The organism is Mucilaginibacter gossypiicola (assembly GCF_900110105.1).
GTDB classification, from domain to species: domain Bacteria; phylum Bacteroidota; class Bacteroidia; order Sphingobacteriales; family Sphingobacteriaceae; genus Mucilaginibacter; species Mucilaginibacter gossypiicola.
Map to the genome: position 1 here is coordinate 981433 of NZ_FOCL01000002.1, position 55057 is coordinate 1036489.

Genomic DNA, 55057 nt, shown 5'->3' on the forward strand with positions numbered 1-55057 from the left:
CATGTACAGGTAATCGGCATAGGCGGCAACCCACTTATGAGGGTTTAATACATTAGTTTCGGTTGTCATGGAATGCAATATGCTTATACAATTACGGGATTAGTCGGGTGCAGGCGCAAATCCTTACAAAAAATTGGCTCAAAACTAAGTTTGTTTTTTTGGCGCCGTCTGCTAACTGCTAAGTTACGTAGCCTGTGTTGATAATGAGCTTATTATGCCGATATTTATATCAGCCAAAAAAAAGAAAATTTGTTGTAAGGTTATTCCCGTAAACCCGACAAAGCAATAAAAACGTATTTCATTTAATCCTAATAAAATGAGAAAGATCAGCGTATTGATGCTTGCACCTTTTTTAATAGGTGCAGTAATCATTTCATCGGCGTTTGTTAACAATAAGAGAATCGAAAAATTAAAGCCCGAAGGCAAAGGCTTTGCCTTGGTAGAACTGTTCACTTCCGAGGGTTGTTCCAGCTGCCCGCCGGCGGATGAGCTGGTAGCTAAAGTGCAGAAAGAAATAGGAGATAAGCCTGTTTATATTTTGGCTTACCATGTTGACTACTGGAACCGCCTTGGCTGGAAAGACGTTTTTAGCAATGCCGATTATTCAAAACGGCAAAATGAATATGCCCGGTGGTTAAAGCTGTCGCAGGTATATACGCCGCAGATTGTGGTTAACGGGAAAACGGAGTTTGTTGGCTCACAGGAAGGGGCTTTACGCAATGCCATTAAAAATGGCTTGCAGGGCGGGGACGATGTTAACGTAAACCTGGATGTTGCCCGTAACGCTAATAATACGGCTACTATACAATATAAAATTGAAGGCAATACAGGGCGTGGCAATAATGTTATATCGCTGGCGCTGGTGCAAAAGCAAGCCGTGATAAAAGTTGAACGTGGTGAAAACGGTGGCCGTACACTGGCGCATGCCCAAATTGTACGTAACCTGCAAACCCTGCCTTTAAGCAAAAATGCCGGTAGTACAACTCTTACTTTGCCCGCCGGGTTTAACGCTCAGGGATGGGAGGTTATAGGTTTTGTGCAAAACACGGGTAACGGTGCTGTTTTAGGCGCATCAAAAGCTCAGTTTAAAGTAACAGCGGCGATTGATTAGGAAATACACCCCAAACATTTAATTAATTAAAAACTGGTTGTGCCAAAAATAAGTAGCATTTAGATGAAAGTAATAAAAGAAAAGCACCCGCTGTTAATGCGCTGGACGCATTGGGTAAACTTTCCCATCCTCTCTATCATGATCTGGAGCGGGCTGCTCATTTACTGGGCCAACGACACCTATACGTTCACTATTTTCAGTGTTACTTTTATCCGGTTTTTTCCGCAGGGCTTTTATGATGCATTGCATATTCCGCGGCGGCTGGCCGAGGGGATGGCTTTCCATTTTTTGTTTATGTGGTTTTTTGCGCTCAATGGCTTTTTGTATGTGTCATACACTATAATATCGGGCCAATGGCGGGAGCTTGTGCCTAACCGCCATTCATTTAAAGAGGCCTGGCGGGTAGTTTTGCATGATCTGCACATCCGTAAAATGGCGCCCCCTCAAAACAAATACAACGCCGCCCAGCGCATTGCCTACACAGCAATTATTGTAATGGGCTTTGGCTCGCTGATAACGGGGCTTGCTATTTATAAGCCGGTACAGTTTAATTACCTGGCCTGGATTTGCGGCGGGTACCATCTGGCCCGTATCTGGCATTTTGTCCTCACTATTGGCTATGTGCTGTTTTTCCTGGTGCATGTTGTACAGGTGGTACTTGCCGGCTGGAATAATTTCAGGTCGGTTATTTCGGGTTTTGAGGTAATAGATGAAAAGCCGCTGCCCGCTATTCAAATTCAAAGCGATGAAACTAACGAAAAAACTGAGTAAGGTTTTCAGCAGAAATAAGGCTCCAAAGAGGGAGCTTACCGTTGAGCAGAAGATTAGCCGGCGCAATTTTATCTCGTTCGGTAGTTTCCTGGTATTAGGAGGAGCTGCATACGGAGGCTGGCGCTGGCTTTATACTTCGCCCAATGAGGTGCCGGGTATAACAGGAGAGGCCCATAAGCCATTGCGTGCAGTGCTTAATGCCAACGAAAAGGTGGTGCGCCAGTTATACAGTAATAAAAACCTGGTAAAAACTTACCCTAAAGAGATGGCGGCGAAAGTGGTGCGCCATAACAGCGACATTGGCTCGGAGGGATTGATTGACATAGACGCCTGGAAACTGTCGGTTAAAAAACATACCGGCGAGATGTTGAACATCGGTATCGACGAAATAAAGAAACTTCCTAAAACAGAGATCATTTATGATTTTAAATGCGTGGAAGGCTGGGATCAGATCTCGCATTGGGGTGGGGTGAAATTCAGCGATTTTATAGCTCATTTTAAGCTCGATGCCGAAACCCGATTTGAGTACGTAGGTATGGAAACGCCCGACAAAGAATATTATGTTGGCGTTGATATGCCGAGCGCAATGCACCCGCAGACTTTGCTGGCCTATGAGGTGAACGAAAAGCCCCTGCCACCAAAGCATGGCGCACCGTTAAGGCTTATCATTCCGGTAAAATATGGCATCAAAAACCTGAAACGGATAGGAAGTATCTCTTTCAGTAGTAACCGCCCCCCCGATTACTGGGCCGAGCAGGGGTATGATTATTACGCAGGGTTGTAAAAAATTGAGGTTGAGAACAGCGTTATATGTAATGTAATATTTGCATATTGCATTCAATGCCGGCCAATAAACTACCACTTTCCAAACAGCTTGCTTATGCCTGCGGAATGATAGGATGGAGCATCATGACCAATATTATCATCGTGATGCTGCCTTACTTTTACCTGCCGCCAAACAATGCCGGGCTTACCCCGCTGGTACCCCAGTTGCTGCTTTTCGGACTGTTCAATATCATGTCCGTAATAACAGCTTCCGGCCGATTGGTGGATGCCTTTTTTGACCCGTTTATAGCCTCACTTAGTGATAAAAGTGAAAACCGGCGCGGGCGGCGTATTCCTTTTATGAAATGGGCGGTTTTGCCTGCCGTTTTATTTTGTGGTTTAACTTTTTGCCCCGTATTAAAAGTTGAAAGTGTTCATAATGCATACTGGCTTACTTTTACGCTTATGTGCTTTTTTATGGGCGCTACGGCTTATATCATCCCCTATAATGCGCTGCTGCCCGAGCTCACCCATACAGGGCGCGAACGTGTTAAACTATCGTCATTACAGCAGGTGGGCTTTGTGATAGGGATCATCCTATCGGCTATGGTTAATAATTTTGCCGACTGGGTTGAACATTTTGCCGGTATAACTAACCGCGAAACAGCTGTGCAATACACCATTTGGGGGCTTGCCGTATTTGCGGGACTGGTGATGCTGATACCGGTATTTGCTATCGATGAAAAACAGTATGCCAATGGTCACCCGTCGCATCTATCGCTATTTCCGGCCATTCAAAAAACCTTTCAGAACCGTAATTTCAAATATTACCTGATATCCGATTTTTCGTTCTACATGGCATTAAGTATTATATCAAGCGGCTTGCTGTTTTTCCTTAAATCGCTGTTAAACCTGCCCGAATCAATGGGTGGAGAGCTTATGGCTACCATGGTGCTGGTATCACTGCTGTTTTACCCGCTGGTTAATTACCTGTCGCAGAAAATCGGTAAAAAACCAATCGTACTTTTTTCGTTTGGATTGCTGAGCTTGATTTTTGTGGCAATATTTTTCCTGGGAAAACTTCCGCTTACACCGCAGGTTCAGATTTATACATTGGTTATCAGCGCATCGTTTCCGCTGGCTTCACTGGGTATTCTGCCCAACGCGATACTTGCCGAAATAGCACAACACGAGGCTAAGCGTACCGGCGAAAATCGTGAAGGGATGTTCTTTGCGGTTAAATACCTGTTTGTAAAGCTTGGGCAAACTTTGGGTATTGCATTGTTTGCTTTTTTAACGATCTATGGTAAAGATCCGGGTAACGACTATGGTTTGCGATTAAATGGCATTTGCGGCTGTGTGCTTTGTTTGCTGGCTATCGTTTTCTTCAGTAGGTTCAGGGAGTGGAGAGGCAGCACCAGAAAGAAAGTTAACCTTCATTGAGTTAACAAACATAGCAGAAGCCTTGAATGTGAAATGATATCTCCACCAAATCGTGCTTAACTTGTTTCTGCTTCCCACAGCACAGGTAGCCAATTTACTCAGCGTGGCTACTTAGCACGTGTGGTGTTGAAACAAGTTCAACATGACCTCTTGTTATTAGTTATGGAATTGGTACGACATAGCACCTTAAGATAATTAACGTGTTTTATTAATTTGAAGGGCTTGCTTCCCGGTTTGAGCTTCGGCCGCACAGGCAAACAGGAAAGATGCCAGTAGGATAATTATGAGATATTTGATGATTGCCGGGCTCATTCTTCCTTAACGTTAATGTTGTAAGTTGATTATACCTATTAAATAAAAAGGCCTGCATTTTGTTTTAAATGCAGGCCTTTGAATATGTGTGTAAAAGCAATATTACACCAGGTTCTTTTTAATATAGCTGATACTTTGCGAAATGCTGTCAAACGGATCACCTGGGCAAACATCCTGTTCCACGAAGAAATATTGCAGGCCTGATTTTTTTGCCTGGGTAAAGATCTTTTTAAAGTCGATAACGCCATTGCCTACTTCAGTAAATTTCTTTTCGGGCGTTTTGTCCATGTCTTTAACATGCCATAGCGGGAAGCGGCCCGGGTGCTTGTTGATGAGCGCGATAGGGTCCTGATTGGCTTTGGTAACCCAATAAAGGTCCATTTCCATTTTTACCAGGTTTTTATCAGTGCTATCGAGCAATATTTCGTAAGGGTATTTGCCATTTTCCTGTATAAACTCAAAATCGTGGTTATGGTAGCAAAGCTGGATACCTGCACCTTTACAGGTTTCGCCGGCTACATCAAGCATATTGGCTATTTTTTTATAATGATCAAGATCGCCACGTTCTGATTGTGACAGATATGCACATACCATATATTTCACACCGGCAGCAGCAGCGTCGTCAACCGCTTTCTTCCAGTCGTTCATAATGGTGCCTTTTTGGTGCTCACCGTTTACAAGTTCTTCGCCTAAGCGATAGTGTGCACTTGGCATGATGAGCCCATTTTGTTTCAACAGCGCAGCAAAATCAGCCGGGCTCTTTCCGTAAAACAACTCGTTGCCGGTGTAAGTAGCACCTTCAACAGAGGTAAAGCCTAAGCCGGCAACTTTGGCTAAAGCCGCCGCCGGATCGGCTGCCATGGCATCGCGCACTGTATATAATTGCAAGCCGATATATTTTTTATCATATGCAAAAAGATTTGGTGCTGCCAACAGGCCTGCTGAAAGTAGCGCCGAAGTTTTAAGGAATGAGCGTCTGGTAGTCATTGGTTATGTTTTTTTGATTGGTTGTGTAAATATAACACATTAAAAATGCCAATTCAAAGACGTAAATTATGTTGATTGGTTTAATCAGGCAACCTCATAAAAATGATACAAATGAATTTGCTCTAAAACAAACAAGGCCGCTATTCAGCGGCCTTGTTTGTTTTTATTAAAAATTATCGTCCTTTTTTTAGGTTGGGAAACTTCATTCTATAATCCACGTCAACCATCCCTTTTGAAATATCGTTAAGTTTTTTTTCGATGAGGCGTTTGCGCAGCGGGCTTAGCTTATCGGTAAACAGCTTACCTTCAATATGGTCATATTCATGCTGGATAACGCGCGCTGCCATCCCCTTAAAAGTTTCTTCGTGGTGTTTCCAATCGGCATCATAATATGACATGCGTACCACTGGTTTGCGGTATACATCCTCGCGGATATCCGGGATGCTCAGGCAGCCTTCGTTAAAGCCCCATTCTTCGCCGGTTTCTTCCAGTATAGTAGCATTAATGAATGCCTTTTTGAAATCCTTCAGCTCGGGTTCGTCATCATCAAAAGGGGTAGCGTCAACCACAAATAAACGCATTGACATGCCCACCTGCGGCGCAGCCAAACCAACCCCACGGGCGGCATACATGGTTTCAAACATATTTTCAACCAGTTCTTTTATATGCGGATATTCGTCGGGCTCAATGGCCGTAGCTTTCTTTCTTAAAACAGGATCACCGTAGGCAATGATAGGATACTTCATCTTGCAAAAATAAAGGATTATTGTTTAGGCTCAAACAGCAAAGTGATCAAGCTGTTATTATCAAAAATTTCATTACTGATCTCCAGCAATTGTTCGGCGCTCACTTTGTTGATTTTTTCAAAGATCTCTTCGAGTGTGTCAATCCGGTTAAAATCAACCATGCTTTTGGCCATAGCAATAATGAGGCTCATGCGGTTTTCTTCGGCTAATGCTATTTGCCCGATAAATTTTTGCTGGGCCTGGTGTAACTGCAAGCTACCAAGCTTTTGCTCCCTCAGTTTTTTTAATTCTTTATGAACCAGTTTTGAAGCTTTGTTCGCTTTTTCGGTATCGGTACCAAAATAGATGGAGAAGATGCCTGTATCAGTTAACGGTGTATAATTTGATTCGACGGTGTATGCTATACCATGTTTTTCCCTGATCTCGAGGTTAAGCCGGCTGCTCATGCCAACACCACCTAACAGGTTATTTAGTAATAATAACCCCCATTTATGGTCATGCCCCGATGGGTATGCCTGGGTACCTATAATACAATGGGTTTGTGAAATAGGTTTGTTAACAAGATGAATGCCGGCAGGGCTTAATGCTGGTTTTACACGCTTTTTTTGAAGTTGATTGAGCGGGATATGCCCGAAGTATTTTTCGGACATGGCAACCAGCTTTTTGAAATCATAATTGCCATGTACGGCAAAAATCATCTCGGTTGTGTTGTAGTTGGATGCTATAAAGCTGCGGATGTCGTCGCCATTAAGCCTGCCAACGGTTTCTGGCGTACCTAAAATGTTTTGGCCCATGGGGTGCCCTTTAAACAACAGCTCCTCAAAATCATCCTGTATGGCTTCTTCCGGCTGATCAAGATAAGATGCTATTTCATCTAAAATAACCCCGCGTTCTTTTTCCTGCTCATCATCCGGAAATGTGGAATGAAATAAAATATCTTCAAAAAGATCCATCGTGCGGTCGAGATGCTGGTTAAGCAACGATGCATGGATGCAGGTATATTCTTTGGTGGTGTAAGCATTCAAATCGGCGCCAACAAGTTCAAGCCTGTTAAGGATTTGGTTAGTATTACGGCGCTCGGTTTCTTTGAATAGCAGGTGCTCGATAAAATGTGCAAGTCCTTCCTGGCCTGGAATCTCATCACGAGAGCCTGCATTTACAATAAAGCAGCAATGGGTAATTGCCGATGGCCAGTGCTTATAAAGTATACGAATGCCATTGGGCAAAGTATAAAGTTGATAGTCAATCATTCGGCTGCAAAGATAAGGTTATATGTCACAATTATTTTTCATGTTATTGTAAGTGATTTATAGTATTTTAGGCGCTTAAACCCAATTGCATCTACTGTTAAATGATATTTATATGCGTTGGAAAACATTTAAAAGCCTACCTCCGAATGAAAAAACAAATTGCCGATCTTGGATTTGAAGTATTGATAACCGCCCAGCAGATAGAAGAACGTGTAAAAACCATTGGCGCGCAGATAAGTGAAGATTTTAAAGATACGGTTCCGGTTTTAGTTGGCGTACTCAACGGCAGCTTTCTTTTTATAGCCGACCTGATTAAACAGGTATCAATTCCTTGTGAGATAAACTTCACCAAATTGGCCTCATACTACGGTGGTACCACCAGTACATTAAAAATACGCGAGGATATAGATTTAACTGTTGATATAAAAGGACGTGATGTGCTTATTATTGAAGATATTGTTGATACCGGAAATACCGCTCATTATTTAATTGAAAAATTGAATTTAAGAGAACCGGCATCGTTGAAATTATGTTCCTTATTATTAAAGCCAGCCGCCCTGCAAAAAAAGATAGATGAGCTTAAGTACGTAGGCTTTGAAATTGAAAACGAGTTTGTGGTAGGCTATGGACTTGATTACAAAGAAATGGGCAGAAACCTGTCTGATATTTACAAAAAAGTAGGATAACATAGGTTTTTTACACCCGATATGTTGCCGTGGAGACACGGCAACGGAGAATAACAAACCTAACAAACAATAAAAGCTAACGGATTTTCCGTTAGCTTTTATTGTTTAACAACAGATCTGATAGCAAGTCCCGACAAGCTACAAATCCATCCCCGGTTGTCGTGTCCCCACGACAACATGCCAGATAAACTTTATTCTCCAGGCTGTTATCGTTTTTCCAAATTCTTATTAAGTTTATTTAATGGAATTTGATGAGATTTATTTTTATACTGCCACAATTAACAACTGGATGCCGCTGCTTCAATCCGATAAATTTAAACACATCGTTTTAAACAGCCTGATCTACCTGGTTAAACAGAAAAAAATAGAGATCTATGGTTTTGTAATTATGCCTAATCACATTCACCTGATTTGGTCGGGATCAAAAATGAATGGCAAGGAGAAGCCTTTTGCCAGCTTTATGAAGTTTACCGGGCATCAGTTTTTAGACGAATTGCGGGCGACAGATGAGCAGTTACTGGCAAAGTTTAAAACCGATTTGAAAAACCGGAATTACCTGTTTTGGCAAACCAATTCATTGCCGATAAAAGTGTTCGACCGAAAAATGTTAGAACAAAAGTTGGATTACATTCACCTCAACCCCTTACAGGCGCATTGGAATTTAACCGATAACCCCAATAATTATTATTTTTCATCATGTTCGTTTTATGAGCAGGAGGATAAAAAGTTTGATTGGTTAACGCATTATATGGATGCGATGTAACTTGTGTGTTGCCGTGGGGACATGGCAACCGTTTTTTACTCCCTGTTGGCGTGTCCTCACGCCAACTCTTTAACCAATGTTTTCGCACCAACTCTCTTCACTAATGTATAAAGCAATGTTGCCGTGAGGACACGGTAGCAAGGGGTAGGAAAAATTAAATTATTAGATTTACCCTATCCCAGCAACCTCGCTCAGCATCTTCACAGCTTCGTCAACACTATCAATACCCTCAATGCCTAACCGAAGCGTGTTTTTAACCTCCTTCAGGTTTGTGCGCCTTGGGTTGGCCTGTACAAAGCTCAGTACATTCCTGAAAGCCTCCGTTTCAAAATAGCTTGATTGCTGATTGGTAATAAAATAGCCTCTCAAAACATTTTTCTTGAGCGAGATTTTTTCAAAGCCAATTGCCTTGCCCAGCCACTGCAGGCGCAGGGTATTGAGCAGTCCATCAACCTGTGCAGGCACCGGGCCAAAGCGGTCATGCAGTTTTTGTTGAAATGCCTGCAGTTCTACCTCGTTTTCCAGTTTGGAAAGTTCGGTATACAGGTTATATCGCTCGGAAAGATTGGTTACATACTCATCTGGAATGAGGATCTCCAGGTCGGTGTCAATTTGGGTAAAGGAGATGTATGGACGGGGCTTATCCTCGGGGAATACGCCTTTAAATTCGTCTTCCTTAAGTTCCTGTATGGCTTCGTCAAGGATCTTATGGTACATTTCAAAGCCTATTTCGGCAATGAAACCACTTTGTTCGGCACCAAGCAGGTTGCCGCTGCCGCGGATGTCCAAATCGCGCATGGCCACGTTAAAGCCGCTGCCCAGGTCGCTGAATTCTTCAATAGCGCTGAGGCGCTTGCGGGCCTCGCTGGTTAGCGTTGACAACGGTGGACTTAACAAATAACAATATGCCTTTTTGTTGCTCCTGCCCACACGGCCACGCATCTGGTGCAAATCGCTCAAGCCAAACATGTGAGCGTAGTTGATGATGATGGTATTGGCATTAGGGATATCCAACCCGGCTTCAATGATAGTTGTAGCCACCAGTACATCATATTCGTGGTTAACAAACTTGAGCATTACATCTTCCAGGTCATCCCCCTCCAGTTGGCCGTGGGCAATGCCTATACGTGCTTTAGGTACAAGCTTACGGATCATGCCGCCCAGTTGGGGCAAGTCGGCCACGCGGTTGTGGATAAAGAAGATCTGTCCGCCGCGGTCAATTTCAAACTCAACGGCTTCTTTGATCAGTTTATCATTAAACACATGCAGCTCGGTAACAACCGGCTGACGGTTTGGCGGTGGGGTTGATATAATGGATAAGTCACGCGCTCCCATCAACGAGAAATGGAGCGTACGCGGGATTGGTGTAGCCGTTAAGGTAAGCGTATCCACGTTGGCGCGCATCTGCTTTAGCTTTTCTTTGGTTGATACGCCAAACTTCTGTTCTTCGTCAATGATCATCAGGCCAAGATCTTTGAACTTCACATCCTTGCTCACCAGGCGGTGAGTGCCTATGATGATATCTACCTTGCCTTCTTTTAGCTTTTCCAGCGTATCCTTGATCTGCCTGGTTGATTTAAAGCGGTTAACGTAATCAATGTTAGCCGGAAAGCCCTTGAGCCTATCGGTGAATGTTTTGTAATGCTGTGCTGCAAGGATTGTTGTAGGTACCAATATCGCTACCTGCTTGCTATCAGCAACCGCTTTAAAGGCTGCCCGAACGGCAACTTCGGTTTTACCAAAACCTACGTCGCCGCAAATAAGGCGGTCCATAGGGTGGGGCGATTCCATGTCCCTTTTAAAGTCTGCCGTAGCTTTTTCCTGGTCGGGGGTATCCTCATACAGGAATGATGCTTCAAGTTCGGTTTGGAGGTAACTATCGGGCGAAAAGGCATTGCCATGCTGGGCTTTACGGACTGCATAAAGCTTGATCAGGTCGCGGGCTATGTCCTTAACTTTTTTTTTTGTTGTTTTTTTGAGGCGTTCCCACGTATCGGTACCCAGTTTATTCATTTTGGGAACTGAACCCTCTTTGCCGCTGAATTTGGAGATGCGGTTAAGCGAGTTGATGTTCACATACAGCAGGTCGTTATCGGCATAAATAAGCCTGATCATTTCCTGTTGCTTGCCATTCACATCCACCTTTTCCAATCCGGCATATTTGCCTATGCCGTGGTCTATGTGGGTAACATAATCACCGGGTTTAAGATCGCGGAGCTCCTTAAGGGTGATGGCCTGCGAGCGCTGGTAGCCCTTACGGGTTTTGTATTTATAGTAACGATCAAAGATCTGGTGATCGGTATAACAAGCAATTTTTTGCTCCTGGTCAATAAAACCTTCGCGTACCGAAATACTTATTGGCGTAAATTTTACAGTTTTGTCCAGGTCGTCTAAAATGGCATATAAACGCTCAACCTGTTTGGCCGAATCGGTCAAGATAAAATTCTCAATCTTATCGGCCTCGTTATTTTTAAAGTTGTGGATGAGCAGCGTAAAATCTTTATTGAACGATGGCTGCGGCCGCATATCAAAGTTGACAACGGTTGCATCATGATAAAAAAACTGCTTGCCAAACTCCACCACCGGGAAATCATGGAGCTGATCGCCGATCAGTTTTTCGTCGGTAAAGCCAAATTTAGGATCTATCCAATCGGGATTTTGCGCTTTTTCATCTGCAGAAAGAGCCTTCCACAGGTTTACCGCTTTTTTATAGCCGGTTTGGATAATATCCAGCGTAAACTGAACATCTTTGATCCATACCTGTGTGCCTTGCTCAACATATTCAAGCAGGGAAATATTGTTTTCGGTTAAAAATTTGGATTGTACATTGGGTACAATGGTAATGCTCTTAACATGCTCGACAGAGAGCTGGCTCTCGATCTCAAACGTGCGGATCGATTCAATAAAATCGCCGAAGAACTCAACCCGGTAAGGCAACACGTGCGAAAATGAGAAGATATCTACAATGCCGCCACGAATAGAGAACTGCCCGGGTTCGTACACGAAATCAACCCGTTCAAAATCGTACTCTATCAAAAACTCGTTGATAAAATCGATACTGAGCTTATTGCTAACAGCTATTTCGAGGGTGTTTTTTTCAAGCGATGACCGGTCAATTACCTTTTCGGCCAGGGCTTCGGGGTAGGTAACAATAAGTTGCCCATATTCGGTACTGTGGTTAAGCTCATTCAACACCTCGGCTCGGGCAAGCACATTGCTGCTATCGGGCTGGGTAAATTCAAAGGGCTTTCGGTATGATGAGGGGAACAGCAGGGCTTCTTTGCCGGTAAGGTTTTCCAGGTCGGCCTGGAAATAGCCTGCTTCTTCGCGATCGGGCAGTACAAACACCATGTGTTTGTGCTGCAAAAAATACAATGCTACCGCCATGGCCGAATCGCTTGATCCCACCAAACCACGTAGCTGTACTCTTGGATTTTTTGAGGCGTTAAGCGCGGTAGCTAACGCTTTTATCCTGTCATCAGCCTTATATCTGTCTAATATATCACGGATGTTCAAACCGCGGCAAAGATAAACAAAAAAGAAAAGCCAAAATAAAAAAGCATCAGGCTAAAATTAATGCAAACAATATGAGGGCTTATTTACTTTTTAATGATAAATTTATGTATGTAAAACATGCATACCGATTTATAAACTCAACCTTAATTATTTAATTATGAAGAATGCAGCGTTATCAGGGGGAATCATCGGCATATTAAGTATTATCTGGATATTTGCCATGCCGCGGTTTGGTGTTATGCCGCAAAAAGATGTAGTTGCCCCGGCCGAATACTTTTCATTTATAATACCGGCTATCGGCCTTTTTTTCGGTATCATGAGCTATCGAAAAAATGACTGTAATGGCCAAATGGGTTTTTTAGAAGCCCTTTTTCAAAGCTTTAAGATATTAATTGTAGGCGGTATCATTGCCGTTTTTGGCTCAATACTTTATATCAGTTACGTTTCATCATCGGGCGATAACATAAAGGATTTTTCTGAACGGATTTTTGGTGCATTGATAGTTGGAGTACTGCTCGCCTTCGCGGTATCATTGTTATTTACCAATAAAGCAAACAAACTTGATTAGGCGCTTTTTTTCAAACTATTTTGAACTATTGTTCTGGACCGCTGCGATGCTTTCACTGGCGATGACCTCGCCAACCGAAGAATCGCACTTTACCTTGTGCCCTCTAAAGCTGATGGGCATAGGCTGGTGCCCGGGCTGCGGTCTGGGGCATAGCATTATTTATCTTTTTCACGGCGATATCAGCAATTCGTTTCGTGCGCACTGGCTTGGCATCCCGGCCGTAGCAGTGATCTTTAACCGGATCTATGTGCTTATTAAAGCAAGGCTGATGGAGAGGAATCAGTTTAAGAGTTTAACCTGATTTTTATTGTGTGCGTTGTTAACGCCGACACGCAAGCTTAAGTACTATAGGATTCGCTAACAACATTTATTTGGTATCTAATTGACATTACTATAGTTTTGAGCACCGCAATAGCTTATGCCTAAACTTCATTTGGTTTACAATTATCTTGATGACTATTCTGATCTAACTATCCCTTTTATTGTAGGCTTGGTTTTAGCTTTGTTTGTATTTGCTACATTATCCTACTATTTTAAAAAGGAAAATTTAATTACGCATATTTTTGAATTACTTGGAGGTGATGAAGCGTGGAATGGCGCATTGTTCGGCTCTTTTTTTATTGGGGGGATATTTTTTTTGATTGGAGGCCTGATTATCCCTAACTTTTTAAACCTGCGAAAAGTTTATACAAATCATCAACTTACATTTATAACGGGAAAAGTAACTGATTTTGACCCCATGCCTTATACCGGACATGCAAACGAGTTTTTTAAAGTTAAGAATGTGCCCTTTCAGTTTTCTGATTACGAAACAGGTATAGGGGGCTATCACAATGCAGCTTCACACGGCGGAGTGTTCAAAGAGGGGCTTTATGTAAGAATTGGATATTATCACACGTCCGATCGTAATCTTATTCTGACGCTTGAAACCCAATAGTAAAAACGTACTGATTTTTTCTCTTATAGGGCTTAACTTGTACCAGTGATTGTGCCGTGGTGTGATGTGGCAATTGCGCGCTATACAAAGCAGCCCTGCTTCCGTGCGATTGCCACGCTGCGCTCGCAATGACATGGTTTTTGACTCATCACTTATCGGTAAAATTTCCACGCTATTTTTCACCGCCAAAACAGATCATTTCACCGACTACTTATCTCCGCTAACCTATCTCCTGTAGGCGTTTTATGGCTGCTGCTGTACCTTTATATCATAAAACAATCGCAAACTTTAAAACTTACTGAGATGAACGCTTATCAAAATCCATATATGTCTTTCGACGGTATCACTCCCGAAGAATATACATTTCTGCAACAGGCTACTGCCTCATTAACAGAAGATCAGGCACGCACTTTTATGTCATTTTATGCCAGCAAAAGGCGCAATCCGCAGGATATTATGTTCGCAACGCTTGCAGGCTTTCTTGGTGTATCAGGCGTACAGCGTTTCATGACCGACCAGATTGGTATGGGTATCCTGTATTTTTTCACAGCCGGGTTTTGTTTCATCGGTACCATTGTCGACCTGATCAACTACAAAACCATCGCCAACGATTACAACAGGCAAATGGCCTACGAAAGTTTCAATATCGCTAAAATGAGCAACTAAATCCCTTTAAGGGTATAGTTTCACTATATATCAATAAAAAAATCCACCTTCTGTTACGGGGTGGATTTTTTTATGGTAAAAGAGTCAAAAAACCATGTCATTGCGAGGAGGAACGACGACGCAATCGCATACTATACAGGGCGGCTATGCTTCCGTGCGGCTGCCACGCTTCGCTCGCAATGACATGGCTGAGTTGCCTTACTTCATCGATTTATCTCTTATCGCTTTAAATTCCGAACCTTTTTTCCAGCCGGGGAATGTGGTTTCGTTGCTTAGCTTAGTGCCAACTTCGTAAAGGATATTGGCTATCTGCGCCATGCCGGTTGCATCCATGGTGTCGGTATAATTATCGGCTTGCTGGTGATAGCGGTTATCGCCGTAATCTTTTTGTTTGGCTTCGCCATAGCTGCCGTCATGAATTACGCTGATGCTGCCATTGTTAATATCAAGTGCCGGTATACCCACTTTGGCAAAATTGAAGTGATCAGAGCGGTAGTAGCTGCCTGCTCCGGGATGCCTGTCGCCAACAGTGCTTAGGCCTTGTGCTTTAACAAGCTCGTCAACGTAATCTTCCAGATCGTTCTGGCCTTTGCCTGTAACTGCTATGTCTTTAGTTTCGCCATAGTCGCCAAGGGCATCCATGTTAAGATCGGCAACGGTTTTATTAACCGGGTAAATGGGGTGGGTGGCATAATACTCCGAACCCAGCAAGCCCTGCTCTTCGGCAGTAACAGCTAAAAATACGATGGAGCGTTTGGGTTTTTCTTTAGCCGTGTTAAATGCTTTAGCTACGCTGATGATAGCGGCAACGCCATCGGCGTTATCAACCGCCCCGTTGTAGATACTATCGCCTTTGGCATCGGGCTTACCTATACCAAGATGGTCCCAATGGGCAGTATATAGTACATATTCGCCGGGCTGTGAGCTGCCTTTAAGCGTGCCGATAACATTATGAGATGTTGAATATTTTAACTGATTATTGATGGTTAAAGTAACCGACTGTTTAAGCGGAATGGCCTTAAAGTCTTTTTTACGGGCCAAAGCGCGGAAATCGCCGGTGATGCCCGCTTCGGCCAACAGTTTTTTACCCATATCTTCGGTGATCCAGCCTTCAACCTTGCAGCGGTTCATGTGTTTGTCTTTTTGCTGCAGGTAAAGTTTAGCGCCTGTATTACTGTTGGCTACAACTTCCCAGCCATAGCTCGCGGGCTCTTTTTGATGGATGATGAGGACTCCTGCAGCACCCTGGCGTGCAGCTTCTTCGTATTTGTAGGTCCACCTGCCGTAGTAGGTCATGGTATCGCCTTTGAAAAATGTAGGATCGCCGTTTTTAAATCCCGGATCATTCACCAGCACAACAACGGTTTTGCCTTTAACATCAAGACCTGCATAATCATTCCAGTGGTACTCGGGGGCAACAACGCCGTACCCGGCAAAAACCAGCGGCGAATTTTTAAGCGTTACTGAATCAACCTCACGGCGGCTGAACGTTACAAAATCAGTAGTAGCGTGAAGGCTTAACGGAGCTTTGCCTCCGGTGATCTCCATTATTGGAGAGGGGGTACTGGTGATTTGCACCATAGGTACATCCTGAAAATAGCTGCCATTGTTGCCCGGCTCAAGCCCTGCCAGTTTAAATTGCTCCGAAATGTATTTGATGGCCTTGTCTTCGCCGGCGGTGAAAGGTTTACGGCCCATCATCGAATCGTTGGCTAATGCCGAGATATATTTTTTTATTTCAGCAGCAGTTATGGCCTTTTCGGCGGGCACGGTTTTATTATTCTGGCAGCCTGCAAAAATAGCAAGGCCACCAATAAGCATCAGGTATCGGTGTTTGATTTTCATATTGATGTGAATTTTGGGAAAAGATCGAATTTACGTAAATCCCGGTCAATTATCCAATCACCAAAATGTTGAAGAAATTTAAGCCACGAATTTTTTCAAATTAACCGAATTGCACGAATTTTTCTTTCTGCGTCAAGGTTTGTGAAATACGAACTAATTGTATTAGATAGCCAATATAATTCGTGTCTAATCATTGCTTCAGGTCCGGCCTGCTAAGCTTAATAATTTGCCATGCCACCTCTGCACTTGATAGCGCCACCAGCGCAAAAATAGCTGCCGAAAGGGCTTTAGGTGTTGAGCTTAATGCGCCGCCAAGCGCAACTGCGTAAACAATCAATGGCAGCAATAAAACCAAACATAGCCCGGTGACACTAAGCGGAATGCGGAAAGGCCGTTCCTTCATCGGTTCCTTGATGCGGAGTTTTACAAGGGCAATGTATTCTAAAGAAAGCCCGGCGCCATAAACTGTTACATCGATAATCAGGAGGTCGGCAAAGGTCCACAGTACCATAAAGCTTACTACTATGGAGCAGATAAAGATGGAAACGAAGGGTGTTTTGAAACGAGGGTGAAGCTTGTTCAACCCTTTTGGTAGCAAGTTATCTTCGGACATTACCTGTGGTACACGTGATACGGATAACAACACTGCGGTATAAATTCCCAGTGTGGAGGCCATGCCGCCGGCTGCAACTACTATGCCCAGCCAGTGCCCGCCAATGAGTACGCCTAACGCGGGGAAGCCGCTATCGGTTAGGGTATCATGGTTAATGCCTGATTGCTGGGCTACCCAAATAGCAAAAAAGTAGATCACCATTACCAGCGCGAAAGCTGTAAAAATAGAAATGAGATAGGAGCGTACCGGCTTTTCAACCTCTTCGGCATAAGTGGTTACGTTATCCCAGCCCAGGCAGTTCCACATCACGGTATATAAAGCCATGCCGAACGATGGAAAACTAAGACCCTTTAATGAAGTTGTAGGAATGTGCATTGCCCCGCTGTGGTGATAAATGCCTAATACAATCAATAATATAATAGGGGCAAGTACAGCGGCACTTAAAAACAGCGAAACCCTGCCCACGGGCATAATGCCCAAAATGTTTAGCCCCGCCGATGCCCAGATGATCACCAAACAAACCGGGATCTGAAAGTTTAACAGTTCGGGGAAAAAGAAACCGGCATATTGCACAAAAAGCACCGGGTAAATAGCAAGGTCAACAAAGGTGTAGAGCCATGTCCACCAGCCTTCAATAAAACCCCAGTGCAGGCCGAGGGCATATTTTACCCATTTATAATAGCCGCCGGTTATAGGCATCATGCTATTAAGCTCAAGCACAGTAAATATGGCCGGAACATCCCACATTAACGGAGTTATAAGCAGGATCAGTAAAGCCCCGTGATCGCCGGCGTAACTCAATAACGGTTCAAGGCCGTAGGGACCTCCGGATACAGTAAAGAAAATAACAGCGACAAGCTGTATTGGGCGTATTTTTTTTAACGAGGCTGCAGAGGGCATAAGCTATAAAAATATAACTTATGCGTTAATATTTTAATTTTTTGTTGATGTCCTTAGGGCGTGCTGAACTTGTTTCAGCATCCCATGCGCTAAGTAACACGCATACTAAGCAATCAGCAGCTTGTCCTGTGGGGGACTTAACAAAAAAGGCCAGCTTTGCAGCCGGCCTTCGTGGATCATTCATAATGTCCTCGTAAAGAATAAACATTGATGGTTTCATCAACCACATCATAGATAATGCGGTGTTCGGAGTTTATTCGTCTCGACCACTTTCCTGTTAATTTATATTTGAGAGGCTCCGGTTTTCCTATTCCTTCAAAAGGATGAGCTTTCATATCATTAAATATCTGCGAAATCTTTTTTTGAATAGCCTTATTACCGGATTTTTTCCAGTACTCAAAGTCCCTTATCGCTTTTTCGTATAAGTCTATTTCCATAGGTCGTCGGTATTTACCCTAACGCCTTTTTTGCCGGCCTTTCGTGCTGCTTCGCCTGCTAATACCTGTTCAACAAATTCGGCATTGTATGAGCCTTTATCGTGTTTCTCAAAATTGATTTTGAGCGCTTTTAAAAAAGCTTTTATTGCCGCTGATTGTTCTTTGTTTTCAGGATGTACAATGAATGTTTCCATACACAAATTTAATCAATAATATTTAATTGGCATTAACAAAGAAGGCGCCGTGATGGGCGCCTTCTTCTCTATAAAAAACAATTCTTACAAGCTCAACCACTTTTTCCTTACAGTCAATTGCTGCTCGCTCGGGCTATCAACAGTAACAATATTGTATTTAACGCGGTTGCTTTTCAACAGCGTAATCGGGAGGATAATGGCTTGTCCATCGCGGGTTACAGTAACCTCAATTTTATCGCCGGGATTTTTACCATTGATCATAGTTGCAGCATCGGTAACCGGTGTGCCGTCAATTGCGGTGATCTCGTCGTTTACGTTAATGCCATCGATATAAGCAGCGGTGCCGCGTTGTACGCCGGTCACAATGATCTTTTTATTAGCCGTTGTTGCTGTAGTAACACCTAAAGCCGCATCATTTTTATCGGCCAGCTCATCAACTACTTTGTAGCCGGCGTAGCCTAAGTATTTGTTATAATCAACCGGAGCCAGACCGTTGATGTATTTGGCATAAAAATCGTCAAGTTTTTTACCTGCGAATTTTTCAAAGGCAGCTTTAAATTCAGCATCGGTATAACCGCGTTTTTTGATTTTGTAATACTGAGTGTACATGTATTTCATGGCATCATCTAACGAGTATTTGCCTTTGCTATCGTTGATGATCTCCAAATCAAGCATCATACCGATGATCGCACCTTTATTATAATACGATATAGTGGTATTGTTGGAGTTTTCGTTAGGACGGTAAGCTTTGATCCAGGCGTCGAAGCTTGATTCGGCAACGGTTTGTACATCTTTACCGGGCAGGTTTTCGAGGATATTGAACTCGCCTTCCAGGGTATCAAAGTAATTGCCGACAGGGAACAGCTGAGTACGGCGAACTATAATGCCCTGGTAATACTCGGTAAATCCTTCGGCTATCCACAGGTTGGTAGTGTAGTTTTCGGTATCATAATCAAACGGACCTAAAACTACCGGGCGCAGGCGTTTTACATTCCACAAATGGAAATGTTCGTGCGCAACCAGGCCTAAAAAGCTTTGGTAGCCTTTATCATTAGCATAGTTATCGCGCGATGCGCCTAAAACAGTTGAGCTCAGGTGTTCCAAACCACCACCGTTACGCTGGCGGTTGTGTACTATAAATACATAATGTTTGTTAGGGTTCTCGCCAAAAACGGCGGCTTCCTGATCAACAATTTTATGGATATCGGCTTTTAATTTTTCCTTGTCATAATTACCGCCGCCGTACATGCATATCTCATAATGAACACCCGATGCATCAAAGCCAAAAACATCCTGGTTGCCTACTTCAATAGGCGAATCGAACAGGATATCAAAATTGGGCGATAAACGGGTAAAAGGATCATTATTTACCATGTCGAGGCTGGTTGAAACCTTATCCCAGTTTTTGTATGGTTTAATATGGATGATAGCGGGCGAATGCAGCATGTTGGCCGGATAAATAAAGATACCGGTAGTTGAAAGGAAGCCGTGTGAGGCATCGATAAAGCTGGTACGTACCGAAAGCTCAAAGGCGTAAACCCTGTATTTTACCGTTACCGCCGAAATTCCTTTTGTAACAATTTGCCAGGTATTCTTGTTGATTTTGGGTGCTGCAATTGGCTTGCCGTTGGTTTCGGCATTTAATGATTCAATGTTTTTTGCGAACTCGCGTACCAGGTATGAGCCGGGCGTCCATACCGGCATTTTAAGCTCAAGGGTGTTTTGTTGAAGGCCGGTAATGTGCATTTCAATGTCAGCATAATGGGCCTGGGCTTCCGGAAACGAAACATTGTAGTTGATTTGAGCGTTGGCGGCCGCTTTGCTGATGGTAGTACTCATAATTAAAAGCGTTAGAAAAAATAACGTGCGTAGGTTGGTCAGTTTCATGGTCGCAATTTATAAAAATTATATAATCAGTTATGAATGTGGCATTACTGCACCCCAAACACCGTTGTAAAATGGTTGATACATGCAACTATTGTTAATGTTATGCTATTAGTTTTACATCGATTTTTAAGTCGATGGAACTGATTGAACCTATTTCGCGCAAGCTAATCCGCTTAGGTAAACTGTACGTGGATGTACTGGTTAAACATACCACTCACCTGGATGTTACCCGGTACCATTACATACTTTCGCTCATTTATTTTCACGACGGTCAGCTTACACAAAACGCGCTGGCGCACCTGCTGGGCAAGGATAAATCGGCCATGGTGAATATCATCAACCTGCTTACCGAAAAAGGTTTTGTTTACCGCGAAAACAACCCGAACGACAGGCGGCAGCAACTGCTACGGGTTACCGATAAGGCAAAACTGGCCGTGCCGCAGATCATCGAAACATTTGAAAATATTAACGCAGATAGTACCGAAGGCATATCCGAAGCCGATATGCAGGTATTTGAAAGCGTACTTACCCGCATGCATAAAAATTTAAAACCATTAATATCACCCGAAACAACCCTACAAGCTAAACCACACACGGATTAAACAAAGTATGAAAACGAAATATATTATTTACACGGCGCTGGCCCTGCTGGTTGCCTATTTAGTTTACAATAAATTTTTTAGCGAGGGGGCAAAGAAATCGGCCGCGGCTATGGCTTCGGGTAAGGGCGATAAGAAAAAGGGCGGTCCGGTAGGCGTTAACGTAATGATAGTTAAAGAGACAGCAGTAAATAACATCATTGATATTACCGGTACTATTGATGCCAATGAAAAGGTAAGCCTGATAAGTCAAACCGCAGGCAACATCACCGGCATATATTTCAACGAAGGCACTAAGGTAACAAAGGGGCAACTGCTGGTTAAAGTTTATAACCAGGATTTGGAAGCTTCGTTGCAACAAAACCAATACCAGGTAGCATTGGCTAAACAACAGGAAAGCCGCAACCGTCAGTTACTTCAAAAAGAGGCCATAAGCCAGGAAGAATATGATACCTCGTTAACTTCCTTAAACTCCTTAAAGGCTGCCGCCGATGTCATTAAGGCGCAGATTGCCCGTACCGAAATCCGTGCGCCATTTTCAGGCACTATCGGTTTAAGGAATGTGAGCCCCGGCAGTTATTTGTCGCCATCATCACCTATTGCCAACCTGGTTAATATCGATCCGGCTAAAGTAACTTTTGCTGTGCCTGAAAGGTACCTTTCTATACTGGGCCCAGGCAGCAAGATCAGGTTCAAAACCGAAAGCTCGATGGAGAATTTTGTGGGTACTGTTTATGCTATTGATCCTTCAATTGATGCCAGCTCACGTACTATTACTGTACGCGCTAAAGCGCCAAATCCTAAAGGTATATTAACTGCCGGTAGTTTTGCCAAGATCAATTTAACACTTGATCAAATCCCTAAAACCATTTTGCTGCCAACGGAGGCAGTTATTCCTGATTTGAAAAGCAGCCTGGTTTGGATTTACCACAATGGTACCGCGGTATCAAAGCCGGTAAAAACAGATCTGCGTACAGATACTAAGATTCAGGTTATTGAAGGCTTGAAGCCAGGTGATAGTGTTGTAGTATCGGGCCTGATCCAAATGCGTCCAAAAGTGCCTTTGAAAATTTTAAAAGTTATTAAATAAACCAATATGAGTTTATCCTCAGTAAGTATTAAGCGGCCGGTATTGGCAACAGTAATGTCTGTGGTTATTGTTGTGTTTGGTATTATCGGCTATAAATTTTTAGGGGTGAGGGATTTCCCTTCGGTTGACCCTCCAATTATTTCGGTATCCACCAGTTACTCTGGTGCCAATGCCGATGTAATTGAATCGCAGATAACGGAACCGCTTGAAAAATCAATCAATGGTGTGCCGGGCATTCGTAACATCTCGTCAACAAGTTCGGTTGGGCAAAGTAACATCACAGTTGAGTTCGATCTTGATGCCGACCTGGAAACGGCCGCTAACGACGTGCGCGATAAAGTAAGCCAGGCCCAGCGCCAGCTGCCGCAGGATATTAACGCCCCACCGGTAGTAACCAAGGCCGATGCCAGTGCCGATCAGATCATCACCCTTACCGTAAGCAGTAATACCCGTAACATAAACCAGCTGGATGATTATGCGGAAAATGTGTTGTTGGAAGGCCTGCAAACCATCCCCGGAGTAAGTACCATCAACGTACAGGGACAGCGCCAGTATGCTATGCGCCTGTGGATTGACCCCAACAAACTTTCGGCCCTTGGCGTTACAGCCACCGATATTGGCGCAGCTTTAGCTAAAGAGAACGTGGAGCTGCCTGCCGGTAAAATTGAAGGTAACAATACCGAGGTTACCATCAGGGCCTTAGGTAAACTGGCAACCGAGAAAGATTTTAACAACCTTATTATCCGTGCCGACAGCAGCCGGGTGATCAGGCTGAGCGATATTGGTTATGCTGTATTAGGTTCGGCGAATGAGGAAACCATCTTTAAAGAATCTGGTGTGCCGATGGTTGGTTTGGCTTTAGTGCCGCAACCGGGCGCTAACTATGTACAGATAGCCAAAGATTTTTACGCCCGTTTAGAGCAGATCAAAAAAGATTTGCCCCCGGATATTTCGGTAAAAGTGGCTTTGGATAATACGAGATTCATTAACCAATCAATTTCTGAGGTACAGGAAACACTCATCGTTGCGTTTGTTTTGGTGGTAATTATTATCTATCTCTTCTTCCGCGATTGGCTGATAGCTTTCCGCCCGCTGATAGATATCCCGGTATCATTGATCGGTGCTTTCTTTATCATGTACATCTTCGGCTTTTCCATCAATATCTTAACCCTTTTAGGGATAGTACTGGCAACGGGCCTGGTGGTGGATGATGGTATTGTGGTAACAGAAAACATCTACAAAAAGGTAGAGGCTGGTATGGCAATCCGCAAGGCAGCATTTGAAGGTTCGGCCGAGATTTTTTTCGCGGTAGTATCCACATCGGTTACGCTGGCCGCGGTATTTTTACCCATTGTGTTTTTACAGGGCTTTACCGGCCGCTTATTCCGTGAGTTTGCAGTGGTGGTAGCCGGGGCGGTATTGATATCGGCATTCGTATCCCTGTCGTTAACGCCGATGCTTAATGTAAAGCTGATCCGTAAAAATCAAAAGAAATCAAAGTTTTATGAAAGAACGGAGCCGTTCTTTGTAAACATGATCAACTCATATTCTGAGTCTCTTGTTAAGTTTATGAAGCGTAAATGGGTGTCATTTGCCATTCTTGCTGCATCAATCATTATCATTGGGGTGCTGGTAAAAGTTATCCCGTCAGAGCTTGCCCCACTTGACGACCGCAGCCTGCTGCGTTATAGTGTAACCGGTTCGGAAGGTGCAACCTATGAGTACATGACCAAATACATGGACAAGGTATCTAACCTGGTTGAGGATTCAATTCCCGAATCAAACGTTAACCTTGAAATTGTATCACCATCGTTTGGTGGTGGCGGCGCATCAAATACCGGTTTCGGTAGGGTAGGGCTCGTTGGCCCAGAGGAGCGGAAACGCACCCAACAGGAGCTTGCCGACTGGCTCAACGCCAAACTGAGGAAAATGCCAGACGCCCGTGCCATTGTAGTGCAGGAACAAACCATAAGCGGCGGTGGTTCGGGATCAAAAACATCATTGCCGGTGCAGTACGTTATTCAGAACCAGGATTTTGAAAAGATCCGCAAGGTACTGCCAACGTTTTTTGCCGAGGTATCAAAAAGCCCTGTTTTCCAGGGAACGGATGTTAACCTGAAATTTACCAAACCCGAGCTGCGTGTGGTTACCGACCGCGAGCGTGCCCGAGATTTAGGTGTTTCGGTTGATGATATTGCCCAAACGCTGCAGTTGTATTATAGTGCCGGCCGTTTGGATTATTTCCTGATAAATGGTAAGCAATACCAGGTGATAGCACAGGTTGACCGCGCCCACCGTGATCAGCCGCTTGATTTGAAATCAATTTATGTGCGAAGCTCAAAAGGGACATTAGTGCAGCTGGATAACGTAGTTAAAACAACCGAGGGAGCAACACCTCCGGCCATTTACCACTTCAACCGTTATAAATCGGCAACACTATCGGCTGGTTTGGCTCCGGGTTACACCGTTGGTGATGGTATCAAAGAAATGGACAGGATCTCCAAAAGCCTGCTTGATGATACTTTCAGTACTGCGTTAAGTGGTCCGTCACGTGACTATGCCGAAGGCTCATCAAACATCCTTTTTGCTTTTGGCTTTGCATTGCTGCTGATCTACCTGGTATTGGCTGCCCAATTTGAAAGCTTTATGGACCCGCTGATTGTGATGCTCACCGTGCCGTTGGCTATTTCTGGTGCATTTTTATCATTGTGGCTGTTTAACCAAACCCTCAATATTTTTAGCGAGATCGGGATCATCACCCTGGTAGGGTTGGTAACCAAAAACGGGATCTTGATTGTAGAGTTTGCCAACCAGCGGATGGAGCAGGGGGTAGCCAAATACGAGGCGGTTGTTGAGGCTGCAACTGCACGTTTACGCCCAATATTAATGACAAGTCTGGCTGTAGTGCTTGGTGCGGTGCCAATTGCGTTTGCGTTGGGTGCCGGTGCAAAAAGCCGCGTATCATTAGGGATTGTTATTATGGGTGGGATGCTATTTTCATTGGTGCTAACGCTTTATATTATCCCGATGATGTACCTGCTGCTGGCTGCCAAAAGTCGGAAAGACCACGACCACGATCCTGAAGATATGGCCGCCGAAGCCGAAATGGCTGAAGCCGCACGTCATCCGCACCACCATGAACCTAAACTGATCGAAAACCTGTAATATAATATGATGATCAAGAAAATAACCTGCCTGGTTTTTGGTTTTGCAATGGTATCAACCATCGCCTTAGCCCAGCAGGATGCACCGTTACTGACTTTAAAAGATGCGGTAGAAATTGCGCTGAAGAATAACTATAATATCAAGTTGTCGCAAAACAACTCAACCATAGCATCAAACAATGTAACATTAGGTAATGCTGGCGTTTTACCGCAGTTAACCGGAAATTTTTCGGATAATAATAGTCGCCAGTCAACTAAGCAAACGCTTAGTACCGGTAAGGATAATAATATCAACGCGCATAACTCAAACAACAGCTATGGTGTAAACCTTAACTGGACTATTTTTGATGGCTTCAACATGTTTGCTACGTATGACCAATTGAAACAGCTTGATAAGCTTGGCGTTTTACGGTTGCAGGATACCGTTCAACGCACGGTAGCCAACGTGGTTAATACTTATTATGACCTCATCAGCCAAAATGAACAAATCAAAGCACTTAAGGGGGCTATAGGTATCTCACATACTCAACTGCGTATTGCTACAGATAAGTTTAATGTAGGCCGGGCTTCAAGGCTTGATGTGCTTAACGCCCAGGTAAACCTGAATACCGATACCGGCAACCTGATTATTCAGTATCAGTTATTCAAATCAACCAAAATACAGCTTAACCAGTTACTTATCCGCGATCTTCAATCAGACTTTTCGGTAGCAGATACCATTGTGGTTGACGATAAACTAACCCTGGCCGATGTACTTAACAATGCCCAGCTGCAAAACCCGGGGATTTTATCGGCACAAATTAATCAGCGACTGGCCGAGATCAACCTTAAGCAGGTTCGCTCAACACGTTATCCGCAGGTTGGGGTAACATCGGGTTATGTGTTTACTAACAGCAAAACTCCAGCGGGCTTTACAGTATCGCAAAATGTACACGGCTTTAACTATGGGCTTACGGCATCAATTAACATTTTTGATGGCTTTAACCAAAACAGGCGCGAAAAAAACGCGAAGATCCAGATAGATAATGCGGGTATTGCCGCCAAGCAAACCAAACTGAATATTGAAAGCCAGATTAACAGTTTGTTTGTGGCATATTTGTCGGGCCTTGATTTGGTTAAGCTCGAAGAAGCCAACGTTAACCTTAACAAAAAGAACCTGGATATTACGCTTGATAAATATAAGTTAGGCAATATTACACCCCTTGAGGTAAGGGAAGCTCAGCGGAATTACCTTGACGCGCAATCAAAGTTTTTTGCTGCGCAATACCAAAGCAAGCAAGCCGAGATCATGTTAAAACAAATAACTAACAGTATTAACATCCAATAAAAAATATTTTAATAATAGGTTTAAAAACTTATTTTTGAAACATGACTACCCCTTTTAAAACCTGCCTGCTTATTGATGATAACTACATTGATAACTTTATAACGCGGAGGGTTTTAGAGAGTAGTAATTTTGCAGAAAAAATCATTGTGCGCCAATCGCCGATGGAGGCTATTGAATCACTAAGAGACGGATCGGTAGATCCTGATGTTATTTTTTTAGATATCAGGATGCCATTGATGAGCGGCTTTGAGTTTCTGCAAGAATATGATGGGCTGGAAATTGCTAAAAAAGGAATAAAAATATATATGTTATCATCATCGCTTGACCCTACAGATATGAAGCAATCAAGCGATAATAAACATATAACCCAGTTTATTCATAAACCACTTACTGTTAAAGCGCTCGAAGAAATTTGTCAATGATCTTAGTAGCAGATAGCGGATCATCAAAAACTGATTGGCTGCTGACCGTTTCAGACCAGGAAACCCGCTCGTTTCTTACCGCGGGGTTAAACCCTTATTTTTTAACCGAAAAGGAGATAGCCCGCATTGTGCTGGAGCAGGCCCCGGAAATGGTGGCGCTCGCTGCCGAGATTTCTGAAATTTATTTTTTTGGTGCCGGGTGCAGCAGCCCCGATAGGCACGAAATTGTATCAAACGCCCTGAGCCAGCATTTTGGCAAAGCATACATCAGTGTTGACAGCGACTTGCTTGGGTGTGCTTATGCAACCTGTGGTCAGGAAAAAGGGATTTGCTGTGTGCTGGGAACTGGTAGTAACATTTCCTTTTTTGATGGCGAAGACATTTACGATGGTCAGCACGGCCTTGGTTTTGTTTTAGGTGACGAAGGTGCCGGCACCTGGTTCGGTAAAAAGCTGGTCACCGACTTTTTATACGGCAATATGCCGCACGATATCAGCCAGAAATTTGACAAGGCCTATCACCTGAACAAAGAAATCGTAATTAAAAATGTTTATCAAAAGCCTAATGCCAACACCTACCTTGCATCGTTCAGCAAGTTTGTAAGTGAAATAAAGGCCACCGAATACGGGCACTCTATGCTGGTTGACGGGTTAGTAGAATTTATTGAAAGTAACATCAAATCATACCCCGAATACCATAAATACAAATGCCACTTTGTTGGCTCTATCGCTTATTCATTTTCTGAAGAGCTGATCTCGTTATGCCACCTTCATGGCGTAAAAACCGGCAAAATCATCAAACATCCCATAAACGATCTGATGGCCTTTATCCTGAAAAGGAACGAAATGGCAACGGAAGAGTAGCGTTCAGGGAAATCGTTTTGCCGTTTAATCAACAAAGCGTTTTGTTTTGCCCCTCTGGGGCAAAGGGTATCCTATAATTTTACATGCTACAAACCTTTTGCACCTCTGGTGCACCTGCCTTGAGTATATCTCAATTAACGCCTGTTTAAAATCCCCCAGAGGGGGAAAAGGTTTGTAGACAATAAGGTCCAACCCATTATCTGAACCCCAGAGGGGTTCAACTCGCGCACATTATCACGTACTATTGATTTGTGGGTTAACTTAAAGTCACAGAGAGCCCCAAGAAGACATAATAGGATCGTATCATTTGTCATCCCAGCATAATAAAAAACAATTCAGGAACGATTATTCCAAAATGAATATACATTTGCGGAACGATTATTCCAAAATTAAATTAATCTTCCATAAAATGAAAAAATTAGAGAACAAAGTAGCAGTTGTAACAGGAGCATCAAAAGGTATCGGTGCAGGTATAGCTAAAAGCCTGGCCTCAGCAGGAGCAGCAGTAGTTGTAAACTATGCGTCAGATAAAACAGGCGCCGATAAAGTTGTGGCTGAGATTGCCGCAAATGGCGGCAAGGCTATAGCTGTACAAGGCAGCGTAGCGGTAAAAGCAGATGTTGATCGTCTTTTTGCCGAAACCAAAGAAGCTTTTGGCGGTGTTGACGTTTTGGTAAACAATGCAGGTGTATATCAGTTTACGCCGATAGAGGCCGTTACAGAAGAAGAATTTCACCGTCAGTTTAATACCAACGTACTTGGTTTGTTGCTTGCTACTCAGGGAGCGGTAAATAACTTTGGTGATAATGGCGGTAGCATAATCAACATAAGCTCAACTGTAACCCGCATTACCCCTCCACAAAGTGCTATTTATACCGGCACTAAAGGCGCGGTTGATTCTATCACACAGGTATTATCAAAAGAGCTTGGCCCTAAAAAGATCCGTGTAAACGCAATTAACCCGGGCATGGTTGAAACCGAAGGAACACACACAGCAGGGTTTATCGGCAGCGATTTCCAGGTTGAGATTGAAAAAACTACGCCGCTGGGCCGCATCGGTCAGCCGGATGATATAGCACCTGTTGCCGTATTCCTGGCATCTGATGAGTCACGCTGGTTAACCGGCGAAATTATTCTTGCAAGCGGCGGCGTAAGATAATCACGCCTGCGAAGCCCGGTTACACAAACCGGGAGGGCATACGGTTAACAATTAATTAAAAATGAATAGCTTTGCCCACAAAACGGGTAAAGCTTTTCTGTTATGGCACGAAGTAAAGATTTTGATGAAGCCGAGGTATTGGGCAAGGCCGTTTGCATTTTTTGGCATAAGGGCTACAATGGCACGTCTATGCAGGATTTGGTTGACGGTTTAGGTATAAGCCGCTCGAGCTTGTATGATACCTTTGGCGATAAACACGCTTTATACATTAAAGCTTTGGATAGCTATCAAAAGGCCGGGGGAAGTCAGATGTGTGATATTATCAATAATACAGCATCGGCCAAAGAGGCTATAAAAAAACTTTTGGAGCTTACTATGAGCACGCTGCTAAATGATGAGCAACGTAAAGGTTGTTTTATGGTAAATGCAGAAATTGAACTGGCATCGCTTGATGCTGAAGTTAAGAATGTGATCTGCCGGAACGAGCAGCAGTTTGAAAGCGCCATCCTGCGTGCCATAAAAAAAGGGCAGGATAGTGGCGAGATCCATAACCGTCAGGACGCCCTTGCGCTGGCCCGGTTCATTATGAATGCGGTAAGGGGCATGCAAGTATCGGCCAAGGCAACAGCCGACACGGCTTTTTTTGATGATATTATAAAAACAACCTTGTCGGTACTTGATTAACCATTTCGCTTAATTACTTAGGCTGTTATTGCCTGTTTTTTCCGCAGCCTCATCCCCAGTAAAAATAATATACCAACGCCCGCCAGCATACTGCCCGTTTGCGAGATATAGTCGCCATGTTTAACGTAGAAAGTGAGTTCGCTGTTAAGGTTGATATCTTGTTTAATGGCTGCTTTAGTCCACCATTCGGTGTGTTTAACCACATCGCCGCGTTGATTGATGAATCCGGAGATGCCGGTATTGGCCGATTGGCAAACCCAGCGGCGCGTTTCGATTGCGCGAAGTTTGGCGTAGTCTAAATGCTGGTCTTTACCCGAGGTGTTTTCCCACCAGCCATCGTTTGTGATAATGGCAATAAATTGCGCCCCCTTTTTAACCGAGCGGGCAATATAGCCTCCCCAAATTGATTCATAGCAAATAACAGGATCAACTCCGATGCCGCTTTGCGAGTAAAGTACTTTCGCGTCTTTGTCGGGAGCATAGTTACCGGTTGCGCCGCCCAAATGTTCAAAAACCGGTTTAAGAAAAGAAAGTGCTTCGCCAAAAGGCATTGATTCGGCCCCGGGTACAAAGCGTGATTTATGATAGGTTTGGATCCGGTCGCCATTTTCTAAGTTAAGGGCTGTGCTGTAAAAATCAGCAAACTGGTCGCCGCCAAATGGTGACGGAACAGCCGTTGAAGTGGCCCTGTTGTTATAAAGCCTATAGGTTTCGGCGCCTGTAACCAGGTTTCCATTTGGGTACTTGCGTAAAAAATATTGTGCTTGCTTAACAAAGTCGTTTTGGCCTATCTGTTCTTCGTTAATATAAACCGGCGCTGGGATAGCTGTTTCGGGCCAGATAAAAAACTCAGTATTGGGTTGTGCCACCTGCCGCGAAAGGTGGATCAGGATATCAACCTGTAAGGCAGGAGGGATAGTGCCATCCTTCTCATACGGATCGATATTGGGCTGAGCAACAACAACGTTTGATGGGTTTACTTCCTCAACATAATTACTATAAACCATTAGCGAGTAGCCAAGAGGAGCAGCTATGATAATTACAATAGCTGTGACGAGCACCATTCTTTGACGTTTTATTTGTGCTTCGCGGAACCCTGTATAAATTAAAAAGGCCAGGATATTTACAGCCCAAATCCATACAGTACCACCGTACACGCCGGTGTACTCATACCATTGTATCCATTGATGTGCTACGGCAAAGCCGTTACCAAGTGTCATCCACGGAAAGTAAAGGTCCCAGCTTTGGTGCAGGTATTCGTAGCCGATCCAAAAGCAAACCAGGCCAATGAGCGCTATCCAGCGGGGAGCAACCAATCTCAGCCTGTAATATAGCCAGAAAGCCATTGCCATTAACAGCGGCCCAAGCGAATAGGGGATAAGCGTGATAGGAACAGCAACAACTTCGCCAACTATTTTAAGCGCATTGTAAACCCAGTAAACAGATAATGAATTCCAGATAAAAAAGCCGATGAATGTTACATTAAATACCCGCCTGCCTTTTTTAGGCCTGTCATCATTAATGATGTTTTCAATGGCCAGCAGCATAGGCACAAAGCCTATAAAAAGTAAAAATGTAGTATAAGGGGTGGGCGGCCAGGCTATCCACAATAATAAGCCCGATAGTATGGCTAATGGTAGGTTTTTTTTCATGTAGGGTGACAATGTATTATTCAGTTGTCGCTGTATTTATTCAGAACCGTCATTGCGAGGTACGAAGCAATCCCCGACAAGCAAATCCGCTCTGTATAGTTTGGGATTATTAATACTTATAATTTGTTTTTTATAGGTATTAATGAGCTCTCTCCGGTCGGTTGTCTTCGTACCTCGCAATGACGCTTTTTATTTGCGTATATGAAACCATGTCATTGCGAGCGTAGCGTGGCAATCGCACGGAAGCAAAGCAGCCCTATATAGCATGCGATTGCTTTGTACCTCGCAATGACATAGTTTGTGCTTATAGGTTACTCTTCCTCCTCGTCCCTGTCATACTTTCCCTTTGCAGGCTTAGCCGCAGCCCCTGCAACACACATTACAAACTCGCCTTTCATAGGGTGTGTTTCAAAGTACTGTTTTACTTCAAGCACAGTACCCCGCACGGTTTCTTCAAACATTTTGGTAAGCTCGCGCGACACCGAGATCTGCCTGTCGGCCCCGAAATAAGTTGCCATCTCATCCAGTGTTTTTAACAAACGGTGGGGCGACTCATATAGTATGATGGTCCGTTCCTCTTCAGCTAAAAACTTGTACCGCGTTTGCCGGCCTTTTTTAAGTGGTAAAAACCCCTCGAAACAAAACTTATCGGTAGGGAAGCCCGAGTTAACCAATGCCGGCACAAAGGCGGTAGCACCCGGCAGGCATTCCACAGCGATATTAAACTTCAAAGCTTCGCGAACGAGAAAAAAGCCCGGATCAGATATGGCCGGCGTACCGGCATCCGAAATGAGTGCGATATTTTTCCCCTGCAGCAAAAACTTAATGATCTCGTTGCTTGATTGGTGCTCGTTATGCTGATGATGTGCAAATACTTTTTGATGGATCTCGAAGTGTTTGAGCATCGGAGCGGAGGTACGGGTATCTTCAGCCAGTATCAGATCCGCCTCCTTCAACACGCGGATGGCCCTGAAGGTCATATCCTCCAGATTACCTATCGGGGTGGGGACTAAGTATAGTTTGCCTGTTGGGTTGTTCATGAGTTTTTAGTGGCAGTTGCAGCAGGCAGTTGCAGTTATTTGGTCATGTTCTAAAAAAAACTGCCGCTGCTACTTAAAACTGCTACTTAAAAAATATCTTTGCCTAAAAAATAAAATAATGCTGCAAGTTAGTTATATCCGTGATAACCGGGAACAGGTTTTGGAACGTTTGGCTGTAAAAAATTTTAAACAGCCCCAACTGGTTGATGAAATAATTGAACTGGACGACAAACGCCGCTCCACTCAAACCAGTATGGATAATGTTTCGGCCGAGGCCAATGCAGCTGCAAAACAGATAGGCGAGCTGATGCGCGCCGGTAAAAAAGAAGAAGCCGAAGGCCTTAAGGGCAAAACAGGTGCCTGGAAAGAAGAGATCAAAAAGCTTGGTGAACTGCTTACCATAACCGAGGAAGAATTATATCAAAAACTGGTGTTGCTGCCTAACCTGCCGCACAGTTCAGTGCCTAAAGGATTGACCCCTGAGGATAATGAAGTCGTGTTAGAGAACGGTACTAAGCCCGAATTGCCTGCGGATGCTTTACCGCACTGGGAGCTTGCTGCAAAATACAACCTGATTGATTTTGAACTGGGCGTTAAAATAACCGGAGCCGGTTTCCCTGTATACAAAAACAAAGGTGCTAAGCTGCAACGCGCATTGATCAATTACTTTATTGACGAAGCCGAAAAAGCAGGCTACAGCGAAGTAAGCGTGCCTTTAATGGTAAACGAAGCATCAGGTTTCGGTACTTCACAATTGCCGGATAAAGAAGGGCAGATGTATCACGTAGGTATCGATAACCTGTACCTGATTCCTACTGCCGAAGTGCCTATTACCAACCTGTACCGCGAGGTGATATTAAAAGAAGACCAGTTACCCGTGCGTAACTGCGGTCATACACCATGTTTCCGACGTGAAGCCGGTTCATATGGTGCGCATGTGCGTGGTTTGAACCGCTTACACCAGTTTGATAAAGTGGAGATTGTAACTATCGCCCATCCCGATAAATCATACGAGATATTGGAACTAATGAGCAGCCACGTACAAGGATTGTTGCAAAAATTAGGTTTGCCATACCGTGTATTGCGTCTTTGTGGCGGCGATATGGGTTTTGGCTCGGCCTTAACTTATGATATGGAAACCTGGAGCGCGGCGCAGCAACGCTGGCTGGAAGTTTCATCAGTATCAAACTTTGAAACTTTCCAGAGTAACAGGCTTAAACTACGTTTCCGCAATGCCGATGGTAAAACACAATTAGCGCATACGTTAAACGGCAGTGCACTGGCCCTGCCGCGTATAGTTGCTACTTTATTGGAGAATAACCAAACGGAAAAAGGTATTAAAGTGCCGGAGGTACTTGTGCCTTATACTAAGTTTGAGTGGATTGATTAGCGCCCCTGCTCCCTAAAGGGGGAGTTTGAAAAGATAAAGGCCCGGCAGGTTCATCCTGCCGGGCCTTATGCTTTTTCTTTGCGCTCGTTTTTAACGACAAATGTTGGGAAGATGAATGTTACCTGGACAAACAAACAAAAACCATGTCATTGCGAGCGCAGCGTGGCAATCTCGTCGCCAATGCATGTCCGATCTGCATAGCTACGAGATTGCTTCGTCGTTCCTCCTCGCAATGACATGGCTTTTTAAACAACATTCTAAGTGATCCTCATCTTTTCAATATCTGTGGTTTTTAACGAGAGCTTAACATGGGTTAGCGTTTGTAACGCGACTGGCGATGCAATCGCCACGCTCATTACAAATGAGCGCAAGTTGTACACCGGTGGTGATATGTCCATCGGTATCCTAACATCAAAGCCAAACCACTTTTTGAAAACTTTCATGTTCGCGACCGATGATATCCCGGTATAGATCTGGTTTCCTGGCCTGGATGTAACGATAGCCACCTGCTTTTTCCAGCTTATCGGGTGTTAGTTCGGCTATTGTAAATTCGTTTTCAAGTGATCTGCATTCGCTCATAATATCGCCGTAAGGATCAATGATCATAGAGCAGCCGTTTTTTAGCTGATCATCATCCATGCCTATCGGGTTGGAGAATACGGCGTAAATGGCGTTATCATAAGCGCGGGCGGGTAGCCATTTCATCAGCCATTGCCTGCCTTTAAGGCTGTCAAATTCCTGGCGAAGCAGATGGGCATTTGCTTCTTTGTTTTTCCATAATTTCGGGTCAACAAAACCGGCTCCTGGTCGGGTTGACGGTGTACACATGGTAACGTGCGGCATAAAAATTACCTGTGCCCCAAGTAAGGTTGTTGCGCGTACATTTTCAATTACATTGTTATCATAACAAATAAGGATCCCGCATTTCCATCCATACAAATCAAATACGGTATATGCGGTGCCCGGTAAAAGATGCGGATTAATAAAAGGGGGTAGTTTGCGATGTTTGGCTATTAGTCCGGTTTTATCAACGCATACGTAAGCTTTAAATAAATTATCGTCTTTGTCCTTTTCAAACAGACCCGCCAGTATGGCGATATCATATCGCCGGGCGTATTCGGTCAGTGCGATAATGCTCGGCCCGGAAGGGATCTCTTCGGCCAGGTCAAGCATCTGTGTTTTGTTTAGCGTCCGGGCAAAGGTATACCCCGTTATGGAACATTCATGAAATGCTATTGCTTTTGCTCCTTTTGCGGCGGCATCTGCTGCCATTTGTTCAATAACGGATAAATTATAGGCTTTATCACCGCTTTTATTTTCAAACGGTGCCGTGGCAATTGTTAGGTTTTCCATATGCTGATCATCGTTTTTCATTTCAAAATTATCTGAAGTATGGCGGATAGCATTGTAAAAAACCGACAATTTTGATTTATGCGAGGGGCATAAAGTTTATTGCCAGCAGATTATGATTGGCTTTGTATTGCAGGGGAGTAACGCCTGTATGTTTCCGGAAAAAATTATTGAGGTGCGCCTGATCGTAGTATCCGCAGGTATAACTCAAGGAGTTTAGCTCTTTTATTGATGATAGTTTTTGAAGTTGCTTGAGATAGTTTTGAAATTTTACTGCGTCGATAAACTTTTTGGCGGAGATGCCAACTTCCTCGTTGAACTTACGCTCAAGCTGTCGTTCGGTTACGGGCATTGCGTTAAGTAAGTTTTTAATGCTAATAATGCCTTTATTTGCATTAATGATGTTGATAGCCCGATCTGTAATATTCGCGTTTTTATTTGTTGAAGTTGTTTTCTTTAATAAAAACTGTTCGGCAATTGCGGCGGCGGCAGGGTGGTTAGTGGCGTTTGCGATCCTGTCTTCAAGATCAAAGGCATCCTGCCCGAAAAGCTCTTTTAACGGTACGGTGTTGTTATTTAGCTCATAGGCGTGCAGGCCAAGCAGGGTTAGCAATGCGTTAGGTTGTAAAACAATTATCAGCATAGCCAGCTCGCCAGTTGAAGTAATATCGTTGTAATAAGTAATTTGCCCATAAACAAAACTTCCAGGCTGCTTGCTGGCAAAGGTGTGTAGCTGGTTGTATTGAAGTAGCGGGTCTTTTAAATGAAAAACAATTCCGGGGTTGCCGTCCGAAAACAGGCGGTAGTTCATGGCAACATGCTGATTATGCGCTATAGTTAAATAGTGCTTAACAATACCCGAAAGCAATGGATGTGGCGCTATTTGCATGGTAATGTTGAGATTGAATTGGCACCCTAAAGTTAAATAAAAACATGTTGTTATAAATGATGCTTTACCTATGATAAGTTAAAATAGGGTGTCAGTCTGAGCCAGTCGAAGCATGGTGGGTGGGCCTCTGCGCACGAGTCTTCGACAGGCTCAGACTGACAGCCTCTTTTTGCTTAATACCATTTCGTATTTACAAATCCAGGTAAGTCAATGCTAATATTTCCTGTAAACGTTATAAAGAATATTCAGGTCCAACTGGGTCATAACCGGTGTTTCATCGGTTTGTACAAAGTGGCGTTTAAAGGCAACGATGGCTACAGGAAGGTTACTAATATCATAACCAATCAGTTTAAGTGCGGTAGCATAATCAAAATTGTCTGGTGGGAGCTCCAGCAGTTCCTCTCTCCAAAAACCGAAGCCTTTTTGAGCCAGTAGTTTCCATGGAAATAATGGTCCCGGGTCTGGCTTGCGTAGTGGTGCTATATCCTGGTGCCCGATAAAATTGGCCTGCGGGATATTGTAAGTTTTCTTTAATTGAGCTAATAAAGCCAGCAGGCTTTTTACCTGTATATCATTAAAAGGCTCATGCCCGTTATTATCAATCTCAATGCCTATTGAGCAGCTGTTCATATCGCTGATGCTGCCCCATTTGCTGATACCGGCGTGCCAGGCCCGCAGGTAATCATTGAGCATATGGTAAACTTTGCCGTCTTTACTTACTACATAGTGTGCGCTTACCTGGGGTTTTACTAAGGTGAAAGTATTGAGGGTTTGTTTAACCGAATCCTGGGCAGTGTAATGGATAATTACATAGTTAGGTTTGCGCAGGTTAAAATTTACGGTACCTACCCACTCTGATGGAATAGCCCCGCCTGCGCTATCTACCAGCATGGCCGGTTGTTCTCGGCTGATGACTTCGACTAACGAATCGGTTTGGGTGTGATACACCTTATTAGTAGCGGCATAAGGTTGTACTTTAGGCGAGCATGAGCTAATAGCAGCTATAGCTGCAATAGATAATAAAATGTATATATTTTTCAAACCTCGATTCTTCTGATTTAAGGATTTATCCTCACGACTAAACAAGTATACAAAAAACCCTGATCCATTTGATTTAAAGACTTTCTGATTTTATCAGGTAATCCGCAAATCAAGCGAATCAAGGTTCAGATAGTTTATCTCTTTTGAGATAGCCTATGCGATTTTATTTTCAGCGGTTTTATATAGCTGTCGACCGCCTGATTAAGCCTAATAAAAGCGCGATAATGGCTATTACCAGCAAGATATGGATCAGGCCACCTACTGATGTGAAAAATACGCCAATTGCCCATCCTATGATCAGGATGACTGCAATGATATACAGGAGTGAGTTCATAATACTTTGTTTTAATTAATGATTTTCATAGATATTAGTATAATAGCCTTATTGCTTTAAAAGTTTTAAGAAATTACTTTTTTACAGGTAAAAGCACTCATTTACAGTGCCTGTAATGTATCTTTAGCAACATACATCATAAACCGATGAAATACTTTTTACTGTTTATCTGCCTGCTTCCGGCCGGGCTTGTTGTTGGCCAGTCGAAACTACCTGTGATCAAAGCGACATCAAAAAAAGTAGCCATTAACGATGGCGGATTTTTGGATAAGAATGCCTGGTCGCTTTCGCCAAAAACGCGACCGGATGTTTATACTGCCGACAGGACACGGGCAACTAAATGGGTTACTTTTTATACAGATATAGATTCCATAAGGGTAAAGGTTAAACCTGGTACACGATATAACTTTGTCATTCTGCTTAATGGCAAGGATTCGTGCTACACGCAAATAGCAAGTGCTATTCCACCTGTAAATAAGCCTGAAGCTGTTATCAGCAAAAACGATACTATTCCGTTTAAACTTACAGCCTATAATGCCATAGCGGTAAAGGCGGTTATGAATGATGCAGACACCCTAAACCTGCATTTTGATATAAGCTCATTCGATTTTCATTTAACGAGGGATGCCATCGTAAAAAAGACAAAGCTGCTGCCCAATTATGCCGATGTTTTGGCTGGTACCGCAAAACCTAATTTCAATGAGTTGAGTAAGGTTATAAAACTGCAAATGGGCACTGCTGTTTGGCGTAACCAGGAGATGCTGCCTACGGGTTTGACATCACGCGGGATGGACGGCCGTTTTGGCTGGAACCTGTTTGAAGGGAAGCAGGTAGAGATTGATTATGATAACAACCGTATTATTATCTTCAATAAAATGCCCAAAAGCTTAAGAGGTTATGAGCGGGCGAAAATCGGTTTTGTTCGTTCGTTTGCTTATGCCACGGGCACGTTTGAGATAGCAGGTAAAAAATATACAGGCAACTTTTCGATGGATACGGGTTCCGATCAGTCGCTGATCCTGGATAGCGGCTGGGTGGCCAAAAACAATTTCCCCATGGATTTAAAACTCATCAAAGCCTCAACCATCAGCGATCCGCTTGGAATAAAATATGAAATGAAAATAGTGGAAGTGCCGTTGTTCCGGCTTAATGGGTTTCCGGCTTCCAACGTGCCAACGCTTATTTTGAGCAATAAAAACCCGGTAGGTTTTGAAATAAACTTTTTGGGTAATGGTCTTTTAAAGCGCTTCAATATGATACTCGATTTTAAGAACGATTATCTTTATTTGAAACCGAATAAACTATCGACCTGAATTTAGTTTAGCTCCCTGCTGGCACAGCCCAGCTTTGCTGGTCCAAAACCGGGTTCACATCCATATTGTCATATTGGATATTAAGCTTTTGCTGGCCGCTTGTTGTTGCTTCATGATAGGGAATGGTAATCCCTTGTACCGGCCGAAGATCTGACAACATCGAGAACAGTGTTTTGTCGCCCACCTTATATCCATAAGCCATCAACTGGTTTTGATCATTTATAGCAAATACATATTCATTATCATTTAACTTGCATTGAACGGTGTACATGTTATTGGCGGGGATTTTTTGCGTATTGATGATCTGCATTTGATCAAGCAATGATTTACGCAAGCCGATAACCCCGGTATAAAGGGCTGTTTTTACCTCGGCTACACTATTGGCAGGAAGATCGGACTTGTTACCGCTGCTCCATTGCCAGCCGGTATTGCCTTCGGTTTGTTGCACCGAAACAGGTTTGCCGTTTTTCCATATTTCAACGCGCACTTTGTTGTTGGGTATATCAATCAGTTCAACAACTTTTAACCCCGAAACAGAGCCTGTTAAACGGGCTGTTTTCAATGCATTGAGTTTATCGCCACCATGCGTGGCATTAGCTTTTAAAAGCAGTGTTTTTCCATCTGGGGCAGCGGCATTATTGGTATTAGCTGCAGCGTTTTCCGAAGTCTTTTTAGCCCCGGTTGATGACTTTATATCATTAGCTGCGGTTTTGTCATTATTATCTACAAAAAACACCCGCCCATCAACTACGGCCATGCGGGTTTTACCACCCATGTCGCAAAAAAAGCTGTGCAGTTCGGTGTGGCCATCAGTATAGGTGAGCGTAAGCACCCCTTTATTTATTTTATAGGTACCGCTGCCGTCCTTACTGCTTGAACTGCCGCCGCCAACATTCTCGCCGGCTACAACGGAGCCCGAATATCGCGAATTGCTGAAGTGTCCCTTTTCGTCGAAATTTAATCCCTGTGTGCTCAAAGCACCTACGTAAGTTGTGCCATAGGCTGCGCCTCCACCGCCCATAGCGCTGATAAATGAATAATAGCCTGCAGGTATAATATTCCCCTGAAGTTTAAACAACTCATGTGCATAATTAGAAAGGCTTCCGTATTTGGTTATGGTATAAACAAACGAGCTTTTGGTGTATTTAAGGGTTACCTGTCCTTTGCTTATAGTATAATGGCCACTCACGTTGGTTTGCCAGTCGGTACGGTTAAGCACATCATTGAAAGTACCATCGGGCCTGAACAATACAGCAATGTCTGTTCTGTTCATACCGCCGCCAAATATGGGGCTTGGCGAAAACTCGCATCCGGCATAAGCTCCATCTAACTTATCCTGGGCAAAAACATCATTGTAAAAGCAAAATAAAAAGGCAAATAGTACCAGCGAGAATTGTTTCATGGGGCTTCGGTTTTTGACGATAAACCATGTTCTCCGGTTATTGTTTGCGGAAGTATTTTAATTAATATGTAATTAATGTTGAGGGGATTAGTATAAGATTTCTCTTTCGCCCCAGCGCTTGGGCCTTTCTGTTCTATCGTAATGCTACTTTTTAAAAAATAATGCGCTCAAATAAAAAACGGTCGTAAGGAATAAATCCCCTGCGACCGCTCTTAAAAAACTAATAAACGGTTTAAGCTTTTTCTGCTTTCGATGCCTGGTTAATGCCGGCTTCGGCAATTTGAGTGAGCAGGCTATCGCATGTTTTTTCTTCCTGTAAGGTTGAATCAAGCAGTTCGGCTGCATGATCATACCCCAGTACACTGGCCAAAGTGCGGAGCGTACCGTAAGATGCAATTTCATAGTGCTCAATTTTTTGAGCTGCTGAGATAATGCCCGCATCACGGGTAATACTTCCTTTTTCTGTTTCGGATACAATTTCTTCGCCTTCCTTGATCAATCCGGCCATTGCTTCACATTTTACTGCTACGGCCTTTTGACCGATAGATGCGAAAGCATCCTCTAAACGGATGATCTGGCGCTCGGTTTCTGTCAGATGGTTTTCAATAGCAGAACGAAGCTCGTCGGATGTTGCTGCTTTAGCCATTTTGGGCAATGCTTTTGAAAGGTGTTTCTCGGCCCAGTAAATGTCTTTTAATTCATCAATAAATAACTCGTTCAAAGCCGATTCCTGCACCTTAGTAGTTTGTTCGGGTGATTTTACTTTAGTAGTTGCCATGGGTAAATGTTTTAATGTTTTTGTATAACAGGTACTGCAAACACAAAGCCAAAAATTTATTATTTTGATAATTAAATTAATTATTAGGATAATTTATCGATATTTGAGCCTCTGTTTCTATTTTGATAAAAAGCCGCACGCAGATTGCATACAACTATGAGTTCTAAAAAGCACACGGCGTGACCCATTTTATGGAATCTGGCAAACCAACTTCAAACCAGGGGCCTTCTACCTAATGCTATTCATCTCAAACAAAAACAGCCCTTGATTTATTTACAAGCATACCAGTGCTTTAGTAAATAATTGTAGCCTTGCTGTTACATATTAAACTAAATGCACGTTACCTTAGTCATAACATCAAATAAAATACAAATGAAAAAGCTATTTATCCTTGCCGCACTATTAGCAACTACAGTTGGAGCATTTGCCCAAAACGTTGACCTTAGGCGTAAAATTGAAGTTACCGGCATTGCCGAGCAGGAAGTTACCCCTGATATTATAAATGTAACCATATCACTACAGGAATATATGGATGGCAAAAAACACATAGCCATTAACGACCTGGAAGATCAACTGGAAAAAGCCGTTAAAGACGCCGGTATTCCAGCATCAGATTTTACAGTGAATAATGTATCGGCCTGGAATAACACTTACCAAAAGAAAAAAGCACCCGACTTTTTGGCAAGTAAGCAATACGGCTTACGTGTGCGCGATTTGAACAAGTTTAATCAGATCATGTCGAAAATTGATCCTAAAGGTATCCAATCGACCAATATTGAAAGCTACGACTATTCAAAAATGGCCGACCTGAAACGCGACCTTAAAATTAAAGCGCTGCTTGCCGCCCGCGATAAAGCAACATATCTGTTAGCTGCCCTCGGCGAAAAATTAGGTGGTGCTATTAACATTACTGAAAGCGATAACAGCAGCTTCCCTCAGCCACGTGTTTATGCAAACACTATGATGTTTAAAGCATCGGCTGATAACAATGTTGGTGATTCGGATATCAGTTTCAAAACCATTAAACTGAATTTCCAGATTCAGGCTGTATTTGAGATAGTGAAGTAAAGCCCTAATACCCTAAAAAAAACTTGAGGCCTCTGTTAAAACAAACAGGGGCTTTTTTCATTATTGTGCTTAGAGGCTCCTCCTTTAGGGGGCCGTGGACGACAAATATGCAATGGTTTGGCAGGCGCGAAAGCGATAATGTTAACGATGAAAGGGGCGGCGGTGGTGGCAGGTTAGCCATAGGCGGCGGTGTGCTCGGCTTAATAGCCGCTGCAATTTATTTTTTTACCGGAGTAGATCCTTCGGCGTTGCTTAACCAGGTGGCAACCAATAGGCCAAGGCAGGAGCAAACGGCCAACAACGGCCCCGAAGATGCGGGCAAACACTTTGTACGCGTAGTTTTGGCTGATACCGAAGATATCTGGACAAAGCTATTTGATGATATGGGCAAGACCTACGAAAAGCCGCAGTTAACCATATTTAATGATTATGTACAGTCGGCTTGTGGTACAGCAAGCTCGGCAAGTGGTCCATTTTATTGCCCGGGCGATTCGCAGGTGTATATAGATCTTTCTTTTTACGATGAATTGAAAAACCGTTTTGGAGCCTCCGGCGATTTTGCGCAGGCATATGTAATAGCCCATGAGGTAGGTCATCATGTGCAGAACCTGTTAGGCGTTTCTCGAAAAATGGATCAGGCCCGTTCCCGATTGAGTGAAAGCGCCTATAATAAGCTCTCGGTAAAATTAGAACTCCAAGCCGACTTTTATGCCGGAGTATGGGCTCACTATGAGCAAAGTATGAAAAATGTGCTCGATAAAGGCGATATTGAAGAAGCGCTGAATGCTGCTAACGCCATCGGCGACGACCGGCTGCAAAAACAAGCACAAGGGCATGTTGAACCTGATAGCTTCACCCATGGTACCAGCGCCCAGCGTATGTACTGGTTTAAAAAAGGTTATGAAACCGGTGATATTAACCAGGGAGATACTTTTGGTAACGGGGATTTGGATTGATTAGCTGATTGGGTAGCTTGGGCTTATGAGGAGAGGGGTAGAAAAGAACTTTATTAGTAATTAACTTACATCGTCGCCCTCTTGGCCGGGCGGGGCCAGTTACTTTTGTCTTGACACAAAAGTAACCAAAAAGTCAAGTCAGCAGGGAGGCTTCTTTACGCTCAAGGCCCTTGCCCTGCAAACCGCGCAGAACCACGGGCTGCAATTATTTTGCCCTACCTGCTCAGTCCATCCCTTCTGCAAAAATTTGCTATGCCCTTTCCATCACGCAAGGCCACCATTGTTCTGCCCGCTTTCACCCGAAGCTTACCTGCTGACGGGAAAGGAAGGAAGGCTAATAAAGTAAGAGTCGATAAAAAGCATAGAAAAGAAGCGGTTAATAAGTATCAAAAGACTGTTGTAAAACCCAAAACAAAAGCGCGTTGGCCCGACAAAAAAGCGGGCCTGGGAGTACGGCCTGCGGGGGGAAGCATTTTTTTGTCTTGATGTTTGGTTACTTTGCATCTAAGGTAAAGTAACCGGCCCTCGCCCGGCCAAGAGGGCGACGATGTAAGTTAATTCCCTCTACAGCCCTTTAAAAACCCAAACGCCTCAAAATAAATTAACCCCAAAGTTCCATCCAACCCAGCCACTCCAGTTTCGATTATCATGAATAAATGAATGATGCAGATCCCGCACATAAGCATAGCCATCAACAGGCGTGCGCTGGTCGGAATATAGAAAATTTAATGACGGGCCTGCGAAAATGGAAAATTTGCGAGTTGCCTTGTAGGTAAAATCAAGATTGAATTTATTAAGCTGATTGGTTTTTAACCAGGTGCCCTGATACAGGTAGCTTGAACCGATTTCAGTGTTGATAGCTAAATGCTTGCGTAAACCAAATTCCCGCCCAAAACCCAATCCAAAAGAATATAGTTTGCTGTTGCCCTCAACCCGCATGCCGCCCTGCCAAATGGTATACAGGTTATGATTGCCGTTTTTAAAGGCGAGGTTGATATTCTGCGTTTCGTTGGTGGAGATAGCCAGCTTATGATAACCGCTGTTAATGATATTCAGCAACCCGATGCTGAAGCCCGACGAAGTATCGGCAATGTTTACCAATGCCAATTGCACCCCGGTTAGGTGTTTGGCGTAATTAAACAAGCCCGCTATCTGCAGGCCACCAAATTTTTGTTGTGCAACGTTGCCAATACCTCCAATCTGAAATGCGTCTGAGTTTTTACCGGCGATATTGCCTATCGCACCCAACTGAATACCCCTAACCGATCCACGGGTATGATTATATAGTGCTGATAATTGCAGACCGTTCATGTTTTGCTTTACGCTGTTATGCAGCAGCGCCAGTTGAATGCCCCGCACGTTGCCCAGTACATTATTATACAAGCCGCCAAGCTGGATACCGCTTACAGACCCGCCAACTACGTTAAAGATCCCTGCTATTTGCACCGCGCCAACATCACCTTTATCTAAATTGAAAATAATGCCCATTTCAAAACCGTCGACACCGGCATTGTACCCGCCGACTGCATTGAGGGAAACTACATTCACTACCTGTCCGCTGAAATTGCCGTGTGTGCTAACTCCGGGTATGGCCGAAGCCTGGAAGGGCGCTTGGGCAATTAACCCGCCGAGATTGGCTGCCTGGATCTGTTGTTTGGTAGATAAAAATAATCTGCCCAGCGAAGTATTCTCAACGCCCGAATAATCATCACTAAGGATATAACCCAGCAGGCTCTTTTTCTTCAGCGTAGTATCTGTGCTTCTTACATTAACATCAGCCAGGAAAGTAACGGTGGTGTCTTTATAAAATTCCCTGCTTATGGTTAAGGTGATCGGTTGGCCTTGATTACGAATCGTCATATCAAAGTGACCGTCCTTATCTGTTAATACTGATTGTAGTTGCTCATGCGAGTATACGCTGGCATTCGGCAGTTTGTGGCCGCTTTGCTCGTCGGTAACCGTGCCGCTTATGTTATAACTATCGCCCTCGGTAGCAGCTTTATCGGTAACTATGGTGAGTTGAAGAGGGGCGTATCTCAGGATAATAAAATTCTTTGTTTCGCGATACTCAAAACGGTAGCTGAGCATATGGTCAAGTACTTCTTTTATCGTCCAGTTATCAGCATTAACGGTGACCAGGCTATCAGTTTTTACGATGTTGCTATTGTATGAAAAGTAAAAGTTGCCCTTTTGTTCAATGGTTTTAAGCACCGTACCCAGGCGCATTTCGGTTACGTGTACGGAAATGTTTTTGGACAGGATAGAATCGGCATGGGCGGTTAAGGCCGTGAGGAGGAGCAGGGCGAGGGTATAGTTTAGGTAACGATGTAGTTTATACAACATAAAATATTCTTCAATATTAATAAACTATGTCATTGCGAGGAGGGGACGACGAAGCAACCGCATGCTATACAGGGCGGTTATGCTTCTGTGCGGTTGCCACACTATCGCTCGCAATGACATGGTTTTATAGTAATGTCCCGTTTTTAGTATAGCTACTTCCTTACTTCAACACAATCCCCTTTTTTCCCCGCTCCACTTTAATCTTAAACGTTTCGGAAATCACCAGCAATATCTCATCTAACGACTGATCTTTAAACACCGTGGTAATAGGCAGGTTAGTAATGGTTTTGTTTCCGATAACAATATGTGCCCCGTAAATCTCGTTCAGCGAAGTTGCCAGCTCATGCAGCGGGGTTTCATCGCAAACCAGTTCATGAGTTGCATAATAGTTATACAAACGGCCTTTGATGTTCTCTTTTGCTTGCAATCCATCCTTGCCCGTAACCAACACCTTCTCGCCAGGGTTGAGGTTCACGTTTTTGTTTTTCTCGCTTACGTTAACAATGCCGGTTTCAACAATTACCTGCGTTTTACCGTCTCGGCTCTTTACATTGAATGACGTGCCAACCACCCTAACCGTTACACCATTCACCTTAATAATAAACGGTTGGGTTTTATTGGGCGTTACTTTAAAAAACGCTTCGCCCAGCATAGTGACTGGCCGGATTTTGCCGGTAAACTTTTCTGGGTAAATAAGCGTGCTATGACTGTTCAACGTAACCACCGAACCATCGGGCAGAGTTTGTGTACGGGTTTTAGCTTCGCTGTTTATCTTAACAAAAGCAATGTTTCTATTATCATAATAATGACTAATGGTTAGCCAGGCTACGGTGCAAATCAATAGCAACGATGCCGCTATGCCAACCCACCAGCTGGTTTTCATTTTGCGCACCTGCGCCGGTTGGGTAGCTGTTGGAGCTGTATTATTCAGTCTTTTTTGCAGGCGAAGATAGGCCGCATCTTCATCCAGTGTTTTGGTAGAGGCGATGCGCTGGCTCTCATCCCAGATCAGTTTAAAATTCTCATACTCCTGCCTGTTGGCGGGCGAAGCGGCAATCCAATTTTGTATAGCTTCCACCTCGGCGGACGTAGCTTCGCCAACCAGGTATTTCACCAGCAAATCATCATCTATGGGCATACCGGTATAGCTCATACAAACCAATTCATAAATAACAATAAAATAATGGGTAAAAACTCGGCCAGTTTTTGGCGCATTACCCGCAGCGCCTTGCCCATCTGGTTTTCGATGGTTTTGATCGAAAGCTCCATCTGATCGGCAATTTGCTGGTATTTAAGCTGCTCAAACCTGCTCAGCTGAAAAATGATGCGGCACTGCTCGGGCAGTTCGCTCAGGGCTTTTTCAATATGCTTTTGCAGCTCGGCGGTGAGCAGTTTTTTTGAGGCCAGTTCACTGCTGCTGTTCTGCTCCATTTCATCAGCATAATAAACGCCAAAATTGGCGCGGACCTTCTGATGCTTTAAGTAGTTCAAACTTTCGTTATGTACAGACCGGTACAGATAAGCCTTGATACTACCGTCGGTTTTAAGCTGATCGCGTTTTTCCCAAATGCGGCAAAATACATTTTGTACTACCTCTTCGGCCATTTCATCATCCTTTAAAAAAGTGTAGGCATAGGCGTGCAGACTTTTAAAGTGATCTTTAAAAAGCCGCTCAAAAGCCTTCTGGCTTCCCTGTTTAATTAAACCGATGGCCGTGCTATCGCTATATTCCACTTGTAAGGTGTAGCTGTTAGCGCTAAAGATAGCTTGTTTGGCCGTTAAATTCATAGAGCCCAAATGTTAAAAATCAATCAGGCTAATTGGATCTGGATGGTGTACAGCGAATGGTGGATATCAACCTTGCTGCACACGCCATTGGTGTAGCTGTAAAAATTATAGTTACCATCGGGCAGGTCAATACGGTATACATGCGGGCTTACCTGTTTAACCTGCAGAAACTGCTGAAAATTATCAGAGTAAACTTGCGCCTGGTTTTCGGGTTCGCGGCAGTACAGCAGCATCAGGTTGGCGGCAATTTGTTTTTGATCAACAATTTTACCGCATTTGCCTTCGGCGATGGTTTGGTAGCCCGTGGCGACGGCCCTGGTTTGACGATTGCATTTTTCAGAACCGTTAACATGCCTGCACACCTGCGAACTGATGAGCTTGCCATTGTTAAAAGTGCTCTCCTCCTGGATATCAACCTTAACGCTGAAAATGAAGCGCATTTTTACTTCAGAGATCATTTTGAGGTACAGCTCGTCGCCCTGGCGTTTTTGGTACAGGTTCATGTGGCCAACCACCTTGCCGCTGTGCAGCACATTGTACTTAACCGTTTGCTCCTGCGCCACAGCACCAACGGAAAGGCATAACAATGCCACCACCACAGCCACCCACCTGAGCGGACCGAAGATATTTAACGTTGGAAAAGTTTTGTTTTGGAGGGCAGGCCGGATATATTTTTTAAATAACCAAATTATTAAAGCGGGTATCATGGGTAATTATTTTAAAGTGATTGAATAAAGCTTTTAACGCGTTTACTTTATTACAACACTCTAAACTTTTACCCCTATGCCTTTGCATTATTTTGCTTAATTAATTAAATACTATTATGTCTATGTATATTATATAGATTGCAAACATAGTAAAAAAAATCGGGTGTCCCAATTTTTTGATTCCCCACGAAAAATTGAAAATCTTCGTTGGGATCTTTTGTTGAAAAACGGCAATGTTCCAAAAACTAAGAGTGAAACGCGGAACGGGTTGAAATATCATTTGTGTTGATTATCAATGCTTTAGTAAATAATGTGAAACGCAATTAATGCGCAGTGAATCAGTTAGTTAATCTTTTTAGGGTAGTTTTTGAGTGTTCCGGTCGAGGTTTGGGAAATGGTTAATTTTTCATTGATTTTTTGATGTTTTTTGCAGAAAAATGCTTTTAAGCGATGTGGGGTTGTTGGGACATTGACAATGTAGCGCCACCAATTGGGCGCGGTTTAAGCGTTATTTTTTATAATAACCAATTTGCCGATATCGGCAAATTGGTTGGCTGCTATGAGGGGTCCACAACTGTTTGAAGCATGTTTATAAACGAGGCTATATCTGTCCCGTCGTTGCCCGGCTCATCGGTGTATTCTACACTTTCAAATTCGTGGAAGGTATGATCAAGCTCGTTGTCCCAGGTACCGAAATACAGATCTGGTACCTGCCACTGGTTAGCGTAAAACCAATGGTGGAAAATGAGTTTAGAAACAATCAAAGCCTCAACTGTGGATAGCGACATATTTTGCGGGTTATCAAATATGACGCTGTCGAAATTTTTATAATTACCAGCGTCGCGATAGAGGTAGTTGAATTTTATGTTTGGCATCCGGCAAGGTATATCGGATGTTGATGTTTGTCAATCGGAGATAAGTGAACTTTTATAATTATCCGACAGCAAGCTTTCCACTCTCTTTCCAAATATAGGCTGGCATCGGTTCATTTAATTGCCATTCAATATTCATCGGTTTTGATCCGCTTGATTTTATAAAATTGGCTTCTCCTAAAAAGACGTACGACATGGTAAATCCAAATTCGTCATCGTTTTGCTCTCTTACAAAGAGCAAGATTTTTTTGTCGTCAGTTTTGTGGTTTATGTACGACAACCCTTTGTTAGATTCCGGAGAAGTAGCGTTTTGCGATTGCCAATGAAAAAGATATTCATTTATCGCATAATCATCATAGAGTGTTGTTGGTGAGTACTCTTTATCAGATTTTTTTAGTGTGACAAAAAAGGCTTCTGTGTTTAGTTCTTTATTTAGCGCGACACCTTCTCTGTTGGATGATGCTTTGTCGAATTTATGCAGTTGCATTGCAACTAAAATTTGGTCGCGATTATACCGACTGTGTACTTGTAAGGGGAAAGGGAAATCTAAAGCTATAGGTTTTTCTACAAAATCTATTCTGCTTATTAAAAGATCTACTACTTCGCGAAGCTCGGCAACCATAACGGGATTATTCCCGATTTGTAGTATGCTTTTTTCAATGGAATCAAATCCAACTTCCGGCCCTGCTTTTTGCCAAATATCATAATGGAACATTAACAACATTTGCTGTTGTTCAGTATTCAAAGTTTCTATAATGAAATTATTATCAATAAGTGTTTTTATGAATTGTAAGTAACTTATGGAATTACATTGTAATAGTTTTCTGCTGATAGACCCAGTTAAAAACGATTCGTTAGGCTCGTCAAAACTACTAATAGCTCCAGCTTCTGCACACAATCTTTTCCATCCAAATTTTTTGTTTTTATAAATTAAAGGGAGATCAATATTCTGAACAGTAATAAAGTTTTTTAAGGTTAGTGGCAAAGCTATTTGCAAGTGAAAGCTTCGGATTTTGTTTATTAGTTGCGTTCTATTAAAACCTATTGCAGCACTTATATTTTTTAAAATAATTTCTTTTGCCTTCTTTTCGAGTACGATTGAGCAACCTAAGGGTAGATGTGGAAATTCGTCTTCTATCTCAGTAATAATTGACGTATGCGTTTTACCAACCAGCGCCCTAAATTTGTGCTCAAAATCATACTCTGGTCTTGAGTTTCCGACGAAATCGAGAACTGTTAAACAATCTTTGTTGGCGGCAAGACGTAATCCTCTGCCTAATTGTTGAAGGAAAATAGTAAGACTTTCGGTAGGCCGTAAAAATAAAACAGTATCAATTTCCGGGATATCAACCCCTTCATTAAAAATATCTCTAACAAAAAGGTAATTAATTTCTTTTCGTTTAAGCCGAGTTCGCAATTCATCCCTATTGTCAGATGTTTCAGATGTTAGATAATCGGCCTTTAGCCCTGCCAAAGTAAACTTTTCAGCCATATAGCGAGCATGATCCTGACTAACACAAAACCCAACCGCCATTACATCATTAATGTCGGTTAAATATTTTTCGCAATTAGCTAAAATTTCGTTTACTCGTCTATCATTTTCTGTATATAGCTTTGTAAGTTCATTTATCTCATACTTGCCATTTTTCCAAGATAGTCTTGATAAATCAACACTATCTGAAAGCGCAAAATATTGAAAAGGAGACAGTAGTTTTCTATTCAAGGCTTCCGGTAGCCTTATTTCTGCTGCGATTTCATCACAAAAATCTTTTAGCACATCTTCACCATCACCACGTTCAGGAGTTGCTGTTAAGCCTAATAAAATCTGAGGATCGAACTTTTCAAATATAGAGCGGTAGCTTGACGCAGGAGCATGGTGAACCTCATCGATAATTATAAAATCATAAAAATCGGATGTTAAGGCTAAGTCTTGAATTTTATTGTTGAGACTTTGTACCGATGCAAATACATTGTCATAATTAGTTGGCGTAATTCCATCTACCCATAGGTCACCAAAATTTGGATCTTTTAAAACATGTTGGAATGTATTTTGGGCTTGCTCAAGTATCTCCTTTCTATGAGCTATAAAAAGCAACCGTGCTCTTGAATTTGAGGTTTTAAATCGTTTATAATCAAATGCTGAAATTACTGTTTTGCCTGTACCTGTTGCTGCAACTAATAAGTTTTTAAATCTATTGTGCACAACTCTTTCAGAGTTTAGCTTTTCTAATATCTCTTCTTGATAAGGAAATGGTTTTAAATCAAAGAAAGTTGTTATAGATTTCCTATCGTATGACTTCTGCTGTTTGAGTGCTGTCTCAAGTTTAAGAGCATCTCTGCCGGATACATAAGGTTCAAAATCTTTGTCAACCCAATAAGTCTCAAATGTCTTTTTGAACTTATCAATGATATGGGTGATTTCTTTGGAGGTTACTTTTAAGTTCCATTCAAGGCCGTTAGTAAGTGCCGATCGGGAAATGTTTGAAGAACCGATATAACCAGTATTGAACCCCGTTTTTCTTAAAAATAAGTATGCTTTTGCATGTAGGCGCTCATGATCTGAATTATAGGATACCTTTATTTCTGTGTTAGGCAGTTTGGATAAAAACTCAATTGCCTTTACATCGGTGGCTCCCATGTAAGAAGTGGTTATGATCTTTAATTTTTTGCCACTATTGGTAAATTCCTCCAATTCATCTTTAAATATCCTGATCCCAGAATATTTTATAAAAGAGACCAACCAACAGATTTCGTCAGATGAAAGAATTTCCTTTTTAATCTCACTTTCCAATGAAATGCCGACATTATTGCCTGTGAAAAGTTCACTTTGACTTAACCGAGTGTAGGGGGTGATTAACTTTATGCGTTCTTCTAATTTGCTATGAGGATTATCTAATGTCGAAAATACTGCATTGAGAATTTTGCCTTCATTTTCAATTAAGTTACCTGTTAAACTAATATCCGGCAATGCATTCATCAACAATTGAATTATCTTATTTGATAACTCAATTTGCTTAAGCACCTTATCATCACCCTTAATTTCATTAAGTGCAAACTTTATAGTTTCGGATAAATAAATACTGAGATATCTGGACGCCTCTTCTTTGTCAAGCAATGTGCTCTTAACAAAAAATGTATCGTTATTAACTGTCTGTAATTTGTTTGAGATCAGTTTCGTGATAAGTTGCTCGTACAACCCTAATTCAAGTGTTGGCATTTAGGTTTTTAATATAATATTCAACAATCGGCACATCCGCCTCCGCCCAATCCAAAGCTAATAATTCATTTTTAGGCAGCCATTTAAAATCAAGATGCTCTTTTAACAAAACTTGCCCCGAGGTGATTTTACAAACAAAAGGGATCAGTTGTACAGTAACATTAGGATATTGGTGCGTGTTAGCAGGGAGTGGAGCCACAATCTCAACATCCACATGAAGCTCCTCCTTAATTTCGCGGATGAGGCAGGCTTCGGCGGTCTCGCCGGGTTCAATTTTACCGCCGGGGAACTCCCATTTTAAGGGCAGGCTCATGGTCGCGCTTCGCTGGGCTGCAAAAACAAGTCCGTTGGTATCAACAATAATGGCGCAGGTTACTTTGATCACGTTTCTAAGATAGGGGTTTAGGGCCAGAAACAAGACAACAAGAGTCAAGAAACAAGACAGAAAGAGCCAGGAAGAAAGACAATAAGAGTTAAGAAATGAGAATAATAAAAATGATGTCATTGTGAGCGCTGCGTGGCAATCGCACGGAAGCAAAGCCGCTCTGTATAGCATGCGATTGCCTCGTCGCGCCGTGGCACAGTCCCTGTGCTGCTCCTCGCAATGACATGATTTTTATTGATAACATCCCAAACAAAAGTGCGCCGGCCCGACAAAAAAGCGGGCCTGGGAGTATGGCCTCCCGATGGGCATCGGGACAGGTCGCGGGCAGAAGCATTTTTTTGTCTTGATGTTTGGTTACTTTGCATCTAAGGTAAAGTAACTGGCCCCGCCCGGCCAAGAGGGCGACGATGTAAGTTATAAAACAACAAGGTTCAAACGTAATAATGAATGTCTACTTACCAACGCCCGCTTTTACCGTCTCACAGAACTTGAACTTAAATTACCCCGTTTAAAGTACAGTGGAACTAAAAACAGATCTTCTTTATTTTTATTTATACAGATAACTTTAACCTGTTAAAAACGCATCAAACCATGAAAGCAATAATTTTAAAAAGCTCTGGCGGGGTTGAAAACCTTGTACCTGCCGAAATACCTGTACCAACTATAGCTGCCGATGAGGTGCTGGTAAAGCTAAAAGCCATCAGCATAAATCCTGTCGACGTTAAAACCCGGTCGGGGAAGGGTGTTTGGGGACGCATTAAGGATGAGTCGCCGGTTATTTTAGGCTGGGATATTTCAGGCGAGATAACCGAAGTAGGCGCAGATGTTACCGGCTTTAAACCCGGCGACGAGGTTTTTGCCATGATAGCTTTCCCTCAAAGCGGCAAAGCCTATGCCGAGTATGTTAAGGCCAAAGCCAGCGAACTTACGTTGAAACCAGCTGGGGTTAGTCACGAGGAGGCCGCCGCTGCTACACTTGCCGCGCTTACGCCATGGCAGGCTTTTCATACCTATGAGCAAATTAAACCCGGCGACCGCGTATTGATTCACGCTGCATCGGGCGGGGTTGGCCATTATGCCGTACAGATCGCTAAGCATTTAGGAGCTTATGTTATTGCTACTTCATCAGCTGCTAACCGCGAATTTGTTTTAGGCCTCGGTGCCGATGAGCATATCGACTATAAAGCAGAGCCTTTTGAAACGGCTACACACGATATCGACTTTGTACTTGATACCATCGGTGGTGAATATATCGACCGCTCGCTGCAGGTGATGAAAAAAGGCGGCACTATTGTAAGCATCGTATCGGGCATGAACGAAGCCGTTACCCCTAAAGCTACCGCGCTGGGTATTAACGGACACAATATCCTGGTAAAGCCAAGCGCCGAAAACATGACCACCATTGCCGGTTTGCTGCAAAAAGGCATCATCAAATCGCATGTATCTAAAGTGTTTCCGTTTGGGCAAATGGCCGATGCGCATTTGCAACTGGAAAGCGGGAGGACAGTTGGTAAAGTAGTGCTGACGCTTTAAAGGGGGTTTTTAATGTCATTGCGAGGAGCGTAGCAGAGGATGTGCAATGGGGCGACGTGGCAATCCCGTCGCCTTGCAATCCGAAATGGATATCCACTCTGTATCGTTACGGGGACTGCTGCGCTACCGCTTAATAACCTTAGTTGTATTTAACAAACATTGGCCCGCTCAATTGCCGCGGGAGGGCTGTTACTTTTGTCTTGACACAAAAGTAACCAAAAAGTCAAGTCAGCAGGGAGGCTTCTTTGCCGCACAGGCTTTTGCTCACTTGTCCTTTCCTGGCCTTTGCCCCGCAAAGCGGACAGAACCACGGGCTGCAATTATTTTGCCCTGCTTCACACGCTCTTGGCCCCGCTTCTGCAAAAACTTGCTATGCCCCTGCAACCGCACCACCCACCATTGTTCTGCCCGCTTTCGCCCGAAGCTTACCTGCTGACGGGTTTGGGGGAAAGAGACATGACGGTTAGATTCAAGAGACAAGATAAGAACCATTAATATCAAAACCATGTCATTGAGCGCAGCAACCGCACGTAAGCATGGCCGCTCTGTATAGCATGCGATTGCCGCGTCGCGTCCCGGCTCATTTCCCATGCTGCTCCTCGCAATGACATATTGTTATCAAGCCCAAAGCAAAAGCGCATAGGCCCGACAAAAAAGCGGGCCAGGGAGTATGGCCTCCCGATGGGCATCGGGACGGGTCGCGGGGGGAAGCATTTTTTTGTCTTGATGTTTGGTTACTTTGCATCTAAGGTAAAGTAACTGGCCCTCGCCCGGCCAAGAGGGCGACGATGTAGGTTATAAAACAACAAAAGCTCTTCAAACTCCCCAAAATACCGAAGTCCCAAAAATCCCCTCTCGAGAGGGGGCGCGATGGAAAAGAGCGGTAGCAGGGGTGTGTTATACAAGCGATAAGCCGCACGTACAATAACACACCCCTGCGCCCCTCTCAAGAGTAATAGCCCATGAATTGACATGAAAAATATGTATCTTTATGGAAATGAATATAATAGAGACGATTAGTAGATTTCCAGATCAGGCTACCTGCATAAGTTATCTTGAGCACCTAAGGTGGCAGGAAGCGCCTACATGCCCTTATTGTGGCGGAAAGCGAAGCAGCAAACGTACAGCCAGCCATCGGCATCAATGCCATGAATGCAATCGTAGCTACAGTGTATTGGTTGGGACGATTTTCGAAGATACGAAGCTGCCTTTACCCAAATGGTTTCTGGCTATTAGTTTAATCCTGAATGCTAAAAAAGGCTTATCTGCCCGCCAACTTGCCAGGGATTTAGGT

General features: G+C 43.4%; 49 protein-coding genes (1 of these 49 cut by a window edge). 24 read left to right on the forward strand and 25 right to left on the reverse strand.

Annotated elements, in window-relative coordinates; translation table 11 throughout:
• Positions 1-69, reverse strand: partial view of a sigma-70 family RNA polymerase sigma factor gene (locus tag BMX50_RS09630; protein WP_091210274.1) — the 5' portion only. The gene continues 507 nt to the left of window position 1, outside the view; only the first 69 of its 576 coding nucleotides appear in the window; its start codon is at positions 67-69; its stop codon lies off the left edge, out of view.
• Positions 70-316: 247 nt separating this feature from the next.
• On the opposite strand from BMX50_RS09630, the gene BMX50_RS09635 reads away from it, so the two are divergent.
• The 4 genes from BMX50_RS09635 (at position 317) to BMX50_RS09650 (ending at position 4090) form a co-directional block, all read left to right on the forward strand.
• Positions 317-1111: a DUF1223 domain-containing protein gene (locus tag BMX50_RS09635; RefSeq protein ID WP_091210275.1), complete on the forward strand. Its 795-nt coding sequence runs from the start codon at positions 317-319 to the stop codon at positions 1109-1111.
• A 63-nt stretch (positions 1112-1174) separates the two neighbouring features.
• Entirely contained in the window at positions 1175-1882 is a 708-nt protein-coding gene (locus tag BMX50_RS09640) for a cytochrome b/b6 domain-containing protein (RefSeq protein ID WP_167667849.1), read from the forward strand.
• Entirely contained in the window at positions 1857-2666 is an 810-nt protein-coding gene (locus tag BMX50_RS09645; protein ID WP_167667850.1) for a molybdopterin-dependent oxidoreductase, read from the forward strand. The genes BMX50_RS09640 and BMX50_RS09645 overlap by 26 nt, the downstream gene beginning before the upstream one ends.
• Positions 2667-2722: 56 nt before the next feature.
• A complete protein-coding gene (locus BMX50_RS09650; protein WP_091210276.1) occupies positions 2723-4090 on the forward strand; it encodes an MFS transporter in 1368 nt (455 codons plus the stop codon).
• A gap of 414 nt (positions 4091-4504) precedes the next feature.
• Here the strand turns inward: BMX50_RS09650 and BMX50_RS09655 are convergent, their stop codons facing one another.
• The 3 genes from BMX50_RS09655 to BMX50_RS09665 form a co-directional block, all read right to left on the reverse strand.
• Entirely contained in the window at positions 4505-5389 is an 885-nt protein-coding gene (locus BMX50_RS09655) for a sugar phosphate isomerase/epimerase family protein (protein ID WP_091210277.1), read from the reverse strand.
• Positions 5390-5562: 173 nt separating this feature from the next.
• Complete coding sequence (gene def / locus BMX50_RS09660; RefSeq protein WP_091210278.1) at positions 5563-6135, reverse strand: peptide deformylase; 573 nt, start codon at positions 6133-6135, stop codon at positions 5563-5565.
• Positions 6136-6152: 17 nt separating this feature from the next.
• Positions 6153-7382: a M16 family metallopeptidase gene (locus tag BMX50_RS09665; protein WP_208864680.1), complete on the reverse strand. Its 1230-nt coding sequence runs from the start codon at positions 7380-7382 to the stop codon at positions 6153-6155.
• 149 nt (positions 7383-7531) lie between these two features.
• Here BMX50_RS09665 and hpt point away from each other — a divergent pair, with 149 nt between their 5' ends.
• Positions 7532-8071, forward strand: coding sequence for a hypoxanthine phosphoribosyltransferase (gene hpt / locus BMX50_RS09670; protein ID WP_091210280.1), 540 nt, complete (start codon positions 7532-7534; stop codon positions 8069-8071).
• Positions 8072-8312: 241 nt separating this feature from the next.
• The gene (locus BMX50_RS09675) at positions 8313-8834 is read left to right on the forward strand and encodes a transposase (protein ID WP_091210281.1); all 522 of its coding nucleotides are present in this window, start codon (positions 8313-8315) and stop codon (positions 8832-8834) included.
• A gap of 168 nt (positions 8835-9002) precedes the next feature.
• Here the strand turns inward: BMX50_RS09675 and mfd are convergent, their stop codons facing one another.
• Positions 9003-12350: a transcription-repair coupling factor gene (gene mfd / locus BMX50_RS09680; RefSeq protein WP_091210282.1), complete on the reverse strand. Its 3348-nt coding sequence runs from the start codon at positions 12348-12350 to the stop codon at positions 9003-9005.
• Positions 12351-12507: 157 nt separating this feature from the next.
• On the opposite strand from mfd, the gene BMX50_RS09685 reads away from it, so the two are divergent.
• From BMX50_RS09685 to BMX50_RS09700, 4 genes are all read left to right on the forward strand, one after another.
• Positions 12508-12918 carry a DUF4199 domain-containing protein gene (locus tag BMX50_RS09685; protein WP_091210283.1) on the forward strand — a complete coding sequence of 137 codons (411 nt, stop codon included), beginning with the start codon at positions 12508-12510 and terminating at the stop codon, positions 12916-12918.
• A gap of 28 nt (positions 12919-12946) precedes the next feature.
• On the forward strand, positions 12947-13219 hold the full coding sequence (locus BMX50_RS09690; protein ID WP_244280911.1) for a DUF2752 domain-containing protein: 273 nt from the start codon (positions 12947-12949) through the stop codon (positions 13217-13219).
• A gap of 117 nt (positions 13220-13336) precedes the next feature.
• Positions 13337-13855 carry a hypothetical protein gene (locus BMX50_RS09695; protein WP_091210285.1) on the forward strand — a complete coding sequence of 173 codons (519 nt, stop codon included), beginning with the start codon at positions 13337-13339 and terminating at the stop codon, positions 13853-13855.
• A 303-nt stretch (positions 13856-14158) separates the two neighbouring features.
• On the forward strand, positions 14159-14521 hold the full coding sequence (locus BMX50_RS09700; protein WP_091210286.1) for a TM2 domain-containing protein: 363 nt from the start codon (positions 14159-14161) through the stop codon (positions 14519-14521).
• Positions 14522-14719: 198 nt separating this feature from the next.
• Here the strand turns inward: BMX50_RS09700 and BMX50_RS09705 are convergent, their stop codons facing one another.
• From BMX50_RS09705 to BMX50_RS09725, 5 genes are all read right to left on the reverse strand, one after another.
• Positions 14720-16366, reverse strand: coding sequence for a M28 family metallopeptidase (locus BMX50_RS09705; RefSeq protein WP_091210287.1), 1647 nt, complete (start codon positions 16364-16366; stop codon positions 14720-14722).
• Between the two features lie 190 nt (positions 16367-16556).
• Positions 16557-17879: an APC family permease gene (locus BMX50_RS09710; RefSeq protein WP_091210288.1), complete on the reverse strand. Its 1323-nt coding sequence runs from the start codon at positions 17877-17879 to the stop codon at positions 16557-16559.
• A 176-nt stretch (positions 17880-18055) separates the two neighbouring features.
• Positions 18056-18316 (reverse strand): Txe/YoeB family addiction module toxin, encoded by a 261-nt coding sequence (locus BMX50_RS09715; protein ID WP_091210289.1) that lies wholly within the window; start codon positions 18314-18316, stop codon positions 18056-18058.
• Positions 18307-18510 carry a DUF2683 family protein gene (locus BMX50_RS09720; RefSeq protein WP_091210290.1) on the reverse strand — a complete coding sequence of 68 codons (204 nt, stop codon included), beginning with the start codon at positions 18508-18510 and terminating at the stop codon, positions 18307-18309. The genes BMX50_RS09715 and BMX50_RS09720 overlap by 10 nt, the downstream gene beginning before the upstream one ends.
• Before the next feature lie 84 nt (positions 18511-18594).
• Complete coding sequence (locus BMX50_RS09725) at positions 18595-20349, reverse strand: M61 family metallopeptidase (protein WP_091210291.1); 1755 nt, start codon at positions 20347-20349, stop codon at positions 18595-18597.
• 182 nt (positions 20350-20531) lie between these two features.
• Between BMX50_RS09725 and BMX50_RS09730 the strand changes: the two genes are divergently transcribed.
• From BMX50_RS09730 to BMX50_RS09765, 8 genes are all read left to right on the forward strand, one after another.
• The gene (locus BMX50_RS09730) at positions 20532-20999 is read left to right on the forward strand and encodes a MarR family winged helix-turn-helix transcriptional regulator (protein WP_091210292.1); all 468 of its coding nucleotides are present in this window, start codon (positions 20532-20534) and stop codon (positions 20997-20999) included.
• A 7-nt stretch (positions 21000-21006) separates the two neighbouring features.
• The gene (locus BMX50_RS09735) at positions 21007-22086 is read left to right on the forward strand and encodes an efflux RND transporter periplasmic adaptor subunit (RefSeq protein WP_091210293.1); all 1080 of its coding nucleotides are present in this window, start codon (positions 21007-21009) and stop codon (positions 22084-22086) included.
• Between the two features lie 6 nt (positions 22087-22092).
• Positions 22093-25251 (forward strand): efflux RND transporter permease subunit, encoded by a 3159-nt coding sequence (locus BMX50_RS09740; RefSeq protein ID WP_091210294.1) that lies wholly within the window; start codon positions 22093-22095, stop codon positions 25249-25251.
• 6 nt (positions 25252-25257) lie between these two features.
• Positions 25258-26577: a TolC family protein gene (locus BMX50_RS09745; RefSeq protein ID WP_244280913.1), complete on the forward strand. Its 1320-nt coding sequence runs from the start codon at positions 25258-25260 to the stop codon at positions 26575-26577.
• A 41-nt stretch (positions 26578-26618) separates the two neighbouring features.
• Entirely contained in the window at positions 26619-26999 is a 381-nt protein-coding gene (locus tag BMX50_RS09750; protein ID WP_091210296.1) for a response regulator, read from the forward strand.
• A complete protein-coding gene (locus BMX50_RS09755; protein ID WP_091210297.1) occupies positions 26996-27862 on the forward strand; it encodes an N-acetylglucosamine kinase in 867 nt (288 codons plus the stop codon). Before BMX50_RS09750 ends, BMX50_RS09755 begins: the two co-directional genes overlap by 4 nt.
• A gap of 409 nt (positions 27863-28271) precedes the next feature.
• Complete coding sequence (locus BMX50_RS09760) at positions 28272-29021, forward strand: glucose 1-dehydrogenase (RefSeq protein ID WP_091210298.1); 750 nt, start codon at positions 28272-28274, stop codon at positions 29019-29021.
• A gap of 102 nt (positions 29022-29123) precedes the next feature.
• Complete coding sequence (locus BMX50_RS09765) at positions 29124-29705, forward strand: TetR/AcrR family transcriptional regulator (RefSeq protein ID WP_091210299.1); 582 nt, start codon at positions 29124-29126, stop codon at positions 29703-29705.
• Between the two features lie 17 nt (positions 29706-29722).
• Here the strand turns inward: BMX50_RS09765 and lnt are convergent, their stop codons facing one another.
• Positions 29723-31357, reverse strand: coding sequence for an apolipoprotein N-acyltransferase (gene lnt, locus BMX50_RS09770; protein ID WP_091210300.1), 1635 nt, complete (start codon positions 31355-31357; stop codon positions 29723-29725).
• A gap of 311 nt (positions 31358-31668) precedes the next feature.
• Positions 31669-32397: a 16S rRNA (cytidine(1402)-2'-O)-methyltransferase gene (gene rsmI, locus BMX50_RS09775; RefSeq protein WP_091210301.1), complete on the reverse strand. Its 729-nt coding sequence runs from the start codon at positions 32395-32397 to the stop codon at positions 31669-31671.
• Positions 32398-32515: 118 nt separating this feature from the next.
• On the opposite strand from rsmI, the gene serS reads away from it, so the two are divergent.
• On the forward strand, positions 32516-33787 hold the full coding sequence (gene serS / locus BMX50_RS09780; protein ID WP_091210302.1) for a serine--tRNA ligase: 1272 nt from the start codon (positions 32516-32518) through the stop codon (positions 33785-33787).
• A 411-nt stretch (positions 33788-34198) separates the two neighbouring features.
• Here the strand turns inward: serS and BMX50_RS09785 are convergent, their stop codons facing one another.
• The 4 genes from BMX50_RS09785 to BMX50_RS34260 all read right to left on the reverse strand — a co-directional run bounded on the left by BMX50_RS09785 (position 34199) and on the right by BMX50_RS34260 (position 37401).
• The gene (locus BMX50_RS09785) at positions 34199-35140 is read right to left on the reverse strand and encodes a nitrilase-related carbon-nitrogen hydrolase (protein ID WP_091210369.1); all 942 of its coding nucleotides are present in this window, start codon (positions 35138-35140) and stop codon (positions 34199-34201) included.
• 76 nt (positions 35141-35216) lie between these two features.
• Entirely contained in the window at positions 35217-36026 is an 810-nt protein-coding gene (locus BMX50_RS09790; RefSeq protein WP_091210303.1) for an AraC family transcriptional regulator, read from the reverse strand.
• A 213-nt stretch (positions 36027-36239) separates the two neighbouring features.
• The gene (locus BMX50_RS09795; protein ID WP_208864671.1) at positions 36240-37067 is read right to left on the reverse strand and encodes an N-acetylmuramoyl-L-alanine amidase; all 828 of its coding nucleotides are present in this window, start codon (positions 37065-37067) and stop codon (positions 36240-36242) included.
• Between the two features lie 178 nt (positions 37068-37245).
• Positions 37246-37401 carry a lmo0937 family membrane protein gene (locus tag BMX50_RS34260; protein WP_143065138.1) on the reverse strand — a complete coding sequence of 52 codons (156 nt, stop codon included), beginning with the start codon at positions 37399-37401 and terminating at the stop codon, positions 37246-37248.
• A gap of 146 nt (positions 37402-37547) precedes the next feature.
• On the opposite strand from BMX50_RS34260, the gene BMX50_RS09800 reads away from it, so the two are divergent.
• Positions 37548-38714 (forward strand): hypothetical protein, encoded by a 1167-nt coding sequence (locus BMX50_RS09800; RefSeq protein WP_091210305.1) that lies wholly within the window; start codon positions 37548-37550, stop codon positions 38712-38714.
• Between the two features lie 7 nt (positions 38715-38721).
• On the opposite strand, the gene BMX50_RS09805 is transcribed toward BMX50_RS09800, so the two are convergent.
• Together BMX50_RS09805 and BMX50_RS09810 are read right to left on the reverse strand one after the other, a co-directional pair.
• Positions 38722-40116 (reverse strand): hypothetical protein, encoded by a 1395-nt coding sequence (locus tag BMX50_RS09805; RefSeq protein WP_091210306.1) that lies wholly within the window; start codon positions 40114-40116, stop codon positions 38722-38724.
• A 232-nt stretch (positions 40117-40348) separates the two neighbouring features.
• Positions 40349-40894, reverse strand: coding sequence for a YciE/YciF ferroxidase family protein (locus tag BMX50_RS09810; protein WP_091210307.1), 546 nt, complete (start codon positions 40892-40894; stop codon positions 40349-40351).
• A 372-nt stretch (positions 40895-41266) separates the two neighbouring features.
• Between BMX50_RS09810 and BMX50_RS09815 the strand changes: the two genes are divergently transcribed.
• On the forward strand, positions 41267-41962 hold the full coding sequence (locus BMX50_RS09815; RefSeq protein WP_091210308.1) for an SIMPL domain-containing protein: 696 nt from the start codon (positions 41267-41269) through the stop codon (positions 41960-41962).
• A gap of 107 nt (positions 41963-42069) precedes the next feature.
• Positions 42070-42918 carry a KPN_02809 family neutral zinc metallopeptidase gene (ypfJ, locus tag BMX50_RS09820; RefSeq protein ID WP_091210309.1) on the forward strand — a complete coding sequence of 283 codons (849 nt, stop codon included), beginning with the start codon at positions 42070-42072 and terminating at the stop codon, positions 42916-42918.
• A gap of 591 nt (positions 42919-43509) precedes the next feature.
• Here ypfJ and BMX50_RS09830 read toward each other — a convergent pair.
• From BMX50_RS09830 to BMX50_RS09865, 7 genes are all read right to left on the reverse strand, one after another.
• Entirely contained in the window at positions 43510-45261 is a 1752-nt protein-coding gene (locus tag BMX50_RS09830) for a carboxypeptidase-like regulatory domain-containing protein (RefSeq protein WP_091210311.1), read from the reverse strand.
• Positions 45262-45421: 160 nt separating this feature from the next.
• Positions 45422-46414, reverse strand: coding sequence for a FecR domain-containing protein (locus tag BMX50_RS09835; RefSeq protein WP_091210312.1), 993 nt, complete (start codon positions 46412-46414; stop codon positions 45422-45424).
• Positions 46411-47049 carry an RNA polymerase sigma-70 factor gene (locus BMX50_RS09840; protein WP_091210313.1) on the reverse strand — a complete coding sequence of 213 codons (639 nt, stop codon included), beginning with the start codon at positions 47047-47049 and terminating at the stop codon, positions 46411-46413. The genes BMX50_RS09835 and BMX50_RS09840 overlap by 4 nt, the downstream gene beginning before the upstream one ends.
• Positions 47050-47072: 23 nt before the next feature.
• A complete protein-coding gene (locus BMX50_RS09845; protein WP_091210314.1) occupies positions 47073-47756 on the reverse strand; it encodes a DUF6134 family protein in 684 nt (227 codons plus the stop codon).
• Positions 47757-48313: 557 nt separating this feature from the next.
• On the reverse strand, positions 48314-48631 hold the full coding sequence (locus tag BMX50_RS09855) for a hypothetical protein (RefSeq protein WP_091210316.1): 318 nt from the start codon (positions 48629-48631) through the stop codon (positions 48314-48316).
• Between the two features lie 58 nt (positions 48632-48689).
• Complete coding sequence (locus tag BMX50_RS09860) at positions 48690-51845, reverse strand: DUF3427 domain-containing protein (protein WP_091210317.1); 3156 nt, start codon at positions 51843-51845, stop codon at positions 48690-48692.
• Entirely contained in the window at positions 51832-52230 is a 399-nt protein-coding gene (locus tag BMX50_RS09865) for a (deoxy)nucleoside triphosphate pyrophosphohydrolase (RefSeq protein ID WP_244280915.1), read from the reverse strand. Before BMX50_RS09865 ends, BMX50_RS09860 begins: the two co-directional genes overlap by 14 nt.
• A 591-nt stretch (positions 52231-52821) precedes the next feature.
• Between BMX50_RS09865 and BMX50_RS09870 the strand changes: the two genes are divergently transcribed.
• On the forward strand, positions 52822-53763 hold the full coding sequence (locus tag BMX50_RS09870) for an NADP-dependent oxidoreductase (protein ID WP_091210319.1): 942 nt from the start codon (positions 52822-52824) through the stop codon (positions 53761-53763).
• Between the two features lie 997 nt (positions 53764-54760).
• Positions 54761-55057 (forward strand): transposase (locus BMX50_RS35195; RefSeq protein WP_394332303.1); only part of this gene is annotated, 297 nt, incomplete at its 3' end.

Bases quoted from the DNA above. Each gene is read 5' to 3' on its own strand.
- BMX50_RS09635 (WP_091210275.1), top strand. From the start codon at position 317: ATGAGAAAGATCAGCGTATTGATGCTTGCACCTTTTTTAATAGGTGCA.
- BMX50_RS09640 (WP_167667849.1), top strand. From the start codon at position 1,175: ATGAAAGTAATAAAAGAAAAGCACCCGCTGTTAATGCGCTGGACGCAT.
- BMX50_RS09645 (WP_167667850.1), top strand. From the start codon at position 1,857: ATGAAACTAACGAAAAAACTGAGTAAGGTTTTCAGCAGAAATAAGGCT.
- BMX50_RS09650 (WP_091210276.1), top strand. From the start codon at position 2,723: ATGCCGGCCAATAAACTACCACTTTCCAAACAGCTTGCTTATGCCTGC.
- BMX50_RS09655 (WP_091210277.1), bottom strand. From the start codon at position 5,389: ATGACTACCAGACGCTCATTCCTTAAAACTTCGGCGCTACTTTCAGCA.
- def (WP_091210278.1), bottom strand. From the start codon at position 6,135: ATGAAGTATCCTATCATTGCCTACGGTGATCCTGTTTTAAGAAAGAAA.
- hpt (WP_091210280.1), top strand. From the start codon at position 7,532: ATGAAAAAACAAATTGCCGATCTTGGATTTGAAGTATTGATAACCGCC.
- BMX50_RS09675 (WP_091210281.1), top strand. From the start codon at position 8,313: ATGGAATTTGATGAGATTTATTTTTATACTGCCACAATTAACAACTGG.
- BMX50_RS09685 (WP_091210283.1), top strand. From the start codon at position 12,508: ATGAAGAATGCAGCGTTATCAGGGGGAATCATCGGCATATTAAGTATT.
- BMX50_RS09695 (WP_091210285.1), top strand. From the start codon at position 13,337: ATGCCTAAACTTCATTTGGTTTACAATTATCTTGATGACTATTCTGAT.
- BMX50_RS09700 (WP_091210286.1), top strand. From the start codon at position 14,159: ATGAACGCTTATCAAAATCCATATATGTCTTTCGACGGTATCACTCCC.
- BMX50_RS09705 (WP_091210287.1), bottom strand. From the start codon at position 16,366: ATGAAAATCAAACACCGATACCTGATGCTTATTGGTGGCCTTGCTATT.
- BMX50_RS09710 (WP_091210288.1), bottom strand. From the start codon at position 17,879: ATGCCCTCTGCAGCCTCGTTAAAAAAAATACGCCCAATACAGCTTGTC.
- BMX50_RS09715 (WP_091210289.1), bottom strand. From the start codon at position 18,316: ATGGAAATAGACTTATACGAAAAAGCGATAAGGGACTTTGAGTACTGG.
- BMX50_RS09720 (WP_091210290.1), bottom strand. From the start codon at position 18,510: ATGGAAACATTCATTGTACATCCTGAAAACAAAGAACAATCAGCGGCA.
- BMX50_RS09725 (WP_091210291.1), bottom strand. From the start codon at position 20,349: ATGAGTACTACCATCAGCAAAGCGGCCGCCAACGCTCAAATCAACTAC.
- BMX50_RS09730 (WP_091210292.1), top strand. From the start codon at position 20,532: ATGGAACTGATTGAACCTATTTCGCGCAAGCTAATCCGCTTAGGTAAA.
- BMX50_RS09735 (WP_091210293.1), top strand. From the start codon at position 21,007: ATGAAAACGAAATATATTATTTACACGGCGCTGGCCCTGCTGGTTGCC.
- BMX50_RS09740 (WP_091210294.1), top strand. From the start codon at position 22,093: ATGAGTTTATCCTCAGTAAGTATTAAGCGGCCGGTATTGGCAACAGTA.
- BMX50_RS09745 (WP_244280913.1), top strand. From the start codon at position 25,258: ATGATGATCAAGAAAATAACCTGCCTGGTTTTTGGTTTTGCAATGGTA.
- BMX50_RS09750 (WP_091210296.1), top strand. From the start codon at position 26,619: ATGACTACCCCTTTTAAAACCTGCCTGCTTATTGATGATAACTACATT.
- BMX50_RS09755 (WP_091210297.1), top strand. From the start codon at position 26,996: ATGATCTTAGTAGCAGATAGCGGATCATCAAAAACTGATTGGCTGCTG.
- BMX50_RS09760 (WP_091210298.1), top strand. From the start codon at position 28,272: ATGAAAAAATTAGAGAACAAAGTAGCAGTTGTAACAGGAGCATCAAAA.
- BMX50_RS09765 (WP_091210299.1), top strand. From the start codon at position 29,124: ATGGCACGAAGTAAAGATTTTGATGAAGCCGAGGTATTGGGCAAGGCC.
- lnt (WP_091210300.1), bottom strand. From the start codon at position 31,357: ATGAAAAAAAACCTACCATTAGCCATACTATCGGGCTTATTATTGTGG.
- rsmI (WP_091210301.1), bottom strand. From the start codon at position 32,397: ATGAACAACCCAACAGGCAAACTATACTTAGTCCCCACCCCGATAGGT.
- serS (WP_091210302.1), top strand. From the start codon at position 32,516: ATGCTGCAAGTTAGTTATATCCGTGATAACCGGGAACAGGTTTTGGAA.
- BMX50_RS09785 (WP_091210369.1), bottom strand. From the start codon at position 35,140: ATGGAAAACCTAACAATTGCCACGGCACCGTTTGAAAATAAAAGCGGT.
- BMX50_RS09790 (WP_091210303.1), bottom strand. From the start codon at position 36,026: ATGCAAATAGCGCCACATCCATTGCTTTCGGGTATTGTTAAGCACTAT.
- BMX50_RS34260 (WP_143065138.1), bottom strand. From the start codon at position 37,401: ATGAACTCACTCCTGTATATCATTGCAGTCATCCTGATCATAGGATGG.
- BMX50_RS09800 (WP_091210305.1), top strand. From the start codon at position 37,548: ATGAAATACTTTTTACTGTTTATCTGCCTGCTTCCGGCCGGGCTTGTT.
- BMX50_RS09805 (WP_091210306.1), bottom strand. From the start codon at position 40,116: ATGAAACAATTCTCGCTGGTACTATTTGCCTTTTTATTTTGCTTTTAC.
- BMX50_RS09810 (WP_091210307.1), bottom strand. From the start codon at position 40,894: ATGGCAACTACTAAAGTAAAATCACCCGAACAAACTACTAAGGTGCAG.
- BMX50_RS09815 (WP_091210308.1), top strand. From the start codon at position 41,267: ATGAAAAAGCTATTTATCCTTGCCGCACTATTAGCAACTACAGTTGGA.
- ypfJ (WP_091210309.1), top strand. From the start codon at position 42,070: ATGCAATGGTTTGGCAGGCGCGAAAGCGATAATGTTAACGATGAAAGG.
- BMX50_RS09830 (WP_091210311.1), bottom strand. From the start codon at position 45,261: ATGTTGTATAAACTACATCGTTACCTAAACTATACCCTCGCCCTGCTC.
- BMX50_RS09835 (WP_091210312.1), bottom strand. From the start codon at position 46,414: ATGAGCTATACCGGTATGCCCATAGATGATGATTTGCTGGTGAAATAC.
- BMX50_RS09840 (WP_091210313.1), bottom strand. From the start codon at position 47,049: ATGAATTTAACGGCCAAACAAGCTATCTTTAGCGCTAACAGCTACACC.
- BMX50_RS09845 (WP_091210314.1), bottom strand. From the start codon at position 47,756: ATGATACCCGCTTTAATAATTTGGTTATTTAAAAAATATATCCGGCCT.
- BMX50_RS09855 (WP_091210316.1), bottom strand. From the start codon at position 48,631: ATGCCAAACATAAAATTCAACTACCTCTATCGCGACGCTGGTAATTAT.
- BMX50_RS09860 (WP_091210317.1), bottom strand. From the start codon at position 51,845: ATGCCAACACTTGAATTAGGGTTGTACGAGCAACTTATCACGAAACTG.
- BMX50_RS09870 (WP_091210319.1), top strand. From the start codon at position 52,822: ATGAAAGCAATAATTTTAAAAAGCTCTGGCGGGGTTGAAAACCTTGTA.